Source organism: Paenibacillus sp. NEAU-GSW1 (assembly GCF_009737085.1).
Classification (GTDB): domain Bacteria; phylum Bacillota; class Bacilli; order Paenibacillales; family Paenibacillaceae; genus Pristimantibacillus.
In genome coordinates this window covers 111,553-169,223 of the sequence record NZ_WOVL01000009.1, presented here as the reverse complement: position 1 = coordinate 169,223, position 57,671 = coordinate 111,553, and the positions used below count along the sequence as shown (strand labels likewise).

Below are 57,671 nucleotides of genomic sequence, written 5' to 3'. Positions count from 1 at the left end.
TAAGGACGGCAACGGAACGCGTATTTTTTTAAACCAAGGAGATAACGGGAGGTACAGTAATTAGAACCAAGAAGGCAGCGGAACGTTACAATTTTTAAACCAAATTTAAACTTGGGGGGAGCCCGTTTTTAACCTTCGTCCGTTAACCTTGTTTACGAGGTGATCGTGATGAACGAATGGATGATTGAGACGAGGGGTCTTACGAAAACGTATAAAGGACGCCGCGTCGTCTCGGATTTGAATTTGAAAATTGCAAAAGGCGATATTTACGGCTTCCTGGGGCCGAACGGAGCGGGCAAAACGACGACGATCCGCATGCTGCTCGGACTGATTAAACCATCGGCAGGTTCCGTCCATCTATTCGGCAAGCCGCTTCATAAAGAGCGGCTCGCGATTTTGCGCAAGGTCGGTTCGCTGGTCGAATATCCGTCCAATTACGGACATTTGACTGCCATTGACAACTTGGAGGCGATCCGCCGCATCATCGGCGTGCCGAAATCGAGAATCGATCAAGTGCTGGAAATCGTCGGCCTGACGGAGGCAGCGCGCCGTTCGGTTAAAGGCTATTCGCTTGGAATGAAGCAGCGTCTCGGCATCGCAAGCGCGCTGCTCGGCAACCCGGAGCTGCTTATTCTGGATGAGCCGACGAACGGTTTGGACCCTGCGGGCATTTTGGAAATTCGTGAGCTGATTAAAAGCATGCCGAAAACGCATGGCATTACCGTACTCATTTCCAGCCATTTGCTGAGCGAGATGGAGCAGACGGCCGGAACCGTCGGTATTATCCGCCAAGGCGAGCTGGTGTTTCAGGATACGATCGAAAGCTTGCGGAAGCAGGCCGGCAACGGAATCGCATTGCGCGTTTCCGACCCGGGACCGGCAGCCGCTTCATTAATCGAACTCGGAGTGAATCGTTCGGCGATCAGTACGGCGGATACGACGATTTTGCTGGAGCAGCTGTCCGATGACGACACCGTCAGCCGCATTGTGCGCCATCTTGTGGAGCTGGGACATAGCGTCTATCGCGTTGAAGAGAAGCGCAAATCGCTTGAAGAGCTGTTCCTCCAAATTATCGGAGAGGGGGAGCGATCGCTTTGATTGCGAAAGTGCTGTCTTCGGATTTGCTCAAAATACGGCGAAAAGGCTTGTGGCTGCTCGCGTTTATCGCGCCGCTCGGCATTGCCGCCTTGCAGGCGCTGAATTACGGCATGCGCTATGACTATATGATGGATATGTATGCTGACGACCTATGGGGCGGCCTGCTTGAAAATATTGCGCTGTTTGTGCCTATCTCCGCTTACCTTGGCATCACACTGTTAAGCTCGCTGCTTGCGAATATCGAGCACGCGACCGGCTCGTGGAAGCAGCTTCTCTCGCTGCCGGTATCGCGCACAGCGGTATTTGCCTCCAAATTTACGCTATGTGCGATGCTGCTGCTGATATCGGGCGCGCTGCTGGCGGTCACGACCGCCGCGCTTGGCGCAGCGCTGCGCTTCGATATGGCGGAGCTGCCTTACGGCGAGCTGCTGCGGCTGAGCTTTTTCCCGCTCATCGCGTCGATGCCGGTTCTCGCGCTCATGCTATGGCTTTGCGTCACGATGAAAAACCAAGCGCTGCCGATAACGCTTGGCGTTGTGCTCGCGATATTTTCCATCTTTCCAATTGTGGAGTGGGTGCCGATCAGCTGGCCGATGCTTGGCTACACCGGTCCGCATCGCGAATGGTTCATTTCGGCCGGAGCCGGTCTTGGCTTCCTTATTTTGATGGCTGGGCTTGTTCATTTTCAGCGAAAGGATGTGGCGTAACATGGGCGGTTTCTGGAATGCGGCAGCTTCGGAGCGTTTAAAGCTGGCGAAGTCGCCGATCTGGCTCATTGTGCTGATCAGTCCGCTGCTTTCGCTGTTGATCGGCCTATTTACGAACTTGGAGGAAGTACCGCTGGAGGAACAGGGGAGAGTGCTGCTTTCCTCGATGGCTTCGCTTCACGCGATGCTGCTCATGCCGATCATAACGGGCATCTTGTCCGCTTTCGTGTGCCGCTATGAGCATGCGGGAGGCGGATGGAAGCAGCTGCTCTCGCTGCCGGTATCGCGGACGTCATTGTACCTCGCCAAGCTGACGGTCGTTGCATTGCTGCTTCTTGGCTCGCAGCTGCTGTTTGCGGGAGCGGCGGTTGTCGCCTTTCAATACCAAGGCATCCCTGGCGGATTGCCGTGGGGGCTTATTTTATCGAGCGCGCTGAGCGGCTGGGTCGCTTGTTTTCCGCTGGCTGCTCTGCAGTTATGGGCATCGACGATGTGGAGCAGCTTTGCTGCGCCGCTCGCCGTTAATGTGATGCTGACGCTGCCGAATATTTTGATCGTCAACTCGGCAAAGTATGGCCCGTTCTATCCTTGGGCGCAGCCGATGCTGCTTATGCTCTCAAACGGGACGATGGATTTCGGCAGCTTTACCGTGCCGTTCTCGACGCTGCTGTTAACGGTAGGGGGCAGCTTTGCCGTATTTTTGCTGGGCGGTCTGATCTATTTCCGCAGAAAAGAAATATAGCCTCAATGAGGAAGAGAATCCTCAATGAGGCTAATGATTAACGGAGTTAACGGCGTTAATGGCGTCAACCTTCAGGGGCATGGAGCCTGTCTTCCATATGCTGTCTGCGCAGCAGAATGGCTGCAGTAAAGAGCATGACGCCATTGATGACGAACACCCAGCGAATCGGGATAACGCCGCCGAGCACGCCGCCGATGACCGGTCCCAGCATCGTAGCGAACTGGGTAGCCGACTGGTTCAAGCTAAAGGCGCGCCCGCGAAAGCTTGATTCCGTCACTTTGACGATCATCGCGTTAACGGACGGATAGACGCCGGCGAAGAACAAGCCGTACAAAAAGCGAAGCGCGCCGAATTCAATGAAATGGCCGACGAAAAACTGCAGGCAGTTGCCGATGCCGCCGCCAAGCAGGCCGATGAAGAGCACCTTCGAGAAGCCGATGCGCGAGCCGATTTTGCCCCATTGCGGGGCGGCGATCAGCGTCGCGATGCCGACGGCGGAAAATACGATGCCCGATTGCAGGGAAGCGTCATTCTTGTCAGCGCCAAGCTGGAGAACATAAACGGTCAGCAAAGGCTCCAGAATCATGACGGAGAACGTCGCGAGTCCCGCCATAACGAGCAGCGACATAAAGGTGCGGTTCTCCAGCGCATGCTTCAAATCCTCTTTGACGGAGGAGCGATGGGCGGAACGGTTGAACGTCTTCTCATGCGCGAAGAACGTCGCGATGAGGGCGGCTACAAGCACGACAAAGCCGGAAAAAATAAACGACTCCCGGTTGCCGATCATATGGCTGATGATGCCGCCGACGAGCGGCCCGACGATGCCCCCGGTGGCCCCGGAGGTCGCCATAATGCCAAGCGCATAGCCGGTTTTATCTTCCGGCGTATTCGTTGCGACCATCGCGATTGCCGCCGGCACATAGCCTGCTAGCAAGCCTTGAAAGATGCGAAGCAGCAAAAACAAATACGGATCGTGAATGAAATACGTAATAAAATAGAGCGCGGCGAGGCTGAAGCCCGAACGGATGAGCATCGGCTTGCGGCCGTATTTGTCGGCGAGCGAGCCCCAGTAAGGCGCAATCAGGGCGCTGGCGAGAAACGTAATGCCAAAGGCGATGCCCGACCAGGCCTCCAGATGGTTGTCAACGCCAAGCTCATTATTAAGAAACAATGGAATAAAAGGGATCGAGATCGAATAGGCGGTGCTGCAAAAAAAGACGCCGACCCACAGCACGATCAGATTGCGTTTCCATGAAAATTGCATCGTAGTCACTTCCCGGACGACTGAGTTGTTCTTCCATTGTATACCTATTGGGCGGCAATCGAAAGGGGGGCGAAGAGCGAAGCAGATTCGCAAAATAACGAATCAATTTTCGTTATATTATTCGAAATGTGATGATGCTCGCAGAAGAACGAAGCCAACTTCGCTAATAACGAACCGGAGTTCCCGAGTAGCGAAGTCAGCTTCGTTCTTGTCAGTAAAGTGTCGATTGTGCGGTTAAATAGCGAAATTCCATTCGTTATATTGGGTAGCAGGTACGTTATCCGCCTAAATGCTCAACCCGGCTAAATTCACCGAACCACCCGCATGAATGCCCGCCCCTTGCGCCAGCCGAGTTCGCCTATCCAACAGAACAAAAGTTGCTCGGTCTGGAGGAAGCGAAGCTAGTGAAACAAATCGCTTTCCTTTGCTTTTCGTACGAAGCCGGAGGAGGCGCGATTGATCGTTTTCTTTAGCGCGATGCCGATCAGGAGAGTAACGGCGGCGAATATTGCGAGCGAAATCATATCCTGCCGGACAATATCCCACAAAATGCCGCCGACCGCCTCGCGCATCATGCTGATCGCATACGTAAACGGCAAATAAGGGTGGATCGCTTGAAAAAAGGGCAGCGTCACCTGAATCGGGAACGTTCCGCCGGAGCCGGCGAGCTGCAGCACCAGCAGGACGATGGACAGCGCTTTGCCGACGTTGCCGAACACCGAGACGAGCGTATAAACGATCAGCATAAATAAGGCGCTAAGCAGTAGTCCGAACAAGAGAAACGCCCCCTTATCGACGACATGCGTATGCAAAATCCAAATATCGCCGGTTGTGATCAGCAAGGTTTGCAGCAGCGACAGCGTAAGAAACGTGAGATAGCGGCCGAAATAGCTTTGATAGCTTTTTAATGCTTCCCCTTCTCCGGGATGCGGATCGACGGACAGAAGCGAGACGAGCAGCAGCGCGCCTACCCAAATCGACAGCGTGGAAAAGAAAGGCGACATGGCCGAGCCGTAATTCGGAATCGGATACAACCGATACTCTTGCAGGACGACAGGCTCTGCGAAAAAGGCACTTTCCCGCTGGGCATTGTTTTGCAGCAGGCTGATCAGCTCATCCAAGCTGCCTTCTTGTTCCATCTGGCGAATACGCTCGGCTAAACGTTTAATTTTCTGCTCGGCGTTTGGCAGCCGCTTTTCGATCTCGGCGAGCGCAGCTTTGCCGAAGGTCAGCCCTTTGCTTGCATCCTGCAGAAGCTTCTCGATATCCGGCATATCCGCGGCCGTTTGCTTAAGCGCCTCATTGGCTTTTTTGGCGGCGGTCAGCGCTTTGTCCATCCCTTCCCGGATGCCCGGCACAATGTCGCTGTCATAACGGTCCAACAGGCTGTTCACCACCGACGAGGCTTGCGCCGCGCCATCAGCTAGCTTGTCCAGCAGCGCGGCAGCCGGTTCTTCGCCGCGCCGGGCGGCAGCGGCAAGCTGATTAGCGGCTTCGCTTGAGCGCGTAAAGCTGCTCTCCGCCTGCCGCAGCTTGGCATCCGCGTCGGCGAGCCTGCTGCCGCCGGTCATATCCGCGAGCCTGCCGAACAAGTCGGCCGAGCTTCCCGCCACGCGGGCGGCAATGCCGAGCTTGCCGTCCATCCGCTCTAGTGCGGCAATGGCCGACTCCGTATCGGCTGTTGCCGCGCCGTTGCGAAGGCTGGCGGCCAGCTCGGCCGCAGCATCGGCAGCTCCGGCGAGCAGCTGCAAATCCTGCTTCAGCGCTGGAGCGGTTTGCTCGACCGCATCGGCGCTGTCCGCGAGCAGCGGCGTAAGCTTTGCGGCCAGCTGCCTGCCGTCGGCGACGAGCTTGGCGGCATCCGGCAAAGCGTTCTGCGCGCGGCCTGCAATCGCCTCCGCTTTAGCGGCATCTGCCGATGCGGCAGATACCGCGCTCTTGATTTCCGGGAACAGCTCTTCCAGCTTGAAGACGATATCCCGCGAATTTTCAATCGTTGGCTTCTCCTTCTCAAGCTCCAAACCAACTTCATTTAACAGGCTGAAAATGACGCCGTTAGCCGTTTTCACAAATGTGCTGCGAATTTGCTCGACGATGGCATTCGCGCCGGAAGCGGCGATTTTCGGAGAAACGGCGTTAATTTTTTCATTAACGGTATAAAGGATCTTCGCTTGCTCTGGATTATCGTTCAACACGGTGGCGATTTTCGTAGAGAAGTCCGCCGGTATGACGATGCTCGCGTAATAATCGCCGTGCTTGACGCCCTCTAACGCTTGGTCTTCGTCTACGAAACGCCAGCCGATTTTGCGGTTTGATTTCAGCGATTCGATAATTTCATCGCCCGCGCGGAGCGGATTGCCGTGAATGGATGCGCCGTTGTCGTTATTGGCGACTGCGACGGCGAGCCCGCTAGTATTGCCGTACGGATCCCAGGAAGATTTGATATTGAACCAAGCGTACAGCGACGGGAGGGCGATAAGCCCGAGAATGGTAACGAGTAGCGCCCAGTTGCGGGCAATGCCAGCGATGTCGCGAGCATATATGCGGAAAATCAAAGCGGCGACCTCCAGTTTTTTTGGCTAGTATTCCCAAATATCACCAAAATAAAAGAAAGGTCTGTCCGATAAGTCACGACGGGAGATAACGCTGCCGCACAGCGTTATTCCCCCGGAAAAGCCGAGAAAGCGTCGATTTGCGAAATATAACGCTGTCACGCAGCGTTATTTGATTGCATAGACGCACAGACGGGGAAATAGCGCTGCCACACAGCGTTATTCCCCCGGAAAAGCCGAGAAAGCGTCGATTTGCGAAATATAACGCTGTCACGCAGCGTTATTTGATCGCGTAGACGCACAGACGGGGAAATAGCGCTGCCACACAGCGTTATTCCCCCGGAAAAGCCGAGAAAGCGTCGATTTGCGAAATATAACGCTGTCACGCAGCGTTATTTGATTGCGTAGACGCACAAACGGGGAAATAGCGCTGCCACATAGCGTTATTCCCCCGGAAAAGACGCTGTCACGCAGCGTTGCTATTCCGCTATTCCTTCGCAGAGGCGGCCTCTCTGAAGCGGCTGCTGCTGACGGCGCGGTTGCGCCCCTCATGCTTGGCCAGATAGAGCGCTTGATCCGCGAGCTTGAACAATTGTTCCGGTTGTTTGGCGTCGACCGGCGATACGGCAATGCCAAGCGAGAGCGTTATGCTGCGGCCGATCGGCATCTTGGTGTTGGCGGTCCGAACGCGAATGCGCTCCGCCAGCTCCAGTGCTTGCTGCTCCGAAGTGTTCGGCAGAAGCATCGTAAATTCCTCTCCGCCGTAGCGGAAGCAATAATCGAGCTCGCGCTGCTCGGCTTTCAATATGCCGGCAAGCGTCTTTAACACTTCGTCGCCCGTTTGATGGCCGAATTCGTCGTTTACTGCTTTGAAATGGTCCAAATCAAGCATGATGACAGCGAATGGCAAGCCCTGCTTATGCCACAGCGATGTTATGTCATCCAGCGTCCTTCGGTTTAACAGGCCGGTCAGCGGATCGGTTTGCGCCTCCTCCGACAGCTCGGCTGTTTTTTGCCTTAGTTTCAGGAAGGCGAGTGTAACGGTATTGTTGAGCTGATTCGCCTCGTAATTCCAGAAGACGACCGTCGGAAGCGTAGTCAGCGCATCATCGCCGCGTGAGAGGCGCGACGCATAGTTGGCGAGCCGGTTTAGAGGCTCGGCCAGCTTGCGCGACAGCCAAAGCGAGCCAGCCAGCAGCAGAAGCAAGAAAGGCGTTGTCAAAATGAGCATTTGCTTTATGACATTTCGCGCAGTCGATGCGACATAAGCCTCGGGCGTTTGCGATACGATTCCCCAGCCGACCTCCGGTACAGGAGCGTAGCCGGCAAGGAAGGTGACGCCCTCTGAATTGTTTAGCTTCTGTTCGCCGGCTTTCCCTTCCATCAGCTTCTGGACGATCGGGTTATGACTGACAGACTCGGAAATCCGCTCCTTGTTCGGATGGAAAATAAGCTTGCCGGACGAATCTACGACATAGTAATAGGACCCGCTTGGATTCGCCGCCTGATCGCCGAGAATATTCTGGAAAATATTAGGCTGCTGCAAATAAACCGAGCCGCCGACGAAGCCTTTATAATTGCCCTTCGAATCGAAGATCGGATGGCTGACGAGAATGATCACTCGCTTCGTAACCGCTTGAAACGGCTCCGAGATGATAGGCTCCTTCCGCTCCAGCGCATTTTGCGCCGCATCGGAGGTCAGCTTTGTGCCAATGAGTCCGAGATTATTGGGCGAGGTCGATACGATGACGCCTCCGTCATCCACGATGGAAAGAGAATTGAAATAAGGGCTGGTGCCCATAAAAAAGTCCAGCTGGTCCAGCACGGTTTCATCGGATAACGGAACATCCGAGAAATAATCAGCGGTTACTTCCAAGCTTTTTTTCATCGTTATAACGAGCGATTGCGCTGTATTGCTAAGATTGACGGCCGAAATTCGATTCAGCTCGAGCGTATTATGGTAAAGCGATGTTTTCTCGGCATGATAGCCGACCCTCGTACTGATCACAATAGCGACGACGACGGACATAATAACGACGAAAGAGATAATGGTAGACAGTTTAAAGCCTTTTCGCGGTTGAATGATCGAAGGCATTGAAAGCTCCTATGCGAATGGAATAAGTCGATTTTTCACATAGTTTATCATTTTTCGTCGGTTTTTTCGATCCGTTCTACTAAAAATTATTTTGTTTTCAGCCGCTCGCGGCGCAGCAAATAAATAAAATACGGCGCGCCGAGGACAGCCGTCGTAATGCCGACAGGCACCTCGCGCGGAATAAGAATCAAGCGGCCGGCGATGTCGCCGAGCAGCATCAGATCGGCGCCGATGAGCGCCGCCAGCGGCAGCATCCACTGATGCCGCCCGCCGACGAGCAGCCTGGCGATGTGCGGCGCGATCAAGCCGATAAAGCCGATCGCGCCGACGGCCGCAACGGCGCTGCCGGTAAGGGCTACAGCAAGCAGCAGCAGCATCAGCCGCTGCTTGGATACGTTGAGCCCGAGCGCGGAGCCGCCTTCGTCGCCGAGCTGCAGCACATTGAGCTTGGCGTATTGCAGCCATGCGATCGGGAGCAGAACGGCAATCCAAGGAAGAAGCGACCACACGTGAGGCCATCCGCGTCCCCAAAGGCTGCCGGACATCCACAGCAGCGCCATGTTGACGTCGGAGGGATACTTGACGAGCAGATATTGAATGCCCGCTTGGAAGACCGCGCCGACCGCTACGCCGACAAGCGCGAAGGATGCGGGAGGCAGCGTCATTTTCCGACTGAGCAGTAGAAGCGCAAGCAATGCAATGATCGCACCGGCAAATGCGGCAACCGGAAGAACAAATCCCGGAGCATGCGGAAAAAGAAAAATGACCGTTGCAGCCGTAAAGCCGGCTCCTTTCGTAATGCCGATGACATCCGGGCTGGCGAGCGGATTGCGAATAATGCTTTGCAGGATGAGGCCTGCCGTTGCCAGGCCGAAACCGGCGAGCACGGCGACGATAACGCGCGGCAGCCGGTATTGCAGGACAATAAAGGAAGCTGGAGATTCTTGCAGCGTAAGGCTTGCCCACAGCTCGCGCAGCGGAACCGGCACGGCGCCCGCGCGAAGCGAGACTGCGATCAGCACAAGAAGCAGGAGGGAGGCGGATACAGCCGCTATCGTTTTTTTCATGCCGGGCTCCTCCTTTGCTTGCGCGCTAAATAAATGAAGAATGGTCCGCCAAGCGCTGCGGTAACGATGCCGACTGGCGATTCGTACGGAAAGGCGATCAGCTTGCTTAGCAGATCGGCATAGACAAGCATGCAGGCGCCAAGCAACGCTGTAAAAGGGACAAGCAGCAGGAGCCTGCTCCCGATCAAATAGCGCGCAATATGCGGAACAATGAGACAGAGAAAGCCGATTGGCCCGCACACGGCAACCGCCGATCCGGACAGCACGATGACGAGCAGGACGGCTCCGCCGCGCACAAGCGCAACACGACCGCCAAGCCCGATTGCGACTGCATCATCCAAAGCGAGCAGCCGAAGCAGCGGGAAAAGGACGAGCAGCAGGACGAGAGCAGCAGCCGTAAACGGGAGCAGCAGCCTGACATCGTTCCACCCTGCGCCGCTGGTGGAGCCGACGAGCCAGAACATCATGCTGTCGGTGGAATGCTGGTTAAGAATGATCATCCCCTCTGTTAGGGAAGACAGCAGGAAATGGACGGCAATGCCTGCCAGCGCCAGCCGTACATGCTGCTTTTGCTGCTGCGAGCCTGCTAGCGCCCAGACGAGAAACGCGCCGAGAGCCGCGCCGCCAAAAGCGAAGGCAGCCGTGCCAAGCAGGGAAAGGCCGTTCACGAATACGATGCCGAATACGACGGCGAGCGACGCGCCGGCATTAATGCCGAAAATATGCGGCGAGGCAAGCGGGTTGCGGGTTGCAAGCTGCGTTAACAGACCGGCCAAGGCGAGATGAAGGCCAACGACAGCAGCCGCAATCGTACGCGGCAGGCGGAGCGTCTGAATGTACAGATGCGCCTTCTCTTCACCCTGGAACATAACGGCTTCAAACAGCGTCTGCCAAGAAACGTCCGCTTGTCCCCATTTCAAATTGCTGACGACGCTGACAATGAACAAGACAATAGAAAAAAGGAAGAGCAGAAGCGCGGGGCGCTTCTGCTTTTCAGTTACGGGCACGGTCATTTCCGACACACCTTACTCTCCCAGGTTGCTTACTAAGTCGTTAATCACATGCTCGGAGCCGAGCAGACCGCGGGACAGAGCCCAGTTGCGGCGTTCAACGGAAAATACTTTATCGTTTGTGACAGCGTCGATTTTGCTCCACAGCGGATTTTTCTCCCACTCGTTAACGATCGTTACTTCCTCTGTCGGCAGCAGGAAGATCGCTTGCGGGTTCGTCTCCACCAATTGCTCCAGCGTAAGCTGCGGATACGACTCCTCGTCCTTAACCGGATCGTTGAAGCCAAGCGATGTCAGGAACGAACCGACATAAGAATGGTCGGAGTGAGCGAAGAAGCCTTTCGGATTGACAACGGCCGGGAGAATCGTCAGATCGGAGTTTTTGATTTTAGCTTTCGCCTCGTCGATGATTTGTTTATGCTCTTCCAGACGTTTTTGGCCTTCAGCCTCTTTTCCGACTGCTTTGGCAATAACCGCATAGTTGCTAAGCATCGTATTGTAGTCAGCCAGGTGATCGTTCAAGACGAGCGTAGGCGCAACGGCGTTCAACTGGTCATATACGTTTTTGTGATGGTTCAGGTCGGCGATGATCAAATCCGGCTGCAGCGAACTGATCAGCTCGATGTTTGGCTCATAACGCGAACCGACCGAAGTGTAGTTGCCTAGTTTTTCTTTCACGACATCCATCAGCAGCGCTGCGTCTCCGTCATCGGCAACGCCGATCGGCTGTACGCCAAGCGTCGTAAGCGCGTCAGCATAGCTGAACTCCATAACGACGATTCGCTGCGGCACATGGTCAAGCTCGATTTTGCCAAGCTCATGTTCAATGACGATGTTCTCGGTCGACGCTGCGGGCGAGGCGGATGCAGAAGGCGAAGCAGACGCTTCTCCATTAGCTGCCGGAGCGCTGTTATTAGAATTGCCGCAAGCTGCGAGCGACAGGGCAAGCAATCCGATTAAAGCAGGGGTCAATAGCTTTTTGAAAGACAGACGAAGCATAACAATAAATTCCTCCCGTGAATCAATGATTATGATAATTATTATCAATTAAACTCATTGTATCGGGTGAACGGACATTCGAACATATCTAATCTTAAGAAAGGATATGTCTTATTTTTAGATTTCAGGCGTTTGTCTCTGTTGATAGGCCGATGGCGAAATGCCGGTCTCCATTTTGAACATCCGGCTGAAATAGAAATAATCGGAGAAACCGACCTTGCCGGCGACTTCTTTGGCGGTAAGGGAAGTTTGAGTGAACAGCTGCTGCGCTTTCTGAATGCGCAAACTCCGCAAATAGGACGTCATCGTGCGGCCGGTCATTTTTTTGAACAAGACCGTATAATGCCCTTCACTTACGCCGGCCCGTTTGGCGAGCATAGGGAGCGTGAGAGGCAGCATGTAGTGCTCGCTCAAATAGGAGATTGTCTCTTCAACCGAGCGCGCAGTTGACTGGTCGGCAGATTTCATAAGCGTTTCGCGCAAATAAATATATAAGATGCGCTCAAGCATAAGTCTGCGGCGGAACTGGAAAGCGGCAGCTTCATTGGAATCATGCGTTTCACTAGACGCCTCATCCTTGCTCGCGTACAGCTCCTGCTGGCGCAGCAGCTCGTCGACCATATAGTGGATTTTCACTTCGCTGAATGTATTGAGCGGTCCTGCTAACGACCATTTGGCGCCCTCGGGAAGCATGCGGTACCCGATGACGACATATTCGGCTTCCTTCGTACGCGGAGTCTCGATTTGGAAAGGGCCGTGCTCCGGATTGCACGCATAGCCTTGCGAGCATACGAAAGGCGCATCGTCTCCAGGCGTAATGGTGACATGCCCCCGCCTCACGATAACGATGGCATGCAGCCCGGCGGTTACGTCGAGAAGTTGCGAAGATCGATATAAATGAACATGCTCAAAATAGGGAAGGGCGGAATTGAGCTGCTGAAAATTCATTTAGGGCTGCAATCCTTTCATGGCATTAATAATTTGCCTTTTCTATTATACATTACATTCATTGCTAGGCTCGCGGGTGTCGGATTATACTGGCTGCAAACTTTGTACACGCGAAGGAGCGTTTACACCGGATGGGCAAGTGACGCGCGCGCAATTTACGCATATGCTCGTTCAAGCCTTTGGCCCTGGGGCATCGCTCTTTTTTTTAAAAATTCATTGCCGCCCGTCAGCCGAGCAAAATCGTCCCAAACGAGCATTAAACATATAGCCGCAGCAGAAATGAAGAGGGCGGTTATTGAAGGCAAAATTTAAAAAAGAGGTCGAAACCGACCCGTAGGCGGCTTCGACCTCTTTTTTAAAAAAACATTAGTCCAGAACAGCTGTAATGTGTTCTTTCGTAATCGACCAGTGCGACGCGGTCCATACTTTTTCTTTGTTTTGCACGAGCATGATTTGCGGGGATGCGTGCGTAACCGCCGTATCCTCGGCAATTTGATTCGACACCGGACGGGACTCGATCACTTTTACAAATACGTAATCAGCGTCTTCGCGCGGCTTGTCGTTCAAATATTCTTGGAATTCGCGGTGCGCGTTAGCGCTGACCGGGCAAGTTGTGCTGTGCTTGAATACGACGAGCGGACGGTTAGCCGAGCCTTCCAACGCTTCGTTCCACTGCTCGATTGAATCTAATTCGCGATATTGTGCCATGATGAGACACTCCTTTGCTGACTTAATGTTGAAATTGAGTATGACTGTATTATAGCTTTAGCTTGGGCGAAAGTCATCTTGGCGGCAGGGAGGCGGACGGGTTATCGATAAATTGGGCTTAAACCCACCGATCCCCGAGCTTCTTCACATAGTTTGCAAACACATAACGCCAAGGAATGATGAAAGGGAAAATAAAGACCAACGAAGAGGATATGGCATTTTCCATGGTTTCATCGTCTATTTGACCGGATATCCCAAGAGGGAGCACAACGATAAGCAGCCAAAGCAGTTTCCATATCATTTCCCACAGAAGTATGGGTATCATCTGCAACGGATACCGTATGCCCAAGATACATAGAAGGGAGAAGGAGGCCAGCATACAGGCGACCACTCCGTCCATTAGTTCCCAGGATTTATCCGGATGAATGATTTTATCGATAATTTCCGGCCATTGTACCAATATGAGCCCCACGACGACGAAAAGATACAGCCCCCTCAGCAAGTAAAGACGCAGCAATGAAACCTCGTTTATAGCTTCGTTTTTTTTGTTTGAATCCATTTTATTGGCTCCTTTTTTAAAGTGATTTTGATCCGAAATCGGGGGCGCAACGACGATTCATCATTCCCTCTCACCTAGACATAGGTCTTCTTCATCCAATCCGCGATGCGAAGAGCCTCTGTTTCATGCAATTCCTCCACATCAGCCATTCTAAGCAATGAACCGTCCTTAAGCGCAATGAAACCGTCAATCAAGGTTTCGATTTCCGCAACCTCATGGCTTGTCATGATTAAGGTCTGAGATTTCAAGTCAACGTAGGAGATTATGCCCTTCACAATAGAGTCGCGTATCATCGGATCAAGTCCGGATAAGGGTTCGTCCATTAGAATGTAAGGTGCCTCTTTCGCCAACGTTAGTACGATTTGCAAGCGGCCGCGATTACCTTTCGAAAGCGATTTAATTTTCATAAGAGGATCCAAACGCATAAGCCTCATGATTTCTTCTGCTTTCGCCAGGTTGAAGTCGGCCATTTGTGAAGCCTGAAACTGTATGGCTTCTCGTACCGTGAATATCGGATAAAAGAGGCTCGACTCGGAGGAATAAGAAACGACTTTGCCGGTTTTTCGATTGGCCGTCTCTCCGTTAACCGTCACACTGCCGCTTGTGGGCAGCGCAAGTCCAGACATTAGCTTTAATAAGGTTGACTTTCCGCTGCCATTTCCGCCCACAATGCCAATGATTTTACCGGTAGGTATCGTCAATGAGATGTCCTGAAGCGCAATTTGATTGGCATATTTCTTCGAAACATTCGTCATCCGGATCATGTCACTCATCGCCTTTCTTAACGTTGTTCAAATAATCTGTCAGCCCCGACAGGATCTCCGCCGTGCTGAATCCCATTTCCCGCATGACGTGAACGAATTGTTCAATTTGTTCATGCTTCAACTTGTCACGCTGTTGATTCAGGCGATCCAGCCGTTCGGGAACGAATGTTCCTTGACCTCTCTTCGTTTCCAAGACCCCTTCCCGCTCCAGCTCGTTATAAGCTCGTTGAATGGTGTTGGGGTTGATGTTGTATTTCATGCCCATATCGCGGATGGAAGGAAGCTTCTCGCCTGCTTTCAATTCGCCGCTTATAATTTGCCGATGTATACGATCCGCCAATTGTAAATAGATCGGTTTCGAAGCATTAAATTCATCCATCGTTATCCCTCGACTTTGTTGTCCACGAGCCACGCGGTTAATAGGAACAGTCCGACGATAATGACGAGGTCGTATGCATAGCCGCCTGCGTAAGTTTGTATAGGATCTGAAAATATCGTAGGAAATGTATAGGTAGTAACTCCCCAGTCCATTAGATGCCGATACAGTGCAGAGGATTTGAACAACTCATTTAACCCTTCGGACAGGATGGCCGCACCAGCCGCCGCCGCCCAGCTCCAACGCCCGATTCTCAGCTTGAGGTATTGGTATAGCGCCCAAAGAACCATCATCCATGTACTAAGCATAAGCGAGATCCAAATCACATGAGGAAAGATGAACCATGCCGCTCGCCAGGTATCCGTCCAATACGGCTCAATCAAGCTGAAATTGAGTTCGATCAGCAGTCTGGAAAACCCATATAACGAGACTAATGAAATTACGACCATCAGTAAGCCGTTCGCCACTTTGCTCAACAGCAACATAACAGCCGGTTGGGGGTTGCTCAGCCATAAGTGCAAATTCCCCTCCGACTTTAACCCGACAAACACAATAAGAGGAACGTAGATCACATGAATCGCAACGGCAAGCGCTAAAGGCACGAACATCAGCAAGCTATCGTCCGCTGCCCTCTCCAAGAATAACGTCAGCATAGCAATCAAACCATTGATGACGAGTCCGATGTAGAATACGGTTTTTGTTAACTTGAAATCCTTAATGAACAAAGCTGACCACTGTCGCATACCGATTCACCCTTTATAGATTAATTGAAGATTAGTGCACTAATGCAATAGTGCACTAACTCACCGTATCATGTCAATGGGTATTGGAAAAAAAGGTAAAAAAGAAGTCCCGTTTGGCTCTGTACATGAACATCACTCATTAACTTAATAGCTTTGGTGGGACTGAAATATTTACAGGGTCGGCAACACCAAAAAAAACGTGCATCTGTGGAAAAAAATGTCGTTTATACGGCTCGTCCATGCTGTATAATCAATTGCTGAACGTACCATTTAGAAATGTCTCTGCATAGCGATTTCTATTTATACAAGTGCTTGCAAAAATCAGGATAAGCATACGCTTACGAAGCAAGTTTTGCTTCGCAAAACTTTTAGGAGGGGTGATGTCATTGCAGCAGCAAACCATCATTCGTTTCGAAGGCGTAACCAAACGTTACGACGATGAGACAGTTGTGCTGAAGGATGTCAGCTTCGAGATCGAGCGCGGCAAATTTTATACGCTGCTTGGGCCTTCCGGCTGCGGCAAGACGACGATTCTGAGGCTGATCGCCGGTTTTATCGAGCCCTCGGAAGGGCAAATTTATTTCAACGGCAAGGTGATCAATCGCGTTCCCGCCAACGAAAGGCAGGTCAACACTGTATTTCAGGACTACGCGCTATTTCCGCATTTGAACGTTTTTGAGAATGTCGCCTTCGGCCTGCGCATCAAGAAGCTGAAAAATGCCGCCATTACGGCGAAAGTAAAAGAAGCGCTGCGCTTCGTCAATCTCGAAGGCTACGAGTTGCGCGAAATTAACGAAATGTCCGGCGGACAGCGCCAGCGGGTAGCGATTGCAAGGGCGATCGTGAACGAGCCGGAAATCATCCTGCTGGACGAGCCGCTTTCTGCGCTTGACCTCAAGCTGCGCACCGAAATGCAGTATGAATTGCGAGAGCTGCAGCGCCGCCTCGGCATTACGTTTATTTTTGTCACGCATGATCAGGAAGAAGCGCTGGCGATGTCGGACGAAATTTTTGTGCTCAACAACGGGAAAATCGAGCAGAGCGGCACGCCAAACGATATTTACGATGAGCCGATAAACCGTTTTGTCGCCGATTTCATTGGTGAATCCAACATCGTACCGGGCCGCATGAAGCAGGACTTCGAGGTGGAGTTCGCCGGCAAGTCATTCGAATGCGTCGACCAAGGGCTTAACCCGAACGAGCCGGTTGAAATCGTCATTCGGCCGGAGGATCTTGAAATTACATCGCTTGAGCAGGGCAAGCTGCAGGTGCGCGTCGATTCGCAGCTGTTCCGCGGCGTCCATTATGAAATTAGCAGTTACGATGAGGCGGGCAACGAATGGCTCGTTCATTCGACCAAGAAGGCCAGCGTAGGCGAAAAAATCGGCCTTTATTTCGATTCGGAAGCGATTCACGTCATGCGTTTTGGCGAAACGGAAGAGGAATTCGACAAGCGGCTGGACGCTTACAGCGATCATGAGGACGGCGGCAGCGCGCTTGCGGCGCCGGGCAGAAACGGCGAGGCCCGCAATGAACGCTAGGACGCGCAATTTCTACCTTGTGCCGTATTTGCTATGGATCGGACTGTTTGTCATCGCGCCGATCGTGCTGATCGTCTACTACTCCTTTTTTAATGTTGAAGGGCAGTTTACGTTCGGCAACTACGCGAAGTTTTTCACGCCGGTCTATATGCGCATGACGCTGAGCTCGTTCTGGTATGCATTTCTCATTACCGCGTTTTCGCTGCTTGTCGCCTATCCGGCCGCTTATTTACTAACGAAAACGAAACACAAGCAGCTGTGGCTGCTGCTCATCATTTTGCCGAGCTGGATCAACCTGCTGCTGAAGGCTTACGCTTTTCTTGGCATTTTCGGCACCCATGGCTTCGTGAACAGCGTGTTTGAAGTCGTCGGCATCGGCAATCAGCAAATTTTGTTTACCGACTTCAGCTTCGTGTTTGTGTCGGTCTATATTTTTATTCCGTTTATGATATTGCCGATCTTCAACTCGCTGGAGGAATTGAATCCGTCGCTCGTCTACGCGGCGCGCGATCTGGGCGCTTCGCCATGGACGACGTTCCGCCGCGTCGTTTTCCCGCTGACCTTGAATGGCGTGAAATCGGGCTGCCAAGCGGTGTTCATTCCGGCGCTGTCGCTGTTTATGATTACGCGTCTCATCGCGGGCAACCGGGTCATTACGCTCGGTACGGCAATCGAGCAGCATTTTCTCGTGACGCAGGACTGGGGGATGGGGGCGACAATCGCCGTATTCCTCATTATTGCGATGGCTGTCATTATGCTCCTGACGGGAAGCAGGAAACGGGGGGTGCAGGATGATGGCAAGAAAAAAGCTGTCTAACCTCTATTTGATCGTCGTCTTTGCTATTTTGTACGCGCCGATCTTTTACTTAATGTTCTACTCCTTCAACTCGGGCGGGTCGATGCGCGATTTCGAAGGCTTTACGCTGGAATGGTACCAAGAAGTGTTTGCCGACACGCGGCTGCTCATTATCGTGCTGAATACATTCGTCATTGCTTTGCTTTCGTCGGCGCTTTCTACGATTCTCGGCATTGCGGGGGCGCTGGCCATTCACTATGTACGTCGGTATAAGCCGAAAAATACGCTTCTGACGCTAAACAACGTGCTGATCGTCAGCCCGGACGTCATTATCGGCGCATCGTTCTTAATCCTGTTTACGATTATCGGCATTAAGCTTGGTTTTACGTCTGTGCTGCTGTCGCATATCGCCTTTAGCGTGCCAATCGTCGTCATTATGATTTTGCCGAAGCTGCAGGAAATGAGCTCGACGCTGATCGATGCGGCGCGCGACCTTGGGGCAAGCAACTGGAACGTGCTGACGAAGGTCATTTTGCCTTTCATTAAGCCGGGCATTTTCGCAGGCTTTTTTATGGCGCTGACTTACTCGCTGGACGATTTTGCCGTCACCTTCTTCGTAACGGGCAACGGCTTCTCGACGCTGTCGGTGGAAATTTACTCGCGGGCGCGCCAAGGCATTTCGTTGTCAATCAACGCTTTGTCCACGCTGCTGTTCCTGTTCACGATTGTGCTCGTGGCCGGCTACTATTTCATTAACCAGCGCAACAACCGCCCTGCGGCAGTCGGGGAGGGACGGAGATGAAGCAATTGGTGCGGCTTTTCGCCGCAGTCATTGTCGTTGCTTTGGGGCTGATGTATTTGACCGCGTATTTGAATTCCAGCCAGGGCTATACAAGCGGCAATACGCTCACCATCTACAATTGGGGCGACTATATCGATCCGGAGCTGCTGGAGCAGTTTGAAGAGGAAAGCGGCATTAAGGTTATTTATCAAACGTTCGATTCCAATGAAGCGATGATGACGAAAATCGCGCAGGGCGGCACGACGTTCGACGTCAGCATCCCTTCCGAATACGCCATTGCGAAAATGAAGGAAGAAGGACTGCTGCTTCCGCTTGATCATGCGAAGCTGCCGAATTTGCAATATATCGACCCGAGCTTCATGGATCTTTCCTTTGATCCGGGCAACGAATATTCGATTCCTTATTTCTGGGGAACGGTAGGTGTTGTGTTTAATCCCGATCTGACCGATCTTCAATTCGAGAGCTGGGACGATTTATGGGATAAAAGCTTGCGCAATCAGATATTGCTGTTGGACGGCGCGCGCGAGGTCATCGGCATGGGCTTGAACAGCCTTCATTATTCGCTGAATGATACGAACGAGGCGCATTTGCAGGAGGCGAAGGCGAAGCTTGGAAAACTGACGCCAAACGTGAAGGCGATCGTCGGCGATGAGATCAAGATGCTGCTTGCCAACGAAGAAGCGGCTGTCGGACTCGTCTGGTCAGGCGACGCTTCGGAAATTATGAGCGAGAATGAGAAGCTTGACTATATTGTGCCGAGCGAGGGCTCGAACCTGTGGTTTGACAATATGGTCATCCCGAAAACAGCGAGAAATATTGAAGGCGCCCACGCTTTCATCAATTTCATGCTGGATCCCGAGCATGCGGCGCAAAACGCCGAGTATGTCGGTTACTCGACGCCAAACGCGAAGGCGCTAGCGCATTTGCCGGAGGAAATTTCGGGCGACGAACGTTTCTATCCGAGCAAGGAGTTGACCTCTAAGCTGGAGGTGTACGACAATCTCGGCAAAAAAATGCTCGCGCATTACAATGAGCTGTTTCTCGAGTTTAAAATGCATCGGAAATAAAACGTGATAGCTGGGGGTGTCCCATAAGTCATTAAAATGGCCTTGTGCCGATTGCGCTTGCCGCATTAGTCGTAGCACTCGGGTGGGTGCTGGGAGAGCCGTTGGCCATCATAAGCCGGAAAGCCGATAACGAAGGAGAGGGTGTCCCATAAGGACAGCCTCTCTTTCTTTTTAACCGAGGCGTTCATGCCGCCAAATAGCGCTGTCGCACAGCGTTATATGACCGCATAGGCGCATAAACGCAGTGCTTGCATCGCTCTACGAAAAATTACGCTATCATGCTGTTTTTTAAGGGAACTTTTTCAAAACTTGACTCGTTTAGTAAACAGGATGCAGATGAATGAAAAAGGAGCGAGTTTATGATCTGTCCATGGTGCCATGAGAAAGTCGAAATTCGTAAAGACGGCAGCTGCCCGGAATGCAAAAATACAGTATCCCATGCGCACGCGGATAGAGACGCAAACGACGACGAATCCCTTGATTCAGGCGACTTTACGGCTAGGATCGAGAATAGGTTCAGATGCTTGAAATGCGGAGGCAATGAATGCGAGGTCAATGAAGTCGCAATGACTGGGACGGGGCTCAGCAAACTTTTCGATATTCAATACAATCATTATTTGTTTGCTTCCTGCTTGGCTTGCGGTTTCGTCGAAGTATATAACCCGAACATATTATTAGACAATTAGCGGAGGTTGGATATGGATAGCTCGCTTAGGCGGAATTTAGGGGTTGCGTTGATCGCGGCTGCAGTATTTGTATTTTGCTTGGCGCTGTCCGGCTGCGACAGCAACGAAGACAGCAAGCAGGAAACTAGCGGCTGGGAAGCCAGATGGCAGGAAGCGGACAAATGGGCGCAGGCGGAAGGGACGGCATGGAAGCGGACGGATGAGCCGCTGGTGCTCTTTAAAGATAAAGACGCGAAGAAGGTTGTTTATGTGCAAAAAGACGCCTTGTATGCGGAGCAAGATGACGAAGCGGATTCCGCAGAGCCGCCGAAGCCGCAGCGATTGCTCGAATTGCCGTCCGACAGCGGCGTCTATTTGCGCAATGGCAACACTTTGCTAATTGGAGCAAAGCTGAATGAGGAAATCCCGGACAATTCCATGCGCGGCGAATGGCACGCGGTCATGCTGGACGGCGCCGCTCCTCGCGCAGTGAAGCTGGAGAGTGGCATTCATGATCCGGAACGCCTGCTGTCAGTTACGGTTGACGCGAAGCAGCAAACCTTTTTGCTTGTTTTTCAAGAGGATGGTTCAAATCGGGAAACCGTCTATCATGCCGGAGCGGATGATTTCGCAATCGTGGAATATGGCTATGTGGAGGATGCCGTATACGCACAATATGTAAAGCTGCTGGAAGCTCGGAAGGAGCAGGCTGTTTTTCAGAAAGAAGCGTACTTAGAAGCTAAGGATGGCGTAACGGCGGGAGTGTACGAAGACGATCGCGGAACGCTATTCGTGACGACGACTGCTGAGGGTTATCTAGGGGCCGTTCGTTACCCGTTGCAGATCGGGGCGACGGTTAGTTGGAAGACGAGTAGTGTCGGTCAGAGTCAAGTGTTGGCGTTCATTCAAAATCAGAATGGTGAACGCACTGCTGTGATGCCGTTCCTCTCAAGCTCTTATCGGATGGAGGCATTGCCAGAGCTTGCTGAGGATGGCTGGCTCATGGTGAACGAAAGAATGTTTTACAACGCGGACAATAATCGGATTGAAACGGTGCATTATGTTGGCGATTGGCCCAATATGCTTAAGGCGGAGCGGAGGAGCTTCGACATTGCGTCGCTGAAGCTGTCGATAGCTTCAGCACGGAATGGGGAGCTGATTTACAATCCCGATGGCGGGGAGGGGAACGTCGTGAAGCTGTCCGTTTTTGATCTAATCAACGCCAACGAACCGATTGAACGGCTGCTGATACGCGGTGCCAAGCTGTCGCCTAAACCTTTGCAAGCAGAGCCGAATAGCTCTGAGCAGTTCGTTACGGACGCGATTGAGCAAAGGCTGCCGCAAGCGGCATTGGATTACTTGCTTGAGGAAGCGTATTCGATTCCGCAGCAGGTTAAAGAGATCATGGACGGCTCAAGCGATCCGTGCTTGTTCTGCGATCCGGACGGATACTATCAACCGCAGGTTCGCTCCATCGACGGCGTATGGCATATGCTCTATCGGGAAAGCATGTACCGGATTGACGAAGAGGCGAAGAAGCTCGTATTAATCGGTAAATGGCCGGTTTCTGAAGCTGTCACAAGCGGGGAAGGCGCCAACCTATATACCGCTCAAGACTATGTCTACGCGGACGGATTCTGGTATGTCGCAGACACGTTTGCGAACCGGGTAACTAAGCTGGACGACAAGTTCTCGTTGGTTGCCGAAGTGAAGCTGGCAAGTCCGTATCGCATGACGAAGACTAAAAGCGGCAGTTTGCTCGTCGACTCTCTCCAAGGAGTCGTTGAGCTGGGCCGCGAGAAATTGAACGTTATTGCCGTTACGGATGCTAAGGCGAAAAAACTGCGAGTTAGCGATACGGAGGATCAGCCTCCGGTCCGTGTCTTATATGTCGACAAGACAAACGGCAATACGTGGTTCGATGCCGGCGGCTTTATCGGCATTTACAATAAACAGCTGAAACAGATTAGCAAGGCGTTTGTCGGCTATAACAAAAGCGGCTCTTCCAGTCTGAAGGTACTGCCATACCAGAAGCAGATGCTGGTCGTGCTGGATCATAAGCTTGAGATTTTTTCCGCCTCAGGAAAATGGGAAAGAACGATCCCGTATCCAGAGCAAGCCCAGACATATGTATGCTCAGGCTGGTCGCAGGGACAAAACAGCACGATACTCGATGCCGAGCAGGGTATCCTCTACACGGTGCACGGCTGCGCTGTTATCGCAGTCGATATAGACAAAGGCGAAGCCAAGCTGCTGTTTCAGCAAAACGAAGCGGCTATCGGCAAGCTGGCGTATATTCGGGAACAGCATTTGCTGATGTTCAGCTTGGATGGCGTAGGCAGGTATGGAGTTGGTACGGATAGTCCATTTAAAGGATCAAATGAGCTTGTTGTTATGCGCTTGTCGACTGGAGAGTCGAAGCGGTTGCAATTTGAGAAGGGCTGGTTAACGAGCGGAGCAATAAAAGATAACCAGCAGTTGCTGTTCTCGTCAGCAGGATCGGCATGGGGAGAAGCCGCTTCGCTTGAGCTGCGGGATTTGGAATAGAGAAGGTCCTGATGTTATGCCTTTCGCCGGATGCGGCGAAAGGCTTTTTTTGGACGCAATTGGTTATGCTGTTATGATATAGGGATCTTGATGATGTAAGGAGCCAACGCACATGAGCTTGACGCTTCATACCGATAAATATCAAATCAACATGATGTACGCCCATTGGAAAAATGGAACGGCGGATAACGGCGCAGTGTTCGAGGCTTATTTCCGCAAGCTGCCGTTTGGCAACGGCTATGCGGTTTTTGCTGGCTTGGAACGGATTTTGGACTATATTCATCAGCTGCGTTTTGGTGAGCAGGAGCTTCGCTATTTGTCCGAGCAGGAGGAAAACTACGACCCGGCTTTCCTGGAGCGTCTGCGGGAATTTCGTTTTAACGGTACGCTGTATGCGATGGAAGAAGGGGCGATCGTATTTCCGAATGAGCCGCTGATTCGCGTGGAAGGGACGATTTTTGAGGCGCAGCTGGTGGAAACGGCGATACTTAACTTCTTGAATTATCAGACGCTGATCGCGACGAAAGCATCCCGGATCGTACAAGTGGCGGCAGGCGACATTCTGTTGGAATTCGGCACGCGGAGAGCGCAGGAGGCGGACGCGGCTGTATGGGGAGCGCGAGCCGCATATATCGCCGGGTTCCATGCGACGTCGAATTTGCATGCGGGCATGCTGTTCGGCATCCCGACCAAAGGCACGCATGCGCACGCGTGGGTGCAGGCGCATGATTCCGAGGAGGAAGCTTTTCTGAATTACGCGAAAGCGATGCCGGAACAAGTGACGCTGTTGATCGATACTTACGACACGCTCAATAGCGGGCTTGAGAATGCGATCAAGACCGCTCGCTGGCTGGAGAGCATCGGCAAGCAAATGAGCGCAATCCGCCTCGACAGCGGCGATCTCGCGTATTTGTCCAAGGAAGCGCGCAAACGGCTGGACGCTGCAGGTCTTCCTTATGTGAAGATCGTCGCTTCGAATGATCTTGATGAAACGCTTATATTCAACTTGAAAGTTCAGGGGGCGAAAATCGACACTTGGGGCGTTGGCACCCAGCTCATAACGGCTGCCGATCAGCCGTCGCTTGGCGGCGTCTACAAGTTGACCGCGCGCGAGCGGGACGGACAATGGCAGCCGGTTATAAAGCTCTCGAACAATCCGGAGAAGGTATCGACACCGGGCCGAAAAGAGCCGTACCGGATCATCGACCGCCGCACCGGTCTGGCGGAAGCGGATTATATCGCGCTCACAGAGGAGGACAATATGCGGCGGGTGGAGCCGCTTAGGCTGTTCGATCCGATTCATCCATATATCTCTCGCGTCGTATCCGATTACGAAGCCGTGCCGCTGCTCGTTCGGATCATTGATCAAGGCAAGACTGTCTATAAGCTGCCAAGCTTGGAGCAAATCCGCAGCTTTCACCTTGAGGAGCTGTCGCGGTTTAGGCCTGAAGTGCAGCGCAAGCTGAACCCGGAGCTGCATCCGGTCCATCTTAGCGAAAAGCTGTGGCAGCTGAAGATGGATTTGATTAAACACAGCAAACGGTAGCAAGTGAGGCTCCGACGAAACCGCTAGCGCGTCAGACAGAAGCGCTGGCGGTATTTGCGCGGCGAAATGCCCTCGTGCTTTGTAAATGTGGAAGCGAAATAGGCGGCATGGCTAAAGCCGACTTCCTCGGCGATCAGCGCGATCGGATGATCGGTCTGCAGGAGAAGCAGCTTGGCCCGCTCAATGCGAAAACGCAGCAAGTAGTCGACCGGCGAACAGCCGAAAACGCGCTGCATGCATCGCGCGATATAGACCGGGTGAAAGTTGATGCTCTCGCCAAGCTCTTTCGCTGTTATTGGATCACGGTAATGCTGCCGCAAGTAGGATGCCGCCAGCTCCGCGCAATGCGTTGCCGGAGAGGAGCTGTGCATTTCGAAGGAGGCGGACAGCTGATCGACGATGTCCTGGAAAAGCAGCTGCTGCTTCCAACTGACGCTGCTGCGGTGATTGTGCCGATCCAGCTCGGTTAATTGACCGATTAAATCGGTTACTTTGGCAGGCTGAAGCAGCGTCGTAAACTGCGGAATTTGCTTAATAAACGTTTGAGTCCTGAAAATTCGTTTAGCCAGCGAATTTTGCTCCTCCGCAAGTTCCTCTTGTTCCGTCCTTGTCGAGCAGCTGTCATCCATTTCGAAACGGCCTGTCGTCTGAAAATGAAGCCAATGATAGCTCGTAAAAGCCTCGCATTCTTTCGTCGCATAATGATGGGCGTCAGGTCTTAGAATGAGGCTTTGTCCCGGCCTAATTTCGAAAGACTGCCCCTCTTCGCCAATGTACAGGCAGCCCTCCGTAACGGCAAGCAGCACGAACACCTCGATATTCCGCCGATTGGAATGCTTGTAGCCGGGCGGGCCGCTTGTAAAGCCGCTTGCGATATAGTGCAGCATCGGCGGCACAGTGAAATGAAATAGCGTCATCTATACGAGTCTCCTTGTGAGCACCGCAGAATGCAGCGGAGGTTGGAATCGTTAAAGTTTCGGTTGTTAAACTGATACAATACTTGCAGTATAGCATCTATAATTTGAAATGACGATTCCACTGACGGACAGCAAGACGACGGTATTGTATCCTTTTTTTTTACCGCAGGGATACAGCTGCAGCCGTTTGCTCATAGGAGGTTTTAAAAGATGAATTCGCAGCAAAAAAACAAGTTTACGCTTTGGATGCTGGCTTGGCCGATTTTTATCGAATTGTTTCTGCAATTTTTGCTCGGAGCGGCGGATACGCTCATGGTCAGCCGAATCTCGGACGATGCAGTAGCCGTAGTCGGCTTTTCGAATCAGCTGTTTATGGCGCTTCAAGTATTATTGGTGACGGTGTCGAGCGGCGCGGGTATCTTGATTGCGCAACGGATCGGCGCGAGGAACAATGAGGATGCGCGCACGATCGCGATTATTGCCGTCAAAGTGACCGGGCTGATTGGCCTTGCGATCAGTATCGTCCTTTATGCGTTGCCAAGACCGATCGCGGCCATGCTGCAGCTGCCGGAAGGGCTGCTGCCTCTCGCTGAGATCTACATTTCCATCGTAGGCGGCGGGATGGTGCTGATGGCGATCATGTCGACGCTCAGCACGGCAATCCGCAATACCGGCAATACAAAGGGACCGATGTATACCGCGATTGGGATGAACGTCATTCATGTGATATTGAATTACGGATTTATTTTTGGCGAGCTCGGGCTTCCAAAGTGGGGCTTAACGGGCGTTGCGATTTCTACAGTGATCAGCAGGCTGCTGGCTTTGTTAGTGCTGCTGTTTATGTTCCTTCATGCGTTCAAGAGAAAAATTACGCTGCCGGACTTCCGTATTTTTGACAGCAAGCTGTTTAAGGAAGTGCTTAAAATCGGCTGGCCGCTTGCGGTCGGCTTATCCTCGTGGGTAATTACGCAGCTGCTGATTTTCAGCTATATTGCGATGCTCGGGGAAGACGAACTAGCTGCACGTACGTATATGAATACGCTGGAATCGTTCTGCTTCATGCTCGGCCAATCGATCGCGATGGCGCTGCAAATTCAGATCGCCCATATGTACGGAGCGGGCTTGTTCCAGAAAGCGTACAAAAACGCCTTTCGGGCGCTGTGGATTGCCGAGGCGATCGTGTTGCTGAACGCTTTTGTTATTTTTTTGTTTGGCGGCAAGGTGCTTGGCATTTTTACGAATGAACCGGACATTATTGCGATTGGCGTCTCCCTATTGGGGATGAATTTATTGCTGCAGCCCGGTAAAATGTTGAATATGGCGTTTGGCAACGCGTTGAACGCCGTCGGCGATACCCGGTTTATTATGAAAATTTCAATTATTGTAACTTCGATTGTGGCGGGCGTCTTGCCCTATGTGACCGGGATTCAGCTGGGCTGGGGTCTGATCGGCATTTACGCCTGCATGATCGCCGACGAATATATTCGCGGCATTCTCGTTCTTGTTCGCTGGCGCGGTCAGAAGATGCTGCGCAAGGCGGAGCTTCGCGCGGAAAGCCGCCGCTCGGGCGCAGGCGCTGGCGCAGGCGCTGGCGCTGGTGTTGGCCCGAATCAATCTGCGATGGAGATGTAGCAATTCGATTAGAACTAGATTAGAGAATTAGGGGGCTTTATCAGATGATTATGAATGAAAAAATAAAAGCGTCGGAGCTGCTGTTGACCGGCATCGACGGCGAAAATCTCGGCATCGTGTCGCGGGCCGAGGCGCTTGCGATGGCGAAAGAGCTCAAGGCCGATCTCGTCTGCGAATCGCTGATGAGCAGTCCGCCGCCTTGCAAGCTAATGCGCCGGGGCTCCGCTAAGCAGGAGGCGAGCCAGCAGAAGCGGGAAGCGAAGCTGAAGGAGCAGCCTGCCAAAGTGAAGGAGCTGCGGCTGACGGTCGACATCGAGCAGCACGATTACGAAACCAAGCAGCGGCAGGCCGCTAAGCTGCTGGAAGCGGGGCATGCTGTGCTGCTTGTCGTGAAGGTGCAAGGAAAGGAAGGCGCGAAGGCAAAGGAACTGCTGGAGCAGCTGAGCAGCGATTTGGCGTCCTGCGGCAAGAAGGCGACAGGCATTCAAGTGAGCGGCAAGCAAGCTGCGGTGCAACTGAACCCGAGCTAGTTAGTTTGGTTTGCCGCAATAACGCTGCGGAAAGCGCCGGAAATGGGCCAGACGAGTGCGAATAAGCATGTCTCATAGCGTTATTGCTGTGAAATAGGGCTGCAGAAGCGAAATAACGCTGCGCGGCAGCGTTATTTGCACGAAAAGCGTCCGAAATGGGCCAGACGAGTGCGAATAAGTAAGTCTCACAGCGCTATTGCTGTGCAATGAGGCAGCAGTAGCAAGTAACGCTGCGCGGCAGCGTTATTTGTGTGCGAAGAGGCCTCGCAGCGTTGACAGGTTTTGGTCGATTCAGTAGAATTTAATTGAAAACGATTATCAATGGTGCGCGATTGCGATTGGATACAGCCAAGCTCGTACGAGCAGCCGCATCTACGTCTTATTCATCGAAGGAGATTGCCTTTATTTTATGCTAAGCAGATTTTTTAGCTATTATCGGCCTTATCGGAAGCTGTTTATGTTGGATTTCTTTAGCGCGGTCATTCTGGCTGTGCTGGAGCTATGCTTCCCGTTAGCTGTCAGCTATGTAATCGATACGCTGCTGCCGGATGAAAATTGGGGCCTTATCATTACCGCTTGCGCTATACTGCTCGTTGTCTACGTTATCAACACTCTCTTACAATACATCGTTACTTACTGGGGCCACATGCTTGGCATCAATATTGAGACCGATATGCGCAAAAGTCTGTTCGACCATGTGCAGAAGCTGTCATTCCGTTTTTTTGATAACACGAAAACCGGCCATCTCATCTCCCGTCTGACGAATGATTTGTTCGAAATCGGAGAGGTCGCGCATCACGGGCCGGAGGACATGTTCATTGCCGTCATGACGCTGATCGGGGCGTTCGGTTTAATGGCCTATATTAACCTGGAGCTCGCGATTTTGACCTTTATCGTCGTGCCAATCATCCTTTGGCTCGTCCTCTTCTTCAACAAGCGGATGACGAAGGCGGCGGATAAGCTGTTTAGCGAAATGGCCGATTTCAATGCGCGCGTTGAAGATACAGTTGGTGGCATCCGCGTCGTTCAAGCTTTCTCGAATGAAAAACACGAGGGCAAACAGTTTGCGGAAAACAATAGCCGCTTCCGGATTGCCAAGCTGATCTCGTACAAAATTATCGGGATGAACGCGTCCATCACCTACATGCTCATGCGGCTCGTAACGTTGTTCGTCCTGCTTTGCGGCACTTGGTTCGTTATTCGCGGCGAGCTTCATTACGGCGAGTTTGTCGCTTTCGTGCTGATGACCAACATTTTCTTCAAGCCGATTGAAAAAATTAATGCCGTTATCGAAAGCTACCCGAAAGGGATTGCCGGTTTCAAACGGTATATCGAGCTGCTCGACACCGAGCCTGACGTAGCGGATAAGCCGGATGCGGTATCAGTCGACCATCTTCGCGGCGATATTAGCTACAGCAACGTATCGTTTGGATACGAGGGTGAAGCGAGGGTGCTTGACGGCATTAACTTGTCCATTAAGGCCGGGGAGACGATTGCATTCGTTGGTCCGTCCGGAGCGGGCAAAACGACGCTGTGCAGCTTGCTTCCGCGTTTCTATGAAATAGACGGCGGCAGCATTTCCGTCGACGGCCGCGATATTCGCGATCTCAAGCTCGATTCGCTGCGCAAGCAGATTGGCATCGTGCAGCAGGACGTATTCCTGTTCCATGGAACAATCCGTGAAAATATCGCTTACGGCAAGCTTGACGCCTCCGAAGCAGATATTATGGAAGCCGCTCGCAGAGCGCGGCTTGAAGAGTTCATTCAGTCGCAGCCGGATGGGCTCGAGACGATTGTCGGCGAACGCGGCGTGAAGCTGTCCGGCGGCCAGAAGCAGCGGATGGCGATCGCCCGGATGTTCTTGAAAAATCCGCCGATCCTCATACTCGATGAAGCGACATCCGCGCTCGACACCGAGACGGAAGCGGCGATCCAGCAATCGCTTGCTGAGCTATCCGTTGGCCGGACAACGCTGGTCATTGCTCATCGCCTTGCAACGATCAAAAACGCCGACCGTATCGTCGTCGTTACGGAAGAAGGTATTTCCGAGCAAGGCCGTCACGATGAGTTGGTAACAACAGGCGGCATTTACAGCCGTCTGCATAAAGCGCAATTCGGAACGGCATAGCATCATGTCAAAACGTAAAGCCTGCCCCGATACGTATTCGCCGATAAGGCATCTCGTGTCGGGGCAGGCTTTATTTGTTGCGGATCAATCCTTACTCAATTGATTTAACCGGCTTTTTGCGATCAAACTTGAACACCATATTAAGCATTTTGAAGATCGTCTTTGACTCTTTGGTCAACAGCGGCCCGAGTATCGCGAGAATAAGGACGTACAGGGCGGCGAATGGCTGCAGCATTTCGAGCAGGCCGCCTGTTTTGCCGAGGTTCGCCATTATGATCGAGAACTCTCCGCGCGACACAATGGTTAGGCCGATATTGGAGGACGCCTTCGGCGACAGCCCGGCGCTTCTGCCCGCGAGCATGCCGGCTACGAAGTTGCCGAACAGCGTAATCGCAACGGCGCCAATGGACAGCCATACGGCTCCGCCAAGCGCGAGCGGGTCGATCGTCAAGCCGAAGCTGAAGAAGAATACGGCGCCGAAAAAGTCGCGGAAAGGCAAAATCAAATGCTCGATCCGTTTCATATGCTCGGTTTCGGCAAGGACGAGGCCGACGAGCAGCGCGCCGATCGCTTCGGCGACATGGATCGTTTCGGAGAATCCGGCAACAACGAACAGGAAACCGAAGACGAGCAGCAGGAACAGCTCATTGGAGCGGATGTTGAACAGCTTGTTAAGCAGCGGCACCGCTTTGCGTCCGATAATAAGGAATAGAAGCATGAAGCCAAGCGCGTAGAGAGCGGATAGCAGCACGCCTCCCAGCGAGGTGGCGCCGCTGAGCACGAGGCCCGACAGAATGGAGATGTAGACGGCTAGGAAAATATCCTCGAACATGATGATGCCGAGTATCATCTCCGTCTCCGGATTGGCTGTGCGTTTCAAGTCGACAAGCACTTTGGCGACAATCGCGCTGGAGGAAATCGTCGTAATACCCGCCATGACGAGCATCTCTTCGAGCGGAAAGCCGGTGATCCAGCCATAAGCAAGACCTAGCGAAAAGTTAATGAGAATATAGATCGTTCCCCCGACAGCAATCGATTTGCCTGACTTAATTAACCGTCCAACGGAGAATTCCAATCCGAGGTAGAAAAGCAGGAACAAAACGCCTATCCGGCCGAGAAATTCGATGAAAGGGGCGCTTTCGATAAAACGAAAATCGAAAACGCCGATTTTTAATGCGTGAGGTCCGACAGCCATGCCGATCAAAATATAAAACGGGATGACGGAAAAACGAAGTTTAGCAGAAAGCAGCCCGACTAAGGCGATCAGGGTGACGGCGAGACCAATCTCCAACACCAAATGATCCATAGGCTATACGCTCCCGTTTGCTAACAGCTGTTTCAGCTGTTTGAGGAGCGGTCGTTCGCCTGCCACTATAAGCGTCGAGTCTGCTTTAAACACGTAGTCGGGACCGGGGTTGATATGCTTGGACTCTTTTTCTATCGCAGCGATAATCGTTGTGCCTGTTTTCCGGCGAATGTCGACCTCGCCAATGGAGCGGCCAACGCAGCTTGAACCATGCTCGACTTTATACCATTCGATCGTAAGATCGTCCAGCGCGACCTCGATCGTCTCAAGCGCTTTCGGCTTATACGTCATCCCGCCGATAATAGCCGCTACTTGACGAGCCTCTTCATCCTCGAGCGAAACCATGGAGATGCTGTCGTCCGGATCGTCGTAATTGAAGTGGAACAGCTCCCGTCTTCCGTCGTCGTGAATGACAATAACCAGCTTGTCGCCTCCGCGGGTTTGGAGCTGATATTTACGTCCAATGCCCGGCAAATCCGATTCTCTAATATTCATTTTTGTCCAACTCCTTAAAAGTTTTGCGAAGCAAAACTAGCTTCGAAAGCATATGCTTAGTTTTGCGAAGCAAAAACTTGCTTCGAAAGCGTATGCTTTGACTAGTTTTGTATGCAGAGCATTCGCAGGAAGCAAAGCTATGCGCGAAAAGGGGCATGATTAATAAACATCATGGCAGATGCAAACAGACGACTTTAAGGTTTTCGCGCTTAGTTTACGAAAGTGGACGTGAATTTAACGGGCATAAGAAATAAATGTTTCATTTTTTGCGGGATAAAAGCATGGAGAAACAGAGGGGGGACAAACCGGATAATGCTGGGTGAAATAACGGCAATTACGGCTGACAGCAGCAATGGGACTAAAGACGCGGGATAATGAACCGCAGCATGCGCGCGAGCGGCGACGCTATGGTGATTGTCGGTTACATTGGTCATTTCGGCGGTCGGAGCATGAAGCTCTCGCGGGCCTTCCGCTTTGTAGGCGAATAAACCTGCAGATGCGAAAATAGCAGCGATAATGAACATTTTAAACAATCGTCTCATGTTGCTCAAGTTGATCACCTCCCAGTATGCGGATTTGATTGCTTTCATTAATTATAAAGGATTTGGCGGCGAATGTCACAATTATGGAGCAAATGACCGATAGGTAAAAAGTGCTGGACAAGCCGAGCATTGACGGTGCCGAAGCATTCATTATAAAATTTGATGCAGATAAAGAGCGCTCTGGATAGAGTGTGTAGGAGGAGAAAACATATGAGCACTACAAACGTAAAGCAATTGTCGCCGCTTGTTAAAGCGCTCGATTTGCAGCCGCATGTCGAAGGCGGATGGTACAAAGAGATTTGGAAAGCATCGTTTGAAATTCCGCAGCAGGTGCTGGGCGAGCCGTATTCCGGACCGCGCTTCGCGGCATCGTCGATTTATTTTCTGCTTCATCCTGAAGAGTTTTCCGACTGGCATACCGTTTATTCGGACGAGCTGTGGCTGTGGCACTCCGGAAGCCCGCTGGTGCTGACGCTTGGCGGAACGGACACAGAGCCATACACGCGCAAAGAGATAATTCTCGGCGGAGATGTTGAGAACGGTCAGCATCCGCAAGCGCTCGTTCCTGCGAACGAATGGCAAATGGCGCGCCCGCTGGGCGATGAGCCTGTGCTTGTGTCATGCGTCGTTGCTCCGGGCTTCCATTACGACGACTTTAAATTGATACAACGCTAGTAAAAATCGGGCAGCCTGTTCGTTTGACAAAGCTGCGGCCGTCTTTTACACTAATGTTACGCTTAATTTTCGGCTCCAGGGTCGGAAAGCGGGGGAACCAAACGCAATTGGGGCGAATAGACTTCAGGTGCAACGCATCTAAGCCTTAGGGTACCATCTTACCCGAGTCCGTCAGCTAACCTCGTCAGCAGTGGATGGGTCAACTCTTATTAGACATACGAAGATTCAAGACCCTTGCCGATCACCCGAGTAAGGGTCTTTCTGTGTTTTTTACGGCCCCCGCTGGTGGAAGCGTGCAACACAAATTCTATCTTTGAGGAGGAGTTTGTATGCCGCAGCCCAAGTATATGGTTACATGGAAAAATAACGAGTCGCTGCTCGTTGCGGAAGACGCAGGTTTGTCCGCTTTGATCAAGCGATTGGAGAATGACGGTCAGACGGCCGATTCCCCGATTCATGTAACTGCGCAAATTAACCATCCGAAAGAAATAACGGCCGAGTCATTAGACTGTTTCAAAGCGCTTGCGCTTGCCGGTGCCGTTATTGCCGCTCACGTCCCGATACGTAAAGGTATTAATGATGATTCGTTCGTGCTCGCTCAGCTGCTCAATCAGCTTTCTTTGGCGGGCGCAGTGAAGGTTTCTTTTTTCATTTACCGCCCCGAAGCCGATGCGAGAGAGAAGCTTTGCGACTGGAGCATGCCGCTCAAACGGGCCTATGAGGCTGTCGAAGGCGCAAAGGCGCTTGCCGCGAGCATTGGCAACAGGGTGAAACTGCTGATGTGCCATGCCTCGGGCAAAATCGAAATTATGTCCATTGATAACGGAAAAGCCTACTTGAAGTATCATCAATCGAATGTCGGACGATCGGGCCATTTCATGATGCTTGATTGCCCGGAGGAAGCGATTTGGTTCGACGACTTGCCCGGGAGCGAATTTTACGGGAAATCGGGCAACAATGCTTCGCTGATGTGAAGCTTTTTATGGCGCGTTAGCGATAGTCGGAGGGATGCCGGCGGATGCGAGAGTCCTTATGGACGAGAAATTTTATTTTGTTGACGTGCGCCAATTTGTTTCTGTTTCTGGCTATTGAAATGCTGCTGCCGACGCTGCCGATCTTTGCAGCCGAGCAAGGCAGCGCCGAGTCGGAAATCGGCTTGGTTCTAGGCTTCTTCACATTCGCTGCCGTAATTGCGCGTCCGTTTGTTGCCTTTGGGATGAAACGATTCGGTAAAAAAGGGCTGCTGCTCATCGGCGTGGCGATATGCTTGCTTGGCATGGCCGGCTATTTTGCCGCATCGACGGTAGGCATGCTGCTGGCGCTCCGAGTTGTGCACGGCGCGGGCTTCGGGATCGCGACGACGTTGTTTGGCACCGTCGTATCCGATGCCATTCCGGCTTCGCGGCGCGGAGAAGGGATGGGTTATTTTGCAACGGGAAATGCCATCTCGTTCTCGCTAGGACCGTTCCTCGGCATTTGGCTGATGGAGCAGTTCGGATATAACGGACTGTTTGGCGCAGGCATTGTTATTTTGCTGCTGGCTCTCCTCTGCACGCTGCCGGTTCGACAGCGCAAGGAGGGTCCGGTCAGGGCGGCGGCTGCCGAATCGCATACTGACGATGGCCCGGTGATGCGGGATGCCGGGCAGATCAATCAGAAGACAACGGTGCCGCCCGCTTTGTTTCATCAGGTGATTGAGAAAAAGGCGCTGCTTCCGTCGGCGCTCGGTATGATGGTCGGCCTTGCTTTTGGCGGACTGTTAAGCTTTATCGCGCTCTTTGGGATCGAGAAGGGGCTCGCGAACATCGGCTATTTTTTTCTAGTTGTCGCGATTAGCGAGGTGCTCGTCCGTTTCGCCAGCGGACCGCTGTTTGATCGGAAGGGCAGAGTGTGGGTGTTGTTTCCCTCCGCATTGTTATGCATCATCGGCTGTGTATTGTTGTATGCGACGGAGACGACAGCTATGCTGCTGGCGGCGGGAGCGTTCTACGGAGCTGGTTTTGGCGCCTTGTTCCCGGCTTTGCAGGCGTGGGTCATCAATCGGGTAGAACCGGACCGCCGCGGCGCAGCGACAGCTACGTACTACAACGCCTTTGATATCGGTATCGGCTTCGGCGCGATTATTCTCGGTTTTGTCGCAGCCGCTGCAGGCTACGCGATGATGTTTCTCCTTTCTTCGCTGTTCTTTGTCGCCTACCTGGTCATCTATCTCCAATATGAATGGAGATGGAGGAAAGGACGGTAGAACGTTCCGTTATTCGGCAGAAGTAAAGCCGTTGAACGTCGGACAAAGCAAGAAAGGGATGCATGATGCTTCCGAAACAAAAAGCGGGGCCGCCTCAAGGTCATTTGAGATGACTTCGAGGCGGCCCTGTGCATTATGCTGGAAGCTTAATAACTTGTCCCGGATAAATAAGGTCCGGGTTTTTGATGCCGTTCAAATCGCGAAGCGTTTGCCATGTCGTGCCGAATTTTTTAGCGATCGCCCATAGGGTGTCGCCCTTCTTGACGATGTAGACGGACGGCTTCGATTCCGGCTTCGGTTTGGTTTCCGGCTTAGGCTCCGGTTTTGGTCCCGTTTCCGGTTTCGGTTCTGGCTTTGGCTTCACTTCCGGCTCCGGCTTCACGACTGGCGCATCTGGTGTCGGAGCTGCGGTAATGCGGCCTTCGACCTTTGAATTCGCCTTGCCGAGCTTTTCAATGTAGCGGATTAAAGCTTCGTCCAACGAGCCGTACATGCCGGCCTGCGGATATTTGCCCAGCATCGTATACTCATCGCCTCCCGCTGCCATGAAATCGTTGGTCGCGAGCAGATACGTTTTCTTATCGTCCAGCGGTTTCCCGCCGATCGTGACGGAATGGACGCGTTCGCCGGCCGGCTTGGCAGCGTCAATCTTGAAGGCGAGGCCCGATACTTGCGGGAAAGCGCCTTTCGGATTCGGGTAATCGGATACGCCGTTTTCAAGCGCCGCTTTAATGTCGGCGCCGGCAACTTTGAGCGTGACGATCTGATTGCCGAAAGGCAGCACCGTAATGACCTCGCCTTTCGTAATCGTGCCTTCGTCGATGGAGGCGCGAATGCCCCCGCCGTTCGTCAGCGCGACGTCGGCGCCCGCCGCATCGCGAATCGCATCGGCAACGAGGTTGCCCAGATTCGTTTCGCTGGCGCGAACGAGCTCGCGTGTGCCCTCAAGCTTGACTGCCGCCGTTCCGACCTCCTGCGAAAGGAGCGTTTCTTGGCTTTTCTGAATATCAGCCACTAATGCTGCGATATCCGCATTCGGTTTAATGTCTGCCGCTTCCTTCTGGTCGATAAGCGTCGCTTGTTTTTTAACAACTTTGCCTTTGTCGAACCACAGGTCGACGACGCCCAAATACTTCGTATATTCGCCTGCGCTTACGAGCAGCGTGCCGTTATCCGCTACTTTCCCTTCTTCCAGTACGGTGTGGCTGTGGCCGTCGACGAAAACGTCGATGCCGGATACCGCTTTTAAAATTTTGAAGCTTGTGTCATCGCTGGACTCATCTTGACCGATATGGCCAAGCGCGACAATGATGTCGGTTTGATCCTCGAGCTCGTCGACGATCGTTTGCGCTTCCTTGGCCGGATCGGTAAACGTCAATCCCTCGACGTTTTTCGGATGCGTCTTGTAAGCCGTTTCCGGTGTCGTCAGACCGAAGATGCCGATTTTCACCCCGTCAACCTCTTTAATGACGTAGGGCTTATACAAGAGGCTGTTATTCTTTGTGACGCGGGTGTTTGCGCTGAGAAGCGGGTAATTCATCTTGGCTTCCAGCTCGAGAAGCCGCTCATAGCCGTAGTTGTATTCATGATTGCCGGGAACCGCAACGTCATAGCCCATCTTGTTCATGACCTGTACGACGCTTTCGCCTTTGACTAGCGTCGCAAACGTCGTGCCGTGAACGGCATCGCCTGCGTCCAGCAGCAGCGTGTTTGGATTAGCCGTTCGATAGCTGTCGATAATGCCGCTCAGCTTGGCGAAACCCATTTCGCCGTTCGTGTTCTCCGCAGCGCGGGCGTGCATATCGTTCGTGTGCAACAGCGTGATGTGCTTGCCGGCAGGCTGCGCCGAATCTCCGGCCGCAGCGGCCGTTCCGATCGAAGCTGCTGCCAGCGACATAGACAATAGGGCTGACAGCAGCCATTTTGACCTTTTGAGCATAGAATCAATTCCCTCCATATCTATAAATTTTGTATAACGACATTTCCTATTCTGCATTTTTCCATATAAATCCTGTTTTTCAAACTTTAAATTTCTGAAAATTAAATTTATTTAACAAAAAGAGCGGCTAACTAACTTTGGCCGCATTCGAGAATGGTTAGCCTTGTATGAAAAAAAGTCTCCTCATCGTCTGTCTGGATGGGAGACCTGGCTTCTATATCGCGCAATGGCGCTAACTATTTATCGCATGAACGATTGCTTTCACAAGCCCGATAAATTTCGGTCTCGCTTCATTCGCGACCCGCACGACTTGTTCATGTGTTAACGGCTCGAGTTCTTCGCCGATCGCCATGTCGGTAATGCAAGTAATGCCGACGACGCTTAGGCCGCAATAGTTGGCGGCGATAACTTCAGACACGGTAGACATTCCGACAGCGTCGGCGCCCCATGCGGCGAACATCGAAAGCTCGGCCGGCGTACAGTAGGCTGGTCCGGAAATGCCGATGTACACCCCTTGCTGGAGTTTGACATTCAGCCTGTCAGCCTCGGCAATGGCGACGGCGCGCAGCTCCGGGTTGTAGGCGCGGGACATATCGGGGAAACGAGGTCCCAGCTCCTCAATATTAGCGCCAATTAGCGGATTGGTGCCGGTCTGGTTAATATGATCGGTGATGAGCATCAGATCGCCTGCTGCAAAGCTGCGGTTCATGCCCCCTGCGGCATTCGTGACGAGCAGCTTGCCGATGCCAAGACGCTTCATTACATAGACAGGGAACACGACCTCTTGCATCGAGTAGCCCTCGTAATAGTGGAAGCGGCCGCGCATGACGAGTACGATTTTTCCTTCAAGCTGGCCGATCACAAGCTCTCCGGCATGGCCTTCAACAGTCGAAACGGGGAAATGAGGAATATGATGATACGGGATAACGACGGGCGATTGCACTTCATCGGCGGCGACGCCAAGTCCGGATCCGAGGATTAGACCGATTTGCGGCGCGCCGGTTATCCGGCTGCGGATATAAGCGGCTGCTTCATCGACTTTTAACAACAAGTTTTCCATCTGGTTAAGCCCCCTCATTATGTTCGTTGCACTTCGTTCCATCATCATATCGAACCGATCTGTAATTGTAAAATGTAACCTTTATTGCTCTGCCGGCAGTCCGTCTCGTATAATGGGGGAAATAGTTTTGCTTCGCAAAACTTTATAGGAGGAACGGACCATATGACACAACCGAAAAGCTACTCAGCCGCAGAAGTGGCGGCAGCAATCGATCATACCGCATTGAAGGCGGAGACGACCCGTACGGAAATCGTTAAGCTGTGCGAGGAGGCAAAGCAGCATCGTTTTGCCACCGTATGCGTCAATCCCGGCTGGGTGAAGCTTGCTGCCGGGCTGCTTGCAGCGTCCGGCGTAGGCGTTACGACGGTTGTCGGCTTCCCGCTCGGAGCGACAACGACAGCGGCTAAAGCTGCGGAGACGAAGGACGCGATCGCGAACGGCGCGACTGAAGTCGATATGGTGCTCAACATTGGACTGCTTAAATCCGGCGATGACGAGGGTGTAAAGAAGGACGTTGAAGGCGTCGTGCAAGCCAGCAACGGACAAGCCGTTGTTAAAGTCATTCTGGAGACAGGTTTGCTGACCGATGAAGAGAAGGTGCGCGCATGTCTTCTGTGCAAAGAAGCGGGAGCGGACTTCGTGAAGACGTCGACTGGCTTCGGCAAAGGCGGCGCGACCGCTGAGGATATCGCTTTGATGCGGCAAACCGTCGGCCCGGAGATGGGTGTGAAAGCATCGGGCGGCGTTAGAGACTTGGTTACGGCACAGCTTATGCTCGCTTCCGGAGCGACGCGAATCGGGGCTAGCGCAAGCGTTGCGATCGTGTCCGGCGGAACCGGAGAAGGCTATTAGAACGGGCGGACCCGGAACGGCCAGATGCGGCGCGGAAAGGCAGGCCCGGCGGCAAGTGCTGGGGATTGACCCGATTTTGGATGCAAGGTATGATGTTTGAAGCGAATAACAGCCGGCTCTGTTGAGTCGGCTGTTTGTATTGAGGATGATTTGCCGGAACCAGGCGGAAGGCTCGGCTGCGCGGCAGGTTCGGTCGGCGAATGCACATAGCATTATTAATTTTATATGAAAGAATTAGAGGTGATTCAAACTATCATGCTTCAACAAGTTTCATGGAAAGGCCAGTGGACGACAGATATTCGGGCCAATGTGCTGGCGGGCATGACGGCGACGCTCGCGCTCGTTCCCGATTCGCTGGCGTTCTCTTTCATGGCTGGCGTTCCTCCGGTCGTCGGCATTTATGCGACGATCTGCATTTTGCTCGTCATTACGTTTATGGGCGGAAGACCCGGCATGATTTCGGCGGCGGCCGGCTCTATGTCCGTGCTGATGCTGTCGCTCGTGCACGCGCACGGCATTCAATATTTGTTTGCGGCAACGATTCTGACAGGCGTCATTCAATTGCTCATGGGCGTCTTCAAGCTCGGCAAGCTGATGCGTTTCGTGCCGCAAGGGGTGCTGACCGGCTTTATTAACGCGCTTGCAATTATGATCTTTATGTCGCAGCTTCGTTATTTTGAAGGCCAGTCCTGGCTTATGTATGCTCTGGTCGGAGCAACGCTGGCGATCATTTATTGGCTGCCGCGCTACTTCAAGGCTATTCCGTCGCCGCTCGCAGCGGTTGCGGTTCTAAGTGTCGCCGTATGGGCTTTCGGCATCGCTGACGTTACTCGAATCGGCGATATTGCGGCGATCGATGCATCGCTTCCATCTTTCTTGATTCCCGATATCCCGCTCAATTGGCAGACGCTGGCGATCATCGCGCCATATTCGCTGTCGCTTGCCGTTGTCGGCTATACCGAGACGATGCTGACGCACAGCCTGCTCGATGAGATGACAGGGGAGCGGACGGATAAAAACCGGGAAATGCGAGGGCAAGGCGTGGCGAACGTCGTTGCCGGATTTTTCGGCGGGATGGCTGGCTGCGCGCTTGTGGCGGAGTCGGTGCTGAATGTGAAAATGGGCGGCAAGCATAGACTGTCCACATTAGTGGCCGCGTTGTTCCTGCTCTTGCTGACCGTCTTGCTCGGCGATGTGCTGGCGATGATCCCGATGGCCGCGCTCGTCGGCATTATGCTGATGGTGTGTGTATCGATCTTTGATTGGAAATCGGTGTTCAAGCTCAAAAAGGTGCCCGCGGGAGAAACGGTCGTCATGGCGGCGACTGTCGCCGCTGTGCTTCTGACGCATGATTTGGCAATCGGAGTAGGCGTGGGAGTGCTGCTCAGCTTTATCGGTTTTGCGATACGTGCATCCAAATTGGAAGTGGTTAGCGAGTGGAACGGCAAAAAACGTGTTTATCGCGTGGAAGGGCAGCTGTTCTTTGCTTCCGCTTCGTCGCTGGAGGAGAAAATCGAGCTGAATTGCGAGGCCGAGGAAGTGCATCTCGACCTCACTGCATCCAAAGTTTGGGATCATACCGCGAGCCTTGCGATTAATCGCGCCGTTGAACGGCTGCAAGGGAACGGGAAGCGCGTCACGGTGTCGCGACTCCAATCCGGCACAGCAACGGATTCGAAAAGCAAAGCCGCTGCCGGTTAGCGCAGTGCCCAACTCGTTTAACGTTAACGTTCGCAGCTAATGGTCAGAACGGCATTCAGCGATTCGCCTGCGTCAAGCATGACCAGATCTTCCTGGCGGTTCAGTTCGCCGGTCATCGCCATCCATGGCTCCGCGCAAATGAACGGTTTGCCGTTCACGGACCAAAGCTGCACATACTTGAATATTTTATCGTAGCTCAGACGGACTTTAGCGCCGCCACTGACCGGAAAAGCAATTTCCGGCTTTTTCGGATCAAGCAGCGTAACCGACTCGACGAGACCTTCCAAATCGAATACGTCTCCAAAAGGCTTTTCTGCCATATCGTTATAATCCAGATAGCGGGTTGTATCGGTTTCGTAGGAAAGCTTTTTGTTGTCGACGTTAAAGTACGGATGGAAGCCGGCGTAGAAAGGCATTGCCTTGTCAGCCGTCAGATTGCGGTATTGTTGACGCGTATGAAGCTTGCCGTCCTTCAGCGCATACGTGAAAATCAGCTCGAAATCGAACGGATAGGATTGCTTGGTCGTCTCATTGCTGCGCAGCGAGATGGTGATGGACGCTTCGCTTTCGGTGCTTGTGTTTACAACATCCCACACCGCTGTGCGGGCTACGCCGTGGTTAGCCATTTGGTAAGTAACGCCTTCCCACTCGTAGGCGCCGTTCTCCAATTGTCCGCAGATCGGGAACAGAATCGGATTGCCTCCGCGAATGTTGGCTGTTGGATGCTCGAAGGTAGCCTTGTCCAAATAGAACAGCTCAAGGCCGTTCAGCTGGCAGCCGATGACGATTCCGCCTCGGTCCGGGCAGATGCGAACGACCGAATCCGTACCCGGCTCGGACAGCTCATAAATCGTAAAATGGTCGGTATAGCTTTTGACTTCAAATTGACTCATGGTTTGTTTGCCTCCAAATATGTAGTTCATTCAGTCCATTAGATCATATCAAAGGTATTGCTTTAAAAAAAGAGGAATGCGGGGCGAAAGTCCCGCATTCCTCTTTCATTCTATTATTGAGCCGGTGCTTCAGTTGCTGCGCTGTCGGAAGCTGTTTCTTCTTCAAGCTTGTTCGTAATTTTGGCGCTGGAGCGAAGCTCTTCCATCCAAGTTACGGACAGCTCGGAAATTTGCTCGTCAATCAGCTGCGTGCGAATATCTTCTTTCTTCTCTTCGAAGGTCGGAGTCGTCGCTGCTTTCTCTTCCGTTTTCTTAATGATGTGGAAGCCGGAAGCCGATTGGACAACGCCGCTCATCTCGCCGATTTTAAGCGCGAATGCCGCAGTGTCGAACGCCTCGTCGCCGATGTCGCCTTTGCCGATAAAGCCAAGGTCGCCGCCGTTCGGGCTGGAATTGGTGTCGGTCGATTTCTCCGCAGCCAATTTGGCGAAATCGCCGCCTTCATTCAATTGTTTAAGCACAGCCTCGGCTTCTTCCTTCGTCGCCAAGTAAATGTGGGAGACGCGGATTTGCTCAGGCGTTGCAAACGAAGCTTTGTTCTCGTCGAAATATTTTTGCACGTCCTCGTCTTTGACCGTCGTCTTCGGCTCGAGGATTTTACGGATTTTCAACTGCATAAACGTGTTGTCGCGCAAGCTTTCCATCGTCATGCCAGCTTGTGTAACTGCGCTGTCGAGCGCCTCTTGGGAGCCGAATTGCGTAACAAGCTTTTCGATTTCGGCGTCGACATCCTTTTCCGAAACGGAAATGCCGGCTTTGTCCGCTGCCTGATCGATCAGCTCTTTCGTAATCAACGTGTCGAGCGTAGAAGCGCCGCTTTGAGGGAGCATCTCATTGTAAAGCTCGTTCTGCGAAATTTTCTTGCCGTTTACAGATGCTACCGTTTTGCCTGCGTTTCCTCCGAAAGGAGGGAAAATGAGAGTGATCACAAGCGCGATCGCCAGAATGGCGGAAATCGCGATCCAAGCTTTGCTGCCGCTTTTGCGGGCTTCGGCAGGTGCTGCCGCAGGCTCGCTCTCTTCAACTGCCGCTTGCTTGTCCTCCGCGTCATCCGATAAAGCGTCAGCATCATTGTCGTATTCGAATTGTTCTTCTGCCTGTTCCAGTTGCTCGTCGGCCGCAGCTTTTTTTAGTTCCTCTTCTCTAGGCTGCTGCGAATCTTTGTTTTCCATTGAATGAACTCCCTTCAAAATTAAAACATTTCATATCAATCATTCGGTCTGGGAAACGGTATACGCTTCCAATCTTCTCTACTATATCAAAACATTCTACAAAAAACCTTAATCTAAAATAAAAAAATGTTGCATCCTGACTCATTTCGTAAGATTGTATAGGTATAGAGTCGCAAGAAAAATTTAGCATCTATGTGGCTGTTACAGGAAATGGAGGAATCCAATGATTGCGATTGCTGGAAACTATAACGGATGGGTTATATTCCTCTCCTTTGTTATTTCGTTAATGGCTTCATATTCGGCTCTTAATTTGGTTTATAAAATATCGCATACGAGAGGCAAAGCGCAGCAAGGCTGGATGGCTGCGAGCGCGTTCGTCATGGGCAGCGGCATATGGACGATGCATTTTGTCGGCATGATGGCGTTTCATGTCGGCCTTCCGGTCAAATATGATATTCCGACGACTCTGATTTCCATTCTAGCGGCCATTCTGGCTTCCTATGTCGCTTTCTATTTGACGCTGTCCAAGCAAGTGAATCGGCTGAAGCTTGCCGGCGGCGGTATTGTCATGGGCGCGGGCATTGTCGCGATGCACTACACGGGGATGGCATCCATGCGCTCTCCGGGCATGTCGATTACTTATGATCCGCTGCTTTGGGCCGTTTCTGCGATCATCGCCGTTATTGTGTCGTATGCTGCCCTGTTTTTATTTATTCGATTCCGCCACTCGAACCGGGCAGGCTTCTCCAAATGGGCAGCGGCGGGGCTTATGGGCTTGGCTGTTTGCGGCATGCACTATTCAGGGATGACAGCCGCTTCCTTCTGGTGCGGAGATATTTCCGTATTGCAGGAAAAGGTGCCGCTCGATCTGTTTCTTCTTGTCGGCGTTTCATTTGCGACGCTATGCATCATGCTGGTGACCTGGGGCGCGATCTATTTCGATCGAACGGTGCTGGAGAGAATGGCATACAGCGATCCGCTGACGGGACTCGGCAACCGTCATGCGATGAATCGCTATTTTCAGGAGGAACTGGTTGAATCGGCGAGTCTAGCCATCATGTTTCTGGATCTCGACCGCTTTAAATTAATTAATGACACGCTGGGACATGATGTCGGCGACTTGCTTGTGCAAGCTGCGGCGGACAGGCTGCGCTCTTATATGAGCGATAATGTGCAAGTGTTTCGTCTTGGCGGGGATGAGTTTTTGCTCGCGGCGAAAAATATGGATGAAGCGGAAGCGAAGCAGCTTGCGGAGCAACTGTTAGAGCGTATTCGCAAGCCGTACATGCTGGAAGGCAATGAGCTGTACATTACTTGCAGCCTTGGCATCAGCTTTGCTCCGGAGCATGGCACTAACGGCTCGAAGCTGCTGATTGCCGCCGATACGGCGATGTACCAGGCGAAGCGGCAGGGGAAGAACAAGTACTATATTTATAATCAGGAGCTTGCCGCGCAGTCCTCTCGGCGAATGGAGCTGGAGAAGGATTTGCAGCTGGCGCTGGCCAAACAGCAGTTTCTTCTTTACTACCAGCCGAAATGGAATGCGGAAACAAATCGCCCGACAGGATTTGAGGCGCTGCTGCGCTGGAAACATCCGGTGCATGGCATCGTTCCGCCTGATGAATTCATTCCGATTGCTGAAGAAACCGGCTTGATCGTCTCGATGACACGCTGGGTGCTGGAGCAGGCCTGTGCCGATTGCGTGAGCTGGAACGCTCGGGAAGAGCAGCCGCTCAACGTGTCGGTCAATCTGTCGATGAAAGTGTTCGACAGCAAAAATTTGAACGATATGGTTGATGAGGCGCTCGCGCGGGCAGGGCTTGCCCCTGAGCTTCTCGAGCTGGAAATTACCGAGACCATCGTTATGAACAATGTGCCGGACGTCATCGCACAGCTTACTCCGCTTCAAGAAATGGGCATTACGATTTCGATGGATGATTTCGGTTCGGGCTATTCCTCGCTCGGCACGCTTGATCTTATTCCTTTTCATACGCTAAAGATCGACAAGCTGTTTATGCAGCAAAGCCATCTGCCTGCAAAGCGGGCAATAGTCAACACGATTATTGTGCTTGCTCATCAATTGAACCTTGAAGTTGTAGCGGAAGGGGTCGAAACCGAGCAACAGCTGGAATTTCTGAGAACATCCGGCTGCCGTGTCATGCAGGGCTACTATTTTAGCAAGCCGATGCCGAAGGAGCAATTGGACGAGTGGCTGGAGAGCGTGCATCTCTCGCCGTTGCAGCGCAAGCTGCCGGGTTGATCACTAAGAGAAGCAGGGGGGTATCGAGCTTGCGCAGTAAGAAAGGAACATACGGCTGGTTTGCGCTGGGCATGGCGCTGCCGCTTTGTATATATGCGGGCCTAAGACTGACAGGTTCGAGTTTGGATGCGAATGTTCAGTCGCCGCATGGACATTTTTACATTGTGAGTATCGTATCCGTCATATCGCTTATCGTCGCAATTGCGATCGGGATTGCCGCGACTCGTCTCCGCAACTTGAAGATCAGCTTCTTGTCGCTTTCCTATGTTTCGCTTGCCGCCCTGTTTACGCTTCATGGCATATCTACTCCGGGCTTTCTGAATCACCATCTGATGATTTCCGGCACGGCCGCACAGCTTAGCTTGCTGCTTGCCGTTCTATGGCTATGGCTGTCATCCATTTCTTCCGATCGGTTCCTTATACGTTTCCTGTCGCGCTGGCAGCGCTGGCTTGTCCCGGTGTGGACGGCGGCGCTGGCTGTTCTTTTCTTAGCATTATGGATGTATCCGGGGCTTACGCACGGATTGCATTTGAAAGACAACCCGGTGCGCTGGATCGTCACTGCGGTTATTGTCGTGTTTAATCTATGGACGATGTTTCGCTATTGGCAGACGTACATGACGTCGCGCTTTCCGCTTCAGCTCGCGATTGTATACGGCACGGGCTGGATGATCATCGCCCAGATTATTATTGTAACCGGAGAAGCGTGGAAACTGAGCTGGTGGTTGTACCATCTGCTGCTGCTCGCGTCTGTTGCAGCGATGGCTGCGGGCATTAGGCTGCAATATCGAAGCACCGGCTCGCTCACCACATCCATGCTTCATCTGTTTCGCAGCAATCCGCAGGATTGGATTCATGTCTACATGTCTCCTGCCGTAAAGGAGCTCATTCGTACAACTGAGAACCGCGACGCATATACAGCCGGACATAATTATCGCGTTGCCATCTATGCGCTTAAGCTAAGCGAGGAGATGGGGCTGTCCTTGAACCAGCTCCGGGCCATCGCGCAAGGCGGATTGGTCCATGACGTGGGCAAGCTTGGCATTTCAAGATCGATATTGAATAAGCCGGGCAAGCTGACGAAGGAAGAACGCGTTATAATCGAGGAGCATCCGGTCAAGGGGTACAATTTATGCCGCAGGCTCGGTTTCATGCAGGAGGAGCTGTCGGTTGTCCGCTCCCATCATGAACGGTGGGACGGAAGCGGATATCCCGACCGGCTTAGCGGATCAAGCATTCCGCTTCTGGCTCGGGTTACGGCCGTTGCGGACGTCTATGATGCGTTGACTTCTTCGCGTGCTTACCGGGAAGCGATGTCGCATGAAGAGGCGCTCGCTTATATCCGAAGCGAAAAAGGAAAGCATTTCGATCCGGCCTGCGTCGACGCGATGCTGCGGCTGGCAGATCGGCAGGCAGAGTTTTTCAGGGAAACCATTGCGCTTAGCCGCGAGCCTGGGCGGACGGAAAAATCGGCATCAAGTTTACATGCTTGATCCGCCGCATAACAGGAGGACGCCGCATGAATAAAATGTCGCTTAGAACGAAAGGGCTGCTGCTGATCGTTCTTATTTCTTTTATCCCATTGCTTCTTGCAGGCTTAGCTAATTACTTCATTGTAAAAGAAGAAATGACGGATTCGGCCAAAGCGAAATTGACGAGCAAATTGCAAACAAGCGCCAGCAGCCTGGCCTCTTGGCTAGCGATCCGGCGGGCGGAAGTGCTCGTCATGAGCAGGACGGATGCCGTAAGATTCGGGACCGATGAGGAGCGCGTAAATTATTTCAGCCGCGAACTGGTCCGCTCGGGCTTTACGTATTCGGCGCTTGGATTCGTAAATCCCGCAGGAAACTCGATCCGGACGAACGGATCTTCGATTAATGTAAGCGAGCAGCCCTTTTTCAAAGAAGCGATCCGGGGGAAGGTAGGCATAACCGACCCGTTCGTTCCTTATTTTGAGACGAAACAGCAAGTGTACATCGTTGCTCCCGTCTACGGTGAGCAGAATGAAATTACCGGCATTATTTATGCGGCGATGAAGCTCACGACAGTAGAGTCGATGCTTACGATGAGAAGACAGACTCCAGGTTCTTTTTACATCATCAATCGATCCGGAGAGATGATTTACAGCTCCCGTCAGGAGACGGTTGCGGAAGACATGGCGGCCTATAAAAAAGAGCTGGCGCCGAGCAGCAATGACCAAGAGCCTGTAGAGCAGTCGGGATCGTTTGTTATGCGCCAGAACGGATTCGAGCATATCGTCTTTTATGAAAAGGTGGATAGTGTGACCGGCTGGCGCTTTGCGCAAGAGGTGCCGTTATCCGTTCTGCATGTAGGGCTTACGCGCGTGCTGCTGCAAACGCTTGCGACGATTGCATTAGCTGAAATCGTAGTCGTCGTGCTGTTCTTTATTTTCTTTGCGTCAATTGTGCGTAGGCTGGAAGCGATTCTGGCTGTCACCGAGCAGGCGGCGGACGGCCGGTTTGACGCGGTGCATTTGAATGAGCTGCCAAGCGACGAAGTAGGCAAGCTGGCGTCATCGGTTAATGGAATGATGGAGCACTTAAAGGATATGTTCGAGCAGCTTGGGGCGATTATTAACCAGAATCAGTATGCTTTTATTGTGCTGGACGACCAGTACCGCGTGACGTATATGAACAGCGCGGCGGAGCAGTTGATTGGCTACCAGCTGGAGGAAATTCGAGGACACGGGACGCCGCTCTTGTTCATAGATCCGGATGAGATCAGCTATGAAGCGGAACAACTGTCGATGCGGCTCGGCCGCACGGTTTCACCGGGCTTAGAGCTCTTCCAAGAGCTCCGCACGGAGCAGTTCAATTATGAGCGGGAGTGGACGTTTATTCATAAGGACGGAACGAAAATTCCGGTTCGCCACAGCTCCAACGGCCTGCGCGATCAGCATGGGAAGTTTACGGGCGTTGTCGGCATGGCCTACGACATATCCGAGCAGCAGCAAGTAGAGAGGTCGCGCAACCGGCTGCTTGATATCGTTGGCTCGGCGCAGGATTTAATCGCTTCCGCCGATCATAAAGGCAACATCATTTATATGAACAAGGCCGGCAGAGAACTGCTGGGGCTGGAAAACGACTATAAATCGACAACGATTCGGCGGCATATGGAAGCAAGGCAGTTCAACGAGCTGGCGCGAGGAGCGATGTCGGCCGGCCGGCACGGCTTCTGGGAAGGCAATGCCGAGCTCTATACGTCCCAAATGGACAAGCTCTACGTATCGCTTATTATTGTCGCGCATCGGAACAGCCGCACCGGAGAGCTGTTCTATTCCTGCATAGCCAGGGACGTTACCGATCAAAGGCATACGCATGAAAAGCTTATTCTTGCGACGCAGGAAGCCGAGGAAGCCAACGCGGCCAAAAGCAAGTTTCTCGCTCTGATGAGCCATGAAATCCGCACGCCGCTCAACGGTATTATCGGATTGACGCAATTGATGCGAAGGACGGGGCTTTCTGCCTCGCAGAAGGATTATATGAACAAAATCAGCACGTCCTCCGATACGCTTCTTCATATCATTAACGATATTTTGGACTTTTCGAAAATCGAGGCGGGAAAAATCGAGACGGAAAGTCTCGCCTTCCAGCCGGAGGATGTGCTTAACCGTCTGGCCGAGCAGCTTAGCATTTTCATCGGGGGCAAGGAGCAGTTTGAATTTATTATCGATTCGCCGCAGGAGCTTCCGGCGACATTGTTAGGCGACCCGATGCGGCTTGAGCAAATACTGCTTAACCTTTGCATGAACGCGATCAAATTTACGGCGAGCGGGAAAGTGCTGTTTAAAATCGCGGTGCTGAAGCAGGAGAAAGATCGAGCAACGCTGCAGTTCGCTGTTGAAGATACAGGCATTGGCATGACGCGGGAGCAGTTGGACAAACTGTTCCAGCCTTTCACTCAGGCGGACAATTCGACGACACGCAAATTCGGCGGAACAGGCCTCGGTCTTGTCATCACGAATTCGCTGGTAAAAATGATGGGCGGATCGCTTAAGGTCGAAAGCGAATATAAGAAAGGCAGCCGATTCAGCTTCTCGCTTGAATATCCGGTATTGCCGGGGCCGTCCGCTCATGCGGCCGGCAAGCAGCAAGGCCGGGAGCGGGAACTGCTGCAAGAGCAGTCGGTATGGATTGTTGAAGATAGCGACGAAATGCGAAAACATTGGTGCGACTTGGTCGACTCCTATGGGCTTACGCCCGTGCCGTTCTATTCATGGAAATCGGCAAAAGAGCGGCTGATGCGCGTCGGGGATGGGGCTAAGCCGAGTTTGCTGCTCCTGGATATGGAAATGCCCGACATGTATGGCACCGAGACGTGGCTTGATTTCAACAGGGCAGCCAACAATGCAGGCGTGCAAACGGTCGTCGTTACAACGTCGTACGGCCGCGACGAGCTGCTTCAAATGCCTTCGTCGGAAAGGCCTTCGGCGCTGCTGACGAAGCCGGTTACCCGCCGGGCGTTGCAGCAGGTGCTGGAGCTGCAGCTTGAAGCGAACGCAGCCCAGCCTTCCTCGCCCGGACTTGACAAGGATCAAGCCGCGCAGGAAGCTGCGGCTGCGGTGTCCGGCTCGATCATAGAGCCGGGTGCGGAAGGCGTTCGCATTTTGCTTGCTGAGGATAACGGCATTAATCAGTTGGTAGCCGTCGATATGCTGAAAAATTACGGATTTGAAGTGGATGTTGCCGAGAATGGCCGGCAAGTGATTAACATGCTGGAGCAGAACCCGCGATATCCGATCATTCTAATGGATATCCATATGCCTGTAATGGACGGCATGGAGGCGACGCGGTTGATCCGTTCCGATGCCAGATACAATCATATTCCGATTATCGCGGTTACCGCCAATACGCTTCGTTCCGATCACGAGCAATATTTGAATCTTGGCATGAGCGGCGTCGTAACGAAGCCGATTCACCAGGAAGAGCTCTATACCGTTATTGCTCAATCCTTATCGCTTCCGCTTCCGCTGAATCAGCCGTTTGAACTAGCGAAGAGGGGCGCAAAGGCCCAGCCTGACATTCTATTGCCTGTCGTAGCCGGAATTGATATGCAGGCGGTGCTGGATAGAGTAAGCGGCAAGCACGCGATTGTGCTGCATATGCTGGAACAGTTTGAGAATGAATACGGTTCTTTTATGGACAGGCTTCATGAACAGTTGAACGCTGGACAGCTTGGCACGGTTAAAAGGATGCTGCATACGTTAAAGGGAGCGTCCAGCCATTTGTCCGCCGTCGATATTGCCAATGCTGCAGCTGCTCTGGAAGCTGTTGTGAAACGGGAGCCGCTGGACGAGCAGGAGTGGAATCTTGCTGCCGAACAATTGGAAAATAAGCTGTCTATTACGATCCAATCGTTACAGTCGCGATGAGGTTTACGATTTCTACAATATTTTCCTAACAAATTTCTAACAATAGATTGTCCTCTTCCACACTCTATTGTATATTAGGGTTACAAGTCCTAATTCGACAGAAATCTTCAAACCCACTAAGGGGTGGCGCCAGTTGTATAAAGTATTAGTTATTGAAGATGACGTCATGATGAGTGATATGCTGTCTATGTATTTGTCGGAAGAGGGTTATTCCGTAAGACAAGCAGTATTGGCGGGAGACGGGCTGCGAGAGGTTAAGGAATTCGAACCTGACATCGTACTGCTTGATTTATTGCTTCCCGATTTGGATGGCATGGAAGTATGCAGCCTTATTCGTGAACGATCTAACGTGCCTATTATGATTCTTTCGACAAAGAGCGAAGTGTCGGAACGCGTGCAAGCATTGAAGGCCGGCGCGGACGATTATATGTGCAAGCCGTTCAGCATGCATGAACTGACCGCACGCGTAGAGGCGTTAATTCGCCGCTCGCAGGTGCTCGTTCCGGAAGCGGCGGCAGCATTGGATATGAATGCTGAATCGGAGACGGTTAACGACCCGATTCAATTGGATTTCGAACGGCGTTTGCTGCTTGTAAGAGGCGATCTGGTCGAAACGACGTTCTCCGAGTATGAGATGATGAAGCTGTTTCTTGCTCATCCGGGCAAAGTGTTTAGCCGCGAAGAGCTTATTAACGCGATCAGAGGTTTCGATTCCTTCGTAACGGACCGAGCGATCGACGTTCATATTGTAAATTTGCGCAAGAAGATTGAGCATAATCCGAAGGAACCGCGTTTAATTCGTACCGTCTGGGGCTTTGGCTATAAATATACGGCGGATTATTCGGAAGCGGACAAGGACGCAGAAACAGTTGAATAGAGCGAGCAGAACGATCCCGCATGAAGCGGGGTCGTTCTTTTTTTATGGGAGAATTCGCTCGTAGAGAAATAAATGAAGTGAAGTCATAATCTAACAATCTTCTAAACAACATTCCTTAATTTTTCTAATATTTATGTGGGACGATAGGATTAACAAATAAGAGGAACAAGGAGTGTGTCATGCGGGTGCAAGCAGTAATCGATATACCGGATCGTAAAACGGCATTTGTCCAGTTGGAGTTGGCGGTTGCGCAGGCACGCGCAGCAGGCAAACGGCTCGTTGTCGCTTACATTCATCTGGATCGGTTTTTTCAAGTACTTGAGACGAAAGGAGTTACGCTCGGCCTTGAAGTGCTGCGGGAAGTCGGCGAGCGGCTGGCGAGAGCGGGAGTCGGTACGAAGACGAAGGCGTCTGTCGTATGCCAAGTGGGCGCGAATGATTTTTTATTGGGCCAAGAGGTTTCGGGCGGGGCGGAGGATTACGGTTTAATTGCTCAATCATTGAAATATGCGGTGGAATCGCCGCTCCTGCTGGACAATTGCGAGTTTCGCCTGACAGCCAGCATTGGCGCCAGCGTCTATCCGAATGACGGCAGAACGAGCGATCAGCTGCTCACGAGAGCGGAAACAGCGCTTGCGAAGGCGCTGGAGCAGGGCGGCAGGGAAATTTGCTTCTATCAGGAAGAGGATACGGAGCGGATAAAGCGAGGAGTCGCTATAGACGAAGCGCTCAGACCGGCGTTGTATGAGCGGCAGTTCTCGCTTAGCGTTCAGCCGGTCTACCGGATTGATAACGGCAAGCTGCGCGGAATTGAAGCGTTGCTGCGTTGGCAGCATCCGACGCTGGGCGCTGTCTCTCCATTGGAGCTGCTGCCGATAGCGGAGCGCAACGGCATGATCGTGCCTATTGGGGAGTGGATCATTCGGGAGTCTTGCGCCATGCTTGCGAAGATGCAGAAGTACGGAAGCGAGCAGCTGATTGTTACAGTTAACATATCGGTCGAACAGTTAAAAGACGCATCCTTCGCCGGCATGATCGCGAGCGTTGTGATGGAGACGGGAGTCGAGCCTGCCTGTTTGGAGCTGGAGATCAAAGAGAGCACGCTGCAGCCTGTCGAATTGCCATTGAAAATGCTGACGCAACTGCGGGCGCAAGGCGTCCGAATTGTGCTTGATGATTTCGGGAGCGGGAGCTGCTCGCTCGCGAACCTGCAGCAGCTGCCGATCAACGGCTTGAAAATATCCCGCAGCTTCATTCGGCATATCGACATGCCCGGCGCGGAGCGGCATATCGTCGAAATGCTGATTGGCCTCGCGCATCGTCTGGGTCTCGAGATTACCGCGAGCGGAGTCGAATATATTATGCAATACGAGCTTCTGCGGGAATGGGGCTGCGATTTCGTGCAGGGCTACATGCTGGGCATGCCTATGCAGCCGGATGTGCTGGACCTATCATCGTTGCGGGGCGTTAACAAAGCGTAGAAAAAGCGGCGAAAGGGAGTGGGTACTCCCTTCGCCGCTTATTATTATTTTCGCTCTTATTCCCTAACGGCCTGCGAGGCCGTTAGGGAAGGTGGGCGACGCGAAGCGCAGCGTTGTAACGGCCTCAGAGGCCGTTACACAGCATTTAAGACGCAAAAAGGCGGCTAATATCGCCGCCTCTTCTGACACTGTTGGCCTGGCCTAGCTTACTTCCAGATACAGCTTTGTACCGTCATTGTATTGGAAAATAGCTACGTCTCGCACAACATCTACTTTCGAGATCCGTTTCCACTTTTTGCGAAAGTCAAAGTTGTATTCCATCTCCAGCAGCTTATGATGAAGCTGGTCGAGAGCTATTTCATGTTCATTTGGAAAATAGACAGGAACGGAACGATTTTTGAAGGTTATGATTTTCATCATGACCGGCTGCACCTCCGATCGTTTTTTTCTATTTTACCGTAAAATATTTAGTACGTTATGAAACGCGAGTCAGAATAATGTTTCTTTTGCTAACGAATTTCTAACAAATTCGAATAGTCGATCGCAGCGATTAATGCGAGGTGCACGGGATAAAAGCTGCGCCAAACGATTCGCGGAATTTGAATGCGGTCGAACGCTCGCAGAAATAACGGCAGATAGACTAAAAGCAAGGTCGCGATTACGCTGTACAGCTGTACAATCCAGCCTTGATAGAATAGAAAAACAACATTTAACGCCATATGAAGGACGGCGGTCCAATGAATAGGTACATAGCGGTAGATGAGCACAATTGCAGGCAAATAAGCGCCATAGCTGGCGGGGACGAGTTCGACGAAAAGAATGGCTGCCGCAATGACAGCGGCCTGAAGAGCGCGCTTGTCCTGAAGCTTGTCCAGCGCCCATAGCATCAGCAAGCAGATAAATAGAGTGCCGACGGTGTTAATCTCGAGCGTATGGAACGCAAGCGAATAGGGCAGCTGAGAAATTGCGGCAATCGCAAGCATGCGGAGGAGATAACTGTTGACGCTGCGAGTTCGCAAATAGCCAAGCACAAGCGCATAGGCGTAAAGCGGAAGCGCAAGCCGGCCGATCATCCGCCAAGCCGTATCGTCAGGGAACCAGACGACTCCGATATGATCAAGCAGCATGGAAAGCATGGCGATCATTTGCATGGCGATACCACATCCTTATTAGAGATGCGGCTATTATATCCTTTCCCCTCCTTCGCTCGCAAATGATTTAATTGATAATTATGAGAGGCGCAGCGAAATTAGACCGAAGCTGTCAGAAAGGACAGCCTCCAGTCGAGTGAGGCCGGGCTTTGTCGAAAAGGCCGACGGTTTTCCAATTTTTATTGTTGACTTGTCAGAGGATGCTGTATATTATATAAGAGTCATGCTGATGTAGCTCAGGGGTAGAGCAACGCACTCGTAATGCGTAGGCCGGGGGTTCAATTCCCTTCATCAGCATTAAAGTACAGAAAACCCTCACATATGTGGGGGTTTTCGTCTGTTTTACGTTATTATACGATTTTAATTTCAAGTATCTTCCAGTTGTTGTCGATCTTATCTATCGTGATGGAACGGAACATGGATTGGATAACTTCCTTTTGGGTATCTGCATTTAGATACTCCCAATTTGTCCGCAATTCCTGAACCATCCTAAAAAGTTCATCTGCAGAAATCTCCTGTTTGTAAAATTCCTCAACCTGCGCCTTATCGAACAAAGTGTTCATGCGTTCCTCTTCTTCTTCTACCAAAGCTGCATAGTCGGATGATGATAAGTTACCATCTCCTAATGCAAGCATCCAATTCCGTTTACGGCGGTTCGAAATTTCAACTTCCTTTTTCAAATCCACCTGCGCCTGTTTCTTCACTTTTTTCTCTTCGATCGTACCGGCCTCGAAAATGATTTTATTGAATACGAGTTCGGTTAGTATCGGCTCGGATATAGAAGGCATATCGCAGATCCGTAAATGATAATTTTTATGGCATTTATAGTTCTTGTACTTTGCCTCGCCATAGTTTCGTTTAACAGTGGTGCTCGAGCCGTTGAAGTTACCACCACACCGCGCACATTTTAAAATGCCGCTGTAAGCGTAGAGGTAAGATGTTTTGCTCATTTCGCTGTTAGAACGCCGTTTAAGCATCTTCATAGCCTTCTCATGGTCTTCAACAGATATAATGGCATCATGTTCGCCCTCGCGAATAATACGCTTATCATCGCTCCAAGCAGCTGGCTTAAAATGGTTCATGCCGATGTACCGCGGATTTTGAATAATGCTTTTTATCTTAAATGAGTCCCACACACCGCCGCGCTTTCCGGTAGTTGTCTTGTTCAGCTCGATAGCGATTTTATTACGACCCATGCCAGATAAAAACATTTGATAAATCTTTCTGACGAGTTCGGCCTCTTCTTCGACTACAACAAGGTTCATGTCTGCGTCGAAGTCATAACCCAATGGTGGCCGGCTCATGTGTCTGCCGCCTTTTTGAGCCTTTTTAGTTAATCCCTTTAATGTTTCCTCGCGTAAGTTATCTAAATAGATTTCAGCCCATATACCGGAGAACATGAGGAAGGCCTTACCCATAGGAGAGCGTGTGTCGATCTCTTCCGATCCTTGAGCTGCAATAATCAATCGAACATCGAGTTTGTTAATTTGTTGAATGAATCCGTATAAGTCACCCTGATTACGTGATAGCCGGTCAAGCTTATGAATGAGGATCGTATCGAACTTTCCATCTTTCATATCCTGTATCATCATTTGAACGCCAGGACGCTTAAACGTTTTACCGCTGACTGCTGGATCGGAATATACCTTGTACAGTTGTAGGCTTTTCTTATCGATCAAGTCCATGAGGATATCATGCTGTGCTTCCATAGAGAACCCATCCTCTTGCATACGTGACGAGACCCTTATATAGATGGCTGCTTTATTCATGTGGGCACCTCCAGATAATAAAAGCCCCGGTTAGGGGGCATTATTAGTTTCTATTGTCTCATAATTATCGTATCTCCGAGACATTGAATATAAAATTAATTTGGCGATAGAGTTCTCAATTGCAACTAAAATGATTCTGAACAAAATAAATACAACTCCACCTTGCCACCAAAATAAAATGAACATAGCTATTATTATTAATAAACCAATGAAGTTGGAAATTGATTCAACATCACGACTTTTTAGTCCGTTACCATATCTTCCGAATGAGCTCGCTATCCCCACAACAAAACTTACACAAGTAAGTATGGACCATAAAATACTCGGTTCATAGAAGGAATATATTTTATTAAATATCACTTCAGAGAACTGTCTATTTACATAGAAAAGAGAAAACAAAATTAATGCATGTCTGAAAAAAGGGTAATTTCCTCTAATAGGTAGTGATGTGTTAATAAAGAAAGAAAAAACAATAGCCAAAATGTAGAATGTGAACACGTTGTAACCAAATACATAAAAAATTAAAGAATGGAAAATGAAGTAGATTAGAAATAGCCACAAAAATCTTGCAAACAGTCCGGCGTAATATCCTTGCTGCAAACCACTTTCACGAGTGTTTTCTTCCATTAATCATTTCTCCCTTTATTTCGACATTTTCTCTATCTCTAGGCTCATTTTACCGCGAATTCTACACTTATGTATATAAATTTTCCTCATTTGGGTGCTGATTGTCTCTTTTACGCCCATTTGGAACATTTTGATCGGTGTTAATCCCTTCCTGCTGACTTATCATGTTAGGTAATAACATCGTGGGAGTTGACAAAAATGATAGGGATAATGGGGGTTAAACTGGACAATAGAACGGGTGATGAGAGCGATTTTGTCGAATTTCGTCTACGTGAAGTGAACTATATTTATATGTGGTCGAAGAATATCCCGGCTTACCATACAGCGAACGGTACTTATTTGGCCCTTAGTAAACTAACGGATGTTGCCGCTGCTTATGGTAAATACGGCTTTCAAAGATACGATCAATCATCAGTTATTAATGTCGACAAAATTAAGGATAAAGTACCTCAATCAGATGGAACTTTGATCATATTTCAAGACGAAAGCAGTGTAAAAGTAACTAAAAAGTTTAAAAACTGATTTTGTCAAGGGGGGGCTAGGTATCTTTGACCCTAAAATCGTCTCCCATATTTCGACAAACAGCTACATGTTAATCTGTTATAGTTGGTTTGCGACACGAATCGTCACTAATTTTCGCATTTATGTACGTAATCTTACGTACTCATTCCCGAGAGTAGCGTTATACTACTCCAGCTGCCGCTTCCATGCATAAAGGTCGTCAATAGGCACTCTCAGAGCATCTGCAATCTTTTTGGCAACAACTATTCCCATGATATGACGCATCTTGATGTAATCATTTAGTTGCTGTTTGGGGATTCCAGATCGGTCGGACAACCATTGTTGAGTTTGCCTTAAACGATCCAAGTGTTCCGGTATGCGGCAGCTTATGGGTTTGAGTTCCATAAGCAAGACCTTTCGGAAATTTTTAGTTGATAAGAACATGTGTTCTCGTTTATTATTTAAATACGAACAACGCGGCTGCTTTCTATGACAGACAAAGGGGATGACCGCTGGTGAACAAAGAGAAAGAAAGCGTATTTATTAAAAAACTAGAAAAATTATCTCCAGCACACAAAAAAAAATTATCGAAAATGATGGTCGAGCTCCTCAGGAAAATGGGGGGCTAACATTTACTCTTTATTTATAATTATTTATTCTTTATTCTTTATTTAATCTGTCCATCAATTCTAATATGTACTTCTGGTCTTCCTCTTTGAGCTTCATGAATTTGTCTAATAAAAATCTGTCTTCATCATCTAAATCATCTTTTGTTACTTCTTCAGTGCTATAACGATCCTCATTTCTTTCTAATAAGTAATCAACACTACAATTAAAAAAATCAGCTATTAGTTGAAGTCTCTCCTGTTT

The 57,671-nt window shown here is 51.5% G+C and carries 51 protein-coding genes, 1 tRNA gene and 1 riboswitch (2 of these 53 only partly in view); of the genes, 26 read left to right on the top strand and 26 right to left on the bottom strand.

Annotation, left to right across the window (positions count from 1 at the left end; genetic code table 11):
• From GOM71_RS09215 to GOM71_RS09200, 4 genes are all read left to right on the top strand, one after another.
• Positions 1 to 64: the 3' end of a HAMP domain-containing sensor histidine kinase gene (locus tag GOM71_RS09215; protein ID WP_156280151.1), read on the top strand. 1,379 nt of this gene lie to the left of the window's left edge; the window shows 64 of its 1,443 coding nt (coding positions 1,380-1,443); its start codon lies beyond the left edge, outside the window; its stop codon occupies positions 62 to 64.
• A 104-nt stretch (positions 65 to 168) separates the two neighbouring features.
• Positions 169 to 1,098 (top strand): ATP-binding cassette domain-containing protein, encoded by a 930-nt coding sequence (locus GOM71_RS09210; protein WP_156280148.1) that lies wholly within the window; start codon positions 169 to 171, stop codon positions 1,096 to 1,098.
• Positions 1,095 to 1,805: an ABC transporter permease gene (locus GOM71_RS09205; RefSeq protein ID WP_156280144.1), complete on the top strand. Its 711-nt coding sequence runs from the start codon at positions 1,095 to 1,097 to the stop codon at positions 1,803 to 1,805. The genes GOM71_RS09210 and GOM71_RS09205 overlap by 4 nt, the downstream gene beginning before the upstream one ends.
• Position 1,806: 1 nt before the next feature.
• Positions 1,807 to 2,547, top strand: coding sequence for an ABC transporter permease (locus GOM71_RS09200; RefSeq protein ID WP_156280142.1), 741 nt, complete (start codon positions 1,807 to 1,809; stop codon positions 2,545 to 2,547).
• 64 nt (positions 2,548 to 2,611) lie between these two features.
• On the opposite strand, the gene GOM71_RS09195 is transcribed toward GOM71_RS09200, so the two are convergent.
• The 12 genes from GOM71_RS09195 to GOM71_RS09140 form a co-directional block, all read right to left on the bottom strand.
• Complete coding sequence (locus GOM71_RS09195; RefSeq protein ID WP_156280140.1) at positions 2,612 to 3,811, bottom strand: MFS transporter; 1,200 nt, start codon at positions 3,809 to 3,811, stop codon at positions 2,612 to 2,614.
• Positions 3,812 to 4,212: 401 nt separating this feature from the next.
• A complete protein-coding gene (locus GOM71_RS09190) occupies positions 4,213 to 6,366 on the bottom strand; it encodes a YhgE/Pip domain-containing protein (protein WP_156280138.1) in 2,154 nt (717 codons plus the stop codon).
• Between the two features lie 484 nt (positions 6,367 to 6,850).
• On the bottom strand, positions 6,851 to 8,458 hold the full coding sequence (locus GOM71_RS09185; protein WP_156280136.1) for a sensor domain-containing diguanylate cyclase: 1,608 nt from the start codon (positions 8,456 to 8,458) through the stop codon (positions 6,851 to 6,853).
• 86 nt (positions 8,459 to 8,544) lie between these two features.
• Positions 8,545 to 9,525, bottom strand: a complete 981-nt coding sequence (locus GOM71_RS09180; protein ID WP_156280132.1) for a FecCD family ABC transporter permease — start codon at positions 9,523 to 9,525, stop codon at positions 8,545 to 8,547.
• Positions 9,522 to 10,538 (bottom strand): FecCD family ABC transporter permease, encoded by a 1,017-nt coding sequence (locus GOM71_RS09175; RefSeq protein WP_156280221.1) that lies wholly within the window; start codon positions 10,536 to 10,538, stop codon positions 9,522 to 9,524. Before GOM71_RS09175 ends, GOM71_RS09180 begins: the two co-directional genes overlap by 4 nt.
• Before the next feature lie 12 nt (positions 10,539 to 10,550).
• On the bottom strand, positions 10,551 to 11,534 hold the full coding sequence (locus tag GOM71_RS09170; protein ID WP_156280130.1) for an ABC transporter substrate-binding protein: 984 nt from the start codon (positions 11,532 to 11,534) through the stop codon (positions 10,551 to 10,553).
• Between the two features lie 117 nt (positions 11,535 to 11,651).
• The gene (locus GOM71_RS09165; protein ID WP_156280128.1) at positions 11,652 to 12,482 is read right to left on the bottom strand and encodes an AraC family transcriptional regulator; all 831 of its coding nucleotides are present in this window, start codon (positions 12,480 to 12,482) and stop codon (positions 11,652 to 11,654) included.
• A gap of 366 nt (positions 12,483 to 12,848) precedes the next feature.
• Entirely contained in the window at positions 12,849 to 13,190 is a 342-nt protein-coding gene (gene ytxJ / locus GOM71_RS09160; RefSeq protein ID WP_156280126.1) for a bacillithiol system redox-active protein YtxJ, read from the bottom strand.
• A 118-nt stretch (positions 13,191 to 13,308) separates the two neighbouring features.
• Positions 13,309 to 13,749, bottom strand: a complete 441-nt coding sequence (locus tag GOM71_RS09155; RefSeq protein ID WP_156280124.1) for a hypothetical protein — start codon at positions 13,747 to 13,749, stop codon at positions 13,309 to 13,311.
• 74 nt (positions 13,750 to 13,823) lie between these two features.
• On the bottom strand, positions 13,824 to 14,522 hold the full coding sequence (locus GOM71_RS09150; RefSeq protein ID WP_367649524.1) for an ATP-binding cassette domain-containing protein: 699 nt from the start codon (positions 14,520 to 14,522) through the stop codon (positions 13,824 to 13,826).
• Positions 14,515 to 14,892, bottom strand: a complete 378-nt coding sequence (locus GOM71_RS09145; RefSeq protein WP_156280118.1) for a GntR family transcriptional regulator — start codon at positions 14,890 to 14,892, stop codon at positions 14,515 to 14,517. The genes GOM71_RS09150 and GOM71_RS09145 overlap by 8 nt, the downstream gene beginning before the upstream one ends.
• 2 nt (positions 14,893 to 14,894) lie before the next feature.
• On the bottom strand, positions 14,895 to 15,632 hold the full coding sequence (locus GOM71_RS09140; protein WP_156280114.1) for a hypothetical protein: 738 nt from the start codon (positions 15,630 to 15,632) through the stop codon (positions 14,895 to 14,897).
• A 386-nt stretch (positions 15,633 to 16,018) separates the two neighbouring features.
• On the opposite strand from GOM71_RS09140, the gene GOM71_RS09135 reads away from it, so the two are divergent.
• From GOM71_RS09135 to GOM71_RS09105, 7 genes are all read left to right on the top strand, one after another.
• Positions 16,019 to 17,173, top strand: coding sequence for an ABC transporter ATP-binding protein (locus tag GOM71_RS09135; RefSeq protein WP_156280112.1), 1,155 nt, complete (start codon positions 16,019 to 16,021; stop codon positions 17,171 to 17,173).
• A complete protein-coding gene (locus GOM71_RS09130; protein WP_156280110.1) occupies positions 17,163 to 17,990 on the top strand; it encodes an ABC transporter permease in 828 nt (275 codons plus the stop codon). Before GOM71_RS09135 ends, GOM71_RS09130 begins: the two co-directional genes overlap by 11 nt.
• Positions 17,968 to 18,771 (top strand): ABC transporter permease, encoded by an 804-nt coding sequence (locus tag GOM71_RS09125; RefSeq protein WP_173275437.1) that lies wholly within the window; start codon positions 17,968 to 17,970, stop codon positions 18,769 to 18,771. Before GOM71_RS09130 ends, GOM71_RS09125 begins: the two co-directional genes overlap by 23 nt.
• Positions 18,768 to 19,838 carry an ABC transporter substrate-binding protein gene (locus GOM71_RS09120; RefSeq protein WP_156280106.1) on the top strand — a complete coding sequence of 357 codons (1,071 nt, stop codon included), beginning with the start codon at positions 18,768 to 18,770 and terminating at the stop codon, positions 19,836 to 19,838. Before GOM71_RS09125 ends, GOM71_RS09120 begins: the two co-directional genes overlap by 4 nt.
• Before the next feature lie 359 nt (positions 19,839 to 20,197).
• Positions 20,198 to 20,524, top strand: coding sequence for a zinc ribbon domain-containing protein (locus GOM71_RS24950; protein WP_156280104.1), 327 nt, complete (start codon positions 20,198 to 20,200; stop codon positions 20,522 to 20,524).
• A 12-nt stretch (positions 20,525 to 20,536) separates the two neighbouring features.
• A complete protein-coding gene (locus GOM71_RS09110) occupies positions 20,537 to 23,050 on the top strand; it encodes a hypothetical protein (protein ID WP_156280102.1) in 2,514 nt (837 codons plus the stop codon).
• A 112-nt stretch (positions 23,051 to 23,162) separates the two neighbouring features.
• A complete protein-coding gene (locus GOM71_RS09105) occupies positions 23,163 to 24,596 on the top strand; it encodes a nicotinate phosphoribosyltransferase (protein WP_156280100.1) in 1,434 nt (477 codons plus the stop codon).
• A gap of 23 nt (positions 24,597 to 24,619) precedes the next feature.
• Here GOM71_RS09105 and GOM71_RS09100 read toward each other — a convergent pair whose 3' ends face one another.
• Positions 24,620 to 25,513, bottom strand: a complete 894-nt coding sequence (locus GOM71_RS09100) for a helix-turn-helix domain-containing protein (RefSeq protein WP_156280098.1) — start codon at positions 25,511 to 25,513, stop codon at positions 24,620 to 24,622.
• 210 nt (positions 25,514 to 25,723) lie between these two features.
• On the opposite strand from GOM71_RS09100, the gene GOM71_RS09095 reads away from it, so the two are divergent.
• The 3 genes from GOM71_RS09095 to GOM71_RS09085 all read left to right on the top strand — a co-directional run bounded on the left by GOM71_RS09095 (position 25,724) and on the right by GOM71_RS09085 (position 29,803).
• A complete protein-coding gene (locus tag GOM71_RS09095) occupies positions 25,724 to 27,145 on the top strand; it encodes an MATE family efflux transporter (protein WP_156280096.1) in 1,422 nt (473 codons plus the stop codon).
• 44 nt (positions 27,146 to 27,189) lie between these two features.
• On the top strand, positions 27,190 to 27,675 hold the full coding sequence (gene infC, locus GOM71_RS09090; protein WP_156280094.1) for a translation initiation factor IF-3: 486 nt from the start codon (positions 27,190 to 27,192) through the stop codon (positions 27,673 to 27,675).
• A 409-nt stretch (positions 27,676 to 28,084) separates the two neighbouring features.
• Positions 28,085 to 29,803 carry an ABC transporter ATP-binding protein gene (locus GOM71_RS09085; RefSeq protein WP_156280092.1) on the top strand — a complete coding sequence of 573 codons (1,719 nt, stop codon included), beginning with the start codon at positions 28,085 to 28,087 and terminating at the stop codon, positions 29,801 to 29,803.
• Positions 29,804 to 29,894: 91 nt separating this feature from the next.
• Here GOM71_RS09085 and GOM71_RS09080 read toward each other — a convergent pair whose 3' ends face one another.
• The 3 genes from GOM71_RS09080 to GOM71_RS09070 all read right to left on the bottom strand — a co-directional run bounded on the left by GOM71_RS09080 (position 29,895) and on the right by GOM71_RS09070 (position 32,155).
• Positions 29,895 to 31,109, bottom strand: coding sequence for a cation:proton antiporter (locus GOM71_RS09080; RefSeq protein ID WP_156280086.1), 1,215 nt, complete (start codon positions 31,107 to 31,109; stop codon positions 29,895 to 29,897).
• 3 nt (positions 31,110 to 31,112) lie between these two features.
• Complete coding sequence (locus GOM71_RS09075) at positions 31,113 to 31,604, bottom strand: cation:proton antiporter regulatory subunit (protein WP_156280084.1); 492 nt, start codon at positions 31,602 to 31,604, stop codon at positions 31,113 to 31,115.
• A gap of 209 nt (positions 31,605 to 31,813) precedes the next feature.
• Complete coding sequence (locus GOM71_RS09070; RefSeq protein ID WP_156280082.1) at positions 31,814 to 32,155, bottom strand: hypothetical protein; 342 nt, start codon at positions 32,153 to 32,155, stop codon at positions 31,814 to 31,816.
• A gap of 201 nt (positions 32,156 to 32,356) precedes the next feature.
• Here GOM71_RS09070 and GOM71_RS09065 point away from each other — a divergent pair, with 201 nt between their 5' ends.
• The 3 genes from GOM71_RS09065 (at position 32,357) to GOM71_RS09055 (ending at position 35,066) form a co-directional block, all read left to right on the top strand.
• Positions 32,357 to 32,821, top strand: coding sequence for a cupin domain-containing protein (locus GOM71_RS09065; protein ID WP_156280080.1), 465 nt, complete (start codon positions 32,357 to 32,359; stop codon positions 32,819 to 32,821).
• A 49-nt stretch (positions 32,822 to 32,870) separates the two neighbouring features.
• A riboswitch (cyclic di-AMP (ydaO/yuaA leader) is annotated at positions 32,871 to 33,026 on the top strand.
• 124 nt (positions 33,027 to 33,150) lie between these two features.
• Positions 33,151 to 33,795 (top strand): hypothetical protein, encoded by a 645-nt coding sequence (locus tag GOM71_RS09060; RefSeq protein ID WP_156280078.1) that lies wholly within the window; start codon positions 33,151 to 33,153, stop codon positions 33,793 to 33,795.
• 44 nt (positions 33,796 to 33,839) lie between these two features.
• Entirely contained in the window at positions 33,840 to 35,066 is a 1,227-nt protein-coding gene (locus tag GOM71_RS09055; RefSeq protein WP_156280076.1) for an MFS transporter, read from the top strand.
• A gap of 133 nt (positions 35,067 to 35,199) precedes the next feature.
• On the opposite strand, the gene GOM71_RS09050 is transcribed toward GOM71_RS09055, so the two are convergent.
• On the bottom strand, positions 35,200 to 37,005 hold the full coding sequence (locus GOM71_RS09050) for a 5'-nucleotidase C-terminal domain-containing protein (RefSeq protein WP_483311031.1): 1,806 nt from the start codon (positions 37,003 to 37,005) through the stop codon (positions 35,200 to 35,202).
• 232 nt (positions 37,006 to 37,237) lie between these two features.
• Positions 37,238 to 38,065, bottom strand: coding sequence for a purine-nucleoside phosphorylase (locus GOM71_RS09045; RefSeq protein ID WP_156280072.1), 828 nt, complete (start codon positions 38,063 to 38,065; stop codon positions 37,238 to 37,240).
• Between the two features lie 162 nt (positions 38,066 to 38,227).
• On the opposite strand from GOM71_RS09045, the gene deoC reads away from it, so the two are divergent.
• Positions 38,228 to 38,917: a deoxyribose-phosphate aldolase gene (gene deoC, locus GOM71_RS09040; RefSeq protein ID WP_156280070.1), complete on the top strand. Its 690-nt coding sequence runs from the start codon at positions 38,228 to 38,230 to the stop codon at positions 38,915 to 38,917.
• Positions 38,918 to 39,172: 255 nt separating this feature from the next.
• Complete coding sequence (locus GOM71_RS09035) at positions 39,173 to 40,618, top strand: SulP family inorganic anion transporter (protein WP_156280068.1); 1,446 nt, start codon at positions 39,173 to 39,175, stop codon at positions 40,616 to 40,618.
• Between the two features lie 23 nt (positions 40,619 to 40,641).
• Here GOM71_RS09035 and GOM71_RS09030 read toward each other — a convergent pair whose 3' ends face one another.
• Together GOM71_RS09030 and GOM71_RS09025 are read right to left on the bottom strand one after the other, a co-directional pair.
• A complete protein-coding gene (locus tag GOM71_RS09030; RefSeq protein ID WP_156280065.1) occupies positions 40,642 to 41,511 on the bottom strand; it encodes an aldose epimerase family protein in 870 nt (289 codons plus the stop codon).
• Between the two features lie 113 nt (positions 41,512 to 41,624).
• Positions 41,625 to 42,743: a foldase protein PrsA gene (locus GOM71_RS09025; protein ID WP_156280063.1), complete on the bottom strand. Its 1,119-nt coding sequence runs from the start codon at positions 42,741 to 42,743 to the stop codon at positions 41,625 to 41,627.
• 223 nt (positions 42,744 to 42,966) lie between these two features.
• On the opposite strand from GOM71_RS09025, the gene GOM71_RS09020 reads away from it, so the two are divergent.
• The 5 genes from GOM71_RS09020 to GOM71_RS09000 all read left to right on the top strand — a co-directional run bounded on the left by GOM71_RS09020 (position 42,967) and on the right by GOM71_RS09000 (position 52,753).
• Positions 42,967 to 45,003, top strand: a complete 2,037-nt coding sequence (locus GOM71_RS09020) for a bifunctional diguanylate cyclase/phosphodiesterase (protein WP_156280061.1) — start codon at positions 42,967 to 42,969, stop codon at positions 45,001 to 45,003.
• Between the two features lie 29 nt (positions 45,004 to 45,032).
• On the top strand, positions 45,033 to 46,496 hold the full coding sequence (locus GOM71_RS09015; RefSeq protein ID WP_253944766.1) for an HD-GYP domain-containing protein: 1,464 nt from the start codon (positions 45,033 to 45,035) through the stop codon (positions 46,494 to 46,496).
• 26 nt (positions 46,497 to 46,522) lie between these two features.
• The gene (locus GOM71_RS09010; RefSeq protein WP_156280059.1) at positions 46,523 to 50,395 is read left to right on the top strand and encodes a response regulator; all 3,873 of its coding nucleotides are present in this window, start codon (positions 46,523 to 46,525) and stop codon (positions 50,393 to 50,395) included.
• Between the two features lie 133 nt (positions 50,396 to 50,528).
• Positions 50,529 to 51,272, top strand: coding sequence for a response regulator transcription factor (locus tag GOM71_RS09005; RefSeq protein WP_156280057.1), 744 nt, complete (start codon positions 50,529 to 50,531; stop codon positions 51,270 to 51,272).
• Between the two features lie 179 nt (positions 51,273 to 51,451).
• Positions 51,452 to 52,753: a putative bifunctional diguanylate cyclase/phosphodiesterase gene (locus GOM71_RS09000; RefSeq protein ID WP_156280055.1), complete on the top strand. Its 1,302-nt coding sequence runs from the start codon at positions 51,452 to 51,454 to the stop codon at positions 52,751 to 52,753.
• Between the two features lie 201 nt (positions 52,754 to 52,954).
• Here GOM71_RS09000 and GOM71_RS08995 read toward each other — a convergent pair whose 3' ends face one another.
• Positions 52,955 to 53,173 carry a hypothetical protein gene (locus tag GOM71_RS08995; RefSeq protein WP_156280053.1) on the bottom strand — a complete coding sequence of 73 codons (219 nt, stop codon included), beginning with the start codon at positions 53,171 to 53,173 and terminating at the stop codon, positions 52,955 to 52,957.
• A gap of 89 nt (positions 53,174 to 53,262) precedes the next feature.
• Positions 53,263 to 53,904 (bottom strand): TraX family protein, encoded by a 642-nt coding sequence (locus GOM71_RS08990; protein ID WP_156280051.1) that lies wholly within the window; start codon positions 53,902 to 53,904, stop codon positions 53,263 to 53,265.
• Between the two features lie 225 nt (positions 53,905 to 54,129).
• Here GOM71_RS08990 and GOM71_RS08985 point away from each other — a divergent pair.
• A tRNA-Thr gene (locus GOM71_RS08985) sits at positions 54,130 to 54,201 on the top strand.
• Positions 54,202 to 54,254: 53 nt separating this feature from the next.
• Here GOM71_RS08985 and GOM71_RS08980 read toward each other — a convergent pair.
• On the bottom strand, positions 54,255 to 55,673 hold the full coding sequence (locus GOM71_RS08980; protein WP_156280049.1) for a recombinase family protein: 1,419 nt from the start codon (positions 55,671 to 55,673) through the stop codon (positions 54,255 to 54,257).
• Positions 55,674 to 55,703: 30 nt separating this feature from the next.
• Positions 55,704 to 56,300 carry a hypothetical protein gene (locus tag GOM71_RS08975; protein WP_156280047.1) on the bottom strand — a complete coding sequence of 199 codons (597 nt, stop codon included), beginning with the start codon at positions 56,298 to 56,300 and terminating at the stop codon, positions 55,704 to 55,706.
• 198 nt (positions 56,301 to 56,498) lie between these two features.
• Between GOM71_RS08975 and GOM71_RS08970 the strand changes: the two genes are divergently transcribed.
• The gene (locus tag GOM71_RS08970; protein ID WP_156280045.1) at positions 56,499 to 56,822 is read left to right on the top strand and encodes a LytTR family transcriptional regulator DNA-binding domain-containing protein; all 324 of its coding nucleotides are present in this window, start codon (positions 56,499 to 56,501) and stop codon (positions 56,820 to 56,822) included.
• Between the two features lie 165 nt (positions 56,823 to 56,987).
• Here the strand turns inward: GOM71_RS08970 and GOM71_RS24945 are convergent, their stop codons facing one another.
• Together GOM71_RS24945 and GOM71_RS08960 are read right to left on the bottom strand one after the other, a co-directional pair.
• Positions 56,988 to 57,206 (bottom strand): helix-turn-helix transcriptional regulator, encoded by a 219-nt coding sequence (locus tag GOM71_RS24945; RefSeq protein WP_173275428.1) that lies wholly within the window; start codon positions 57,204 to 57,206, stop codon positions 56,988 to 56,990.
• A 255-nt stretch (positions 57,207 to 57,461) separates the two neighbouring features.
• Positions 57,462 to 57,671, bottom strand: the 3' portion of a protein-coding gene (locus GOM71_RS08960; protein ID WP_253944771.1) for a helix-turn-helix domain-containing protein. 135 nt of this gene lie beyond the right edge of the window; 210 of the gene's 345 nt are visible here — the last part of the coding sequence; its start codon lies beyond the right edge, outside the window; its stop codon occupies positions 57,462 to 57,464.

Bases quoted from the DNA above. Each gene is read 5' to 3' on its own strand.
- GOM71_RS09210 (WP_156280148.1), top strand. From the start codon at position 169: ATGAACGAATGGATGATTGAGACGAGGGGTCTTACGAAAACGTATAAA.
- GOM71_RS09200 (WP_156280142.1), top strand. From the start codon at position 1,807: ATGGGCGGTTTCTGGAATGCGGCAGCTTCGGAGCGTTTAAAGCTGGCG.
- GOM71_RS09195 (WP_156280140.1), bottom strand. From the start codon at position 3,811: ATGCAATTTTCATGGAAACGCAATCTGATCGTGCTGTGGGTCGGCGTC.
- GOM71_RS09185 (WP_156280136.1), bottom strand. From the start codon at position 8,458: ATGCCTTCGATCATTCAACCGCGAAAAGGCTTTAAACTGTCTACCATT.
- GOM71_RS09180 (WP_156280132.1), bottom strand. From the start codon at position 9,525: ATGAAAAAAACGATAGCGGCTGTATCCGCCTCCCTCCTGCTTCTTGTG.
- GOM71_RS09175 (WP_156280221.1), bottom strand. From the start codon at position 10,538: ATGACCGTGCCCGTAACTGAAAAGCAGAAGCGCCCCGCGCTTCTGCTC.
- GOM71_RS09170 (WP_156280130.1), bottom strand. From the start codon at position 11,534: ATGCTTCGTCTGTCTTTCAAAAAGCTATTGACCCCTGCTTTAATCGGA.
- GOM71_RS09165 (WP_156280128.1), bottom strand. From the start codon at position 12,482: ATGAATTTTCAGCAGCTCAATTCCGCCCTTCCCTATTTTGAGCATGTT.
- ytxJ (WP_156280126.1), bottom strand. From the start codon at position 13,190: ATGGCACAATATCGCGAATTAGATTCAATCGAGCAGTGGAACGAAGCG.
- GOM71_RS09155 (WP_156280124.1), bottom strand. From the start codon at position 13,749: ATGGATTCAAACAAAAAAAACGAAGCTATAAACGAGGTTTCATTGCTG.
- GOM71_RS09150 (WP_367649524.1), bottom strand. From the start codon at position 14,522: ATGAGTGACATGATCCGGATGACGAATGTTTCGAAGAAATATGCCAAT.
- GOM71_RS09145 (WP_156280118.1), bottom strand. From the start codon at position 14,892: ATGGATGAATTTAATGCTTCGAAACCGATCTATTTACAATTGGCGGAT.
- GOM71_RS09140 (WP_156280114.1), bottom strand. From the start codon at position 15,632: ATGCGACAGTGGTCAGCTTTGTTCATTAAGGATTTCAAGTTAACAAAA.
- GOM71_RS09130 (WP_156280110.1), top strand. From the start codon at position 17,163: ATGAACGCTAGGACGCGCAATTTCTACCTTGTGCCGTATTTGCTATGG.
- GOM71_RS09125 (WP_173275437.1), top strand. From the start codon at position 17,968: ATGGCAAGAAAAAAGCTGTCTAACCTCTATTTGATCGTCGTCTTTGCT.
- GOM71_RS09120 (WP_156280106.1), top strand. From the start codon at position 18,768: ATGAAGCAATTGGTGCGGCTTTTCGCCGCAGTCATTGTCGTTGCTTTG.
- GOM71_RS24950 (WP_156280104.1), top strand. From the start codon at position 20,198: ATGATCTGTCCATGGTGCCATGAGAAAGTCGAAATTCGTAAAGACGGC.
- GOM71_RS09110 (WP_156280102.1), top strand. From the start codon at position 20,537: ATGGATAGCTCGCTTAGGCGGAATTTAGGGGTTGCGTTGATCGCGGCT.
- GOM71_RS09105 (WP_156280100.1), top strand. From the start codon at position 23,163: ATGAGCTTGACGCTTCATACCGATAAATATCAAATCAACATGATGTAC.
- GOM71_RS09100 (WP_156280098.1), bottom strand. From the start codon at position 25,513: ATGACGCTATTTCATTTCACTGTGCCGCCGATGCTGCACTATATCGCA.
- GOM71_RS09095 (WP_156280096.1), top strand. From the start codon at position 25,724: ATGAATTCGCAGCAAAAAAACAAGTTTACGCTTTGGATGCTGGCTTGG.
- infC (WP_156280094.1), top strand. From the start codon at position 27,190: ATGATTATGAATGAAAAAATAAAAGCGTCGGAGCTGCTGTTGACCGGC.
- GOM71_RS09085 (WP_156280092.1), top strand. From the start codon at position 28,085: ATGCTAAGCAGATTTTTTAGCTATTATCGGCCTTATCGGAAGCTGTTT.
- GOM71_RS09080 (WP_156280086.1), bottom strand. From the start codon at position 31,109: ATGGATCATTTGGTGTTGGAGATTGGTCTCGCCGTCACCCTGATCGCC.
- GOM71_RS09075 (WP_156280084.1), bottom strand. From the start codon at position 31,604: ATGAATATTAGAGAATCGGATTTGCCGGGCATTGGACGTAAATATCAG.
- GOM71_RS09065 (WP_156280080.1), top strand. From the start codon at position 32,357: ATGAGCACTACAAACGTAAAGCAATTGTCGCCGCTTGTTAAAGCGCTC.
- GOM71_RS09060 (WP_156280078.1), top strand. From the start codon at position 33,151: ATGCCGCAGCCCAAGTATATGGTTACATGGAAAAATAACGAGTCGCTG.
- GOM71_RS09055 (WP_156280076.1), top strand. From the start codon at position 33,840: ATGCGAGAGTCCTTATGGACGAGAAATTTTATTTTGTTGACGTGCGCC.
- GOM71_RS09050 (WP_483311031.1), bottom strand. From the start codon at position 37,005: ATGCTCAAAAGGTCAAAATGGCTGCTGTCAGCCCTATTGTCTATGTCG.
- GOM71_RS09045 (WP_156280072.1), bottom strand. From the start codon at position 38,065: ATGGAAAACTTGTTGTTAAAAGTCGATGAAGCAGCCGCTTATATCCGC.
- deoC (WP_156280070.1), top strand. From the start codon at position 38,228: ATGACACAACCGAAAAGCTACTCAGCCGCAGAAGTGGCGGCAGCAATC.
- GOM71_RS09035 (WP_156280068.1), top strand. From the start codon at position 39,173: ATGCTTCAACAAGTTTCATGGAAAGGCCAGTGGACGACAGATATTCGG.
- GOM71_RS09030 (WP_156280065.1), bottom strand. From the start codon at position 41,511: ATGAGTCAATTTGAAGTCAAAAGCTATACCGACCATTTTACGATTTAT.
- GOM71_RS09025 (WP_156280063.1), bottom strand. From the start codon at position 42,743: ATGGAAAACAAAGATTCGCAGCAGCCTAGAGAAGAGGAACTAAAAAAA.
- GOM71_RS09020 (WP_156280061.1), top strand. From the start codon at position 42,967: ATGATTGCGATTGCTGGAAACTATAACGGATGGGTTATATTCCTCTCC.
- GOM71_RS09010 (WP_156280059.1), top strand. From the start codon at position 46,523: ATGAATAAAATGTCGCTTAGAACGAAAGGGCTGCTGCTGATCGTTCTT.
- GOM71_RS09000 (WP_156280055.1), top strand. From the start codon at position 51,452: ATGCGGGTGCAAGCAGTAATCGATATACCGGATCGTAAAACGGCATTT.
- GOM71_RS08995 (WP_156280053.1), bottom strand. From the start codon at position 53,173: ATGATGAAAATCATAACCTTCAAAAATCGTTCCGTTCCTGTCTATTTT.
- GOM71_RS08990 (WP_156280051.1), bottom strand. From the start codon at position 53,904: ATGCAAATGATCGCCATGCTTTCCATGCTGCTTGATCATATCGGAGTC.
- GOM71_RS08980 (WP_156280049.1), bottom strand. From the start codon at position 55,673: ATGAATAAAGCAGCCATCTATATAAGGGTCTCGTCACGTATGCAAGAG.
- GOM71_RS08975 (WP_156280047.1), bottom strand. From the start codon at position 56,300: ATGGAAGAAAACACTCGTGAAAGTGGTTTGCAGCAAGGATATTACGCC.
- GOM71_RS08970 (WP_156280045.1), top strand. From the start codon at position 56,499: ATGATAGGGATAATGGGGGTTAAACTGGACAATAGAACGGGTGATGAG.
- GOM71_RS24945 (WP_173275428.1), bottom strand. From the start codon at position 57,206: ATGGAACTCAAACCCATAAGCTGCCGCATACCGGAACACTTGGATCGT.